Origin of the sequence: Corynebacterium sp., assembly GCF_022712195.1 — a bacterium.
In the GTDB taxonomy this organism is placed as follows: Bacteria; Actinomycetota; Actinomycetes; order Mycobacteriales; family Mycobacteriaceae; genus Corynebacterium.
In genome coordinates this window covers 1-56,516 of sequence record NZ_JALAGY010000084.1, presented here as the reverse complement: position 1 = coordinate 56,516, position 56,516 = coordinate 1, and the positions used below count along the sequence as shown (strand labels likewise).

Annotated in this window: 51 protein-coding genes and 4 tRNA genes (1 of these 55 running past the window's edge); 32 read left to right on the top strand and 23 right to left on the bottom strand. The window is 69.1% G+C overall.

Annotation, left to right across the window (positions count from 1 at the left end; translation table 11 throughout):
- Positions 1–54: the start of a DUF308 domain-containing protein gene (locus tag Q0A34_RS11240; protein ID WP_291480079.1), read on the bottom strand. 546 nt of this gene lie to the left of the window's left edge; 54 of the gene's 600 nt are visible here — the first part of the coding sequence; its start codon is at positions 52–54; its stop codon lies off the left edge, out of view.
- Between the two features lie 165 nt (positions 55–219).
- On the opposite strand from Q0A34_RS11240, the gene Q0A34_RS11235 reads away from it, so the two are divergent.
- Positions 220–1,029, top strand: coding sequence for a MurR/RpiR family transcriptional regulator (locus tag Q0A34_RS11235; protein WP_291480078.1), 810 nt, complete (start codon positions 220–222; stop codon positions 1,027–1,029).
- A 383-nt stretch (positions 1,030–1,412) separates the two neighbouring features.
- Here Q0A34_RS11235 and Q0A34_RS11230 read toward each other — a convergent pair whose 3' ends face one another.
- A complete protein-coding gene (locus tag Q0A34_RS11230) occupies positions 1,413–2,126 on the bottom strand; it encodes a hypothetical protein (protein WP_291480077.1) in 714 nt (237 codons plus the stop codon).
- Here Q0A34_RS11230 and Q0A34_RS11225 point away from each other — a divergent pair.
- Complete coding sequence (locus Q0A34_RS11225) at positions 2,125–3,024, top strand: cytochrome b/b6 domain-containing protein (protein ID WP_291480076.1); 900 nt, start codon at positions 2,125–2,127, stop codon at positions 3,022–3,024. The genes Q0A34_RS11230 and Q0A34_RS11225 overlap by 2 nt on opposite strands.
- Before the next feature lie 88 nt (positions 3,025–3,112).
- Here Q0A34_RS11225 and Q0A34_RS11220 read toward each other — a convergent pair whose 3' ends face one another.
- From Q0A34_RS11220 to Q0A34_RS11205, 4 genes are all read right to left on the bottom strand, one after another.
- Positions 3,113–4,180 carry a biotin/lipoate A/B protein ligase family protein gene (locus Q0A34_RS11220; protein ID WP_291480075.1) on the bottom strand — a complete coding sequence of 356 codons (1,068 nt, stop codon included), beginning with the start codon at positions 4,178–4,180 and terminating at the stop codon, positions 3,113–3,115.
- Positions 4,181–4,275: 95 nt separating this feature from the next.
- Positions 4,276–6,405, bottom strand: coding sequence for a RecQ family ATP-dependent DNA helicase (locus Q0A34_RS11215; RefSeq protein WP_291480074.1), 2,130 nt, complete (start codon positions 6,403–6,405; stop codon positions 4,276–4,278).
- Positions 6,406–6,473: 68 nt separating this feature from the next.
- Positions 6,474–6,992: a hypothetical protein gene (locus tag Q0A34_RS11210; RefSeq protein ID WP_291480073.1), complete on the bottom strand. Its 519-nt coding sequence runs from the start codon at positions 6,990–6,992 to the stop codon at positions 6,474–6,476.
- Positions 6,993–7,039: 47 nt separating this feature from the next.
- Positions 7,040–7,549, bottom strand: coding sequence for a hypothetical protein (locus Q0A34_RS11205; RefSeq protein WP_291480072.1), 510 nt, complete (start codon positions 7,547–7,549; stop codon positions 7,040–7,042).
- 12 nt (positions 7,550–7,561) lie between these two features.
- Here Q0A34_RS11205 and Q0A34_RS11200 point away from each other — a divergent pair, with 12 nt between their 5' ends.
- The 4 genes from Q0A34_RS11200 to arr all read left to right on the top strand — a co-directional run bounded on the left by Q0A34_RS11200 (position 7,562) and on the right by arr (position 11,016).
- Positions 7,562–7,930 carry a CHY zinc finger protein gene (locus Q0A34_RS11200; RefSeq protein ID WP_291480071.1) on the top strand — a complete coding sequence of 123 codons (369 nt, stop codon included), beginning with the start codon at positions 7,562–7,564 and terminating at the stop codon, positions 7,928–7,930.
- A gap of 136 nt (positions 7,931–8,066) precedes the next feature.
- On the top strand, positions 8,067–9,296 hold the full coding sequence (locus Q0A34_RS11195) for an NADH:flavin oxidoreductase/NADH oxidase family protein (protein WP_291480070.1): 1,230 nt from the start codon (positions 8,067–8,069) through the stop codon (positions 9,294–9,296).
- An 80-nt stretch (positions 9,297–9,376) separates the two neighbouring features.
- On the top strand, positions 9,377–10,600 hold the full coding sequence (locus Q0A34_RS11190; RefSeq protein ID WP_291480069.1) for a saccharopine dehydrogenase NADP-binding domain-containing protein: 1,224 nt from the start codon (positions 9,377–9,379) through the stop codon (positions 10,598–10,600).
- On the top strand, positions 10,597–11,016 hold the full coding sequence (gene arr, locus Q0A34_RS11185) for an NAD(+)--rifampin ADP-ribosyltransferase (protein ID WP_291480068.1): 420 nt from the start codon (positions 10,597–10,599) through the stop codon (positions 11,014–11,016). Before Q0A34_RS11190 ends, arr begins: the two co-directional genes overlap by 4 nt.
- 118 nt (positions 11,017–11,134) lie before the next feature.
- Here the strand turns inward: arr and Q0A34_RS11180 are convergent.
- From Q0A34_RS11180 to cmrA, 3 genes are all read right to left on the bottom strand, one after another.
- Positions 11,135–11,207 (bottom strand) — tRNA-His (locus tag Q0A34_RS11180).
- 96 nt (positions 11,208–11,303) lie between these two features.
- Positions 11,304–11,933, bottom strand: coding sequence for an oligoribonuclease (gene orn, locus Q0A34_RS11175; RefSeq protein ID WP_291480067.1), 630 nt, complete (start codon positions 11,931–11,933; stop codon positions 11,304–11,306).
- A gap of 35 nt (positions 11,934–11,968) precedes the next feature.
- Positions 11,969–12,802: a mycolate reductase gene (cmrA, locus tag Q0A34_RS11170; protein ID WP_291480066.1), complete on the bottom strand. Its 834-nt coding sequence runs from the start codon at positions 12,800–12,802 to the stop codon at positions 11,969–11,971.
- Between the two features lie 204 nt (positions 12,803–13,006).
- Between cmrA and Q0A34_RS11165 the strand changes: the two genes are divergently transcribed.
- The 3 genes from Q0A34_RS11165 (at position 13,007) to Q0A34_RS13745 (ending at position 16,972) form a co-directional block, all read left to right on the top strand.
- Positions 13,007–14,662 carry a DASS family sodium-coupled anion symporter gene (locus Q0A34_RS11165; protein WP_291480065.1) on the top strand — a complete coding sequence of 552 codons (1,656 nt, stop codon included), beginning with the start codon at positions 13,007–13,009 and terminating at the stop codon, positions 14,660–14,662.
- 125 nt (positions 14,663–14,787) lie between these two features.
- Positions 14,788–15,885: an acyltransferase family protein gene (locus Q0A34_RS11160; RefSeq protein ID WP_291480064.1), complete on the top strand. Its 1,098-nt coding sequence runs from the start codon at positions 14,788–14,790 to the stop codon at positions 15,883–15,885.
- A gap of 28 nt (positions 15,886–15,913) precedes the next feature.
- Entirely contained in the window at positions 15,914–16,972 is a 1,059-nt protein-coding gene (locus tag Q0A34_RS13745) for an acyltransferase family protein (RefSeq protein WP_363316448.1), read from the top strand.
- Here Q0A34_RS13745 and Q0A34_RS11145 read toward each other — a convergent pair.
- Positions 16,931–17,007 (bottom strand) — tRNA-Arg (locus Q0A34_RS11145). The genes Q0A34_RS13745 and Q0A34_RS11145 overlap by 42 nt on opposite strands.
- A gap of 80 nt (positions 17,008–17,087) precedes the next feature.
- On the opposite strand from Q0A34_RS11145, the gene Q0A34_RS11140 reads away from it, so the two are divergent.
- From Q0A34_RS11140 to Q0A34_RS11115, 6 genes are all read left to right on the top strand, one after another.
- Positions 17,088–19,277 (top strand): cytochrome c oxidase assembly protein, encoded by a 2,190-nt coding sequence (locus Q0A34_RS11140; protein WP_291480061.1) that lies wholly within the window; start codon positions 17,088–17,090, stop codon positions 19,275–19,277.
- Positions 19,278–19,499: 222 nt separating this feature from the next.
- Entirely contained in the window at positions 19,500–20,069 is a 570-nt protein-coding gene (locus tag Q0A34_RS11135; RefSeq protein ID WP_291480060.1) for a single-stranded DNA-binding protein, read from the top strand.
- A gap of 75 nt (positions 20,070–20,144) precedes the next feature.
- Complete coding sequence (locus Q0A34_RS11130; protein WP_291480059.1) at positions 20,145–21,131, top strand: hypothetical protein; 987 nt, start codon at positions 20,145–20,147, stop codon at positions 21,129–21,131.
- A 160-nt stretch (positions 21,132–21,291) separates the two neighbouring features.
- The gene (gene ettA, locus Q0A34_RS11125) at positions 21,292–22,962 is read left to right on the top strand and encodes an energy-dependent translational throttle protein EttA (protein ID WP_291480058.1); all 1,671 of its coding nucleotides are present in this window, start codon (positions 21,292–21,294) and stop codon (positions 22,960–22,962) included.
- Between the two features lie 101 nt (positions 22,963–23,063).
- Entirely contained in the window at positions 23,064–23,567 is a 504-nt protein-coding gene (locus Q0A34_RS11120) for a thioesterase family protein (RefSeq protein WP_291480057.1), read from the top strand.
- Positions 23,568–23,613: 46 nt separating this feature from the next.
- Positions 23,614–24,375 carry a hypothetical protein gene (locus Q0A34_RS11115; protein WP_291480056.1) on the top strand — a complete coding sequence of 254 codons (762 nt, stop codon included), beginning with the start codon at positions 23,614–23,616 and terminating at the stop codon, positions 24,373–24,375.
- Between the two features lie 12 nt (positions 24,376–24,387).
- On the opposite strand, the gene Q0A34_RS11110 is transcribed toward Q0A34_RS11115, so the two are convergent.
- Both Q0A34_RS11110 and pepN read right to left on the bottom strand, forming a co-directional pair.
- Positions 24,388–24,780 (bottom strand): globin, encoded by a 393-nt coding sequence (locus Q0A34_RS11110; RefSeq protein WP_291480055.1) that lies wholly within the window; start codon positions 24,778–24,780, stop codon positions 24,388–24,390.
- Positions 24,780–27,449 carry an aminopeptidase N gene (gene pepN, locus Q0A34_RS11105; RefSeq protein ID WP_291480054.1) on the bottom strand — a complete coding sequence of 890 codons (2,670 nt, stop codon included), beginning with the start codon at positions 27,447–27,449 and terminating at the stop codon, positions 24,780–24,782. The genes Q0A34_RS11110 and pepN overlap by 1 nt, the downstream gene beginning before the upstream one ends.
- Positions 27,450–27,621: 172 nt before the next feature.
- Here pepN and Q0A34_RS11100 point away from each other — a divergent pair, with 172 nt between their 5' ends.
- Positions 27,622–28,263 carry a disulfide bond formation protein DsbA gene (locus Q0A34_RS11100; protein ID WP_291480053.1) on the top strand — a complete coding sequence of 214 codons (642 nt, stop codon included), beginning with the start codon at positions 27,622–27,624 and terminating at the stop codon, positions 28,261–28,263.
- Between the two features lie 17 nt (positions 28,264–28,280).
- Here Q0A34_RS11100 and Q0A34_RS11095 read toward each other — a convergent pair whose 3' ends face one another.
- On the bottom strand, positions 28,281–28,568 hold the full coding sequence (locus tag Q0A34_RS11095; RefSeq protein WP_291480052.1) for a hypothetical protein: 288 nt from the start codon (positions 28,566–28,568) through the stop codon (positions 28,281–28,283).
- Between the two features lie 161 nt (positions 28,569–28,729).
- On the opposite strand from Q0A34_RS11095, the gene Q0A34_RS11090 reads away from it, so the two are divergent.
- The gene (locus Q0A34_RS11090; RefSeq protein WP_291480051.1) at positions 28,730–28,951 is read left to right on the top strand and encodes a hypothetical protein; all 222 of its coding nucleotides are present in this window, start codon (positions 28,730–28,732) and stop codon (positions 28,949–28,951) included.
- 186 nt (positions 28,952–29,137) lie between these two features.
- Entirely contained in the window at positions 29,138–29,614 is a 477-nt protein-coding gene (locus Q0A34_RS11085; RefSeq protein ID WP_291480050.1) for a ribose-5-phosphate isomerase, read from the top strand.
- Positions 29,615–29,638: 24 nt separating this feature from the next.
- On the opposite strand, the gene Q0A34_RS11080 is transcribed toward Q0A34_RS11085, so the two are convergent.
- A complete protein-coding gene (locus tag Q0A34_RS11080) occupies positions 29,639–29,872 on the bottom strand; it encodes a hypothetical protein (protein ID WP_291480049.1) in 234 nt (77 codons plus the stop codon).
- Positions 29,873–30,137: 265 nt separating this feature from the next.
- Between Q0A34_RS11080 and Q0A34_RS11075 the strand changes: the two genes are divergently transcribed.
- On the top strand, positions 30,138–31,898 hold the full coding sequence (locus Q0A34_RS11075; RefSeq protein ID WP_291480048.1) for a pyruvate dehydrogenase: 1,761 nt from the start codon (positions 30,138–30,140) through the stop codon (positions 31,896–31,898).
- A 22-nt stretch (positions 31,899–31,920) separates the two neighbouring features.
- Here Q0A34_RS11075 and Q0A34_RS11070 read toward each other — a convergent pair whose 3' ends face one another.
- Together Q0A34_RS11070 and Q0A34_RS11065 are read right to left on the bottom strand one after the other, a co-directional pair.
- Positions 31,921–32,754, bottom strand: a complete 834-nt coding sequence (locus Q0A34_RS11070) for a DUF4344 domain-containing metallopeptidase (RefSeq protein WP_291480047.1) — start codon at positions 32,752–32,754, stop codon at positions 31,921–31,923.
- A gap of 238 nt (positions 32,755–32,992) precedes the next feature.
- Positions 32,993–33,067: transfer RNA gene (locus Q0A34_RS11065), tRNA-Gly, on the bottom strand.
- Positions 33,068–33,268: 201 nt separating this feature from the next.
- Here Q0A34_RS11065 and Q0A34_RS11060 point away from each other — a divergent pair.
- The 13 genes from Q0A34_RS11060 to Q0A34_RS11000 all read left to right on the top strand — a co-directional run bounded on the left by Q0A34_RS11060 (position 33,269) and on the right by Q0A34_RS11000 (position 46,997).
- Positions 33,269–33,342: transfer RNA gene (locus Q0A34_RS11060), tRNA-Pro, on the top strand.
- 309 nt (positions 33,343–33,651) lie between these two features.
- Positions 33,652–35,043 carry a trigger factor gene (tig, locus tag Q0A34_RS11055; protein WP_291480046.1) on the top strand — a complete coding sequence of 464 codons (1,392 nt, stop codon included), beginning with the start codon at positions 33,652–33,654 and terminating at the stop codon, positions 35,041–35,043.
- 245 nt (positions 35,044–35,288) lie between these two features.
- Positions 35,289–35,858, top strand: coding sequence for an ATP-dependent Clp protease proteolytic subunit (locus Q0A34_RS11050; RefSeq protein WP_291480087.1), 570 nt, complete (start codon positions 35,289–35,291; stop codon positions 35,856–35,858).
- A 6-nt stretch (positions 35,859–35,864) separates the two neighbouring features.
- Positions 35,865–36,554, top strand: a complete 690-nt coding sequence (locus Q0A34_RS11045; protein ID WP_291480045.1) for an ATP-dependent Clp protease proteolytic subunit — start codon at positions 35,865–35,867, stop codon at positions 36,552–36,554.
- Positions 36,555–36,885: 331 nt separating this feature from the next.
- A complete protein-coding gene (gene pcaH, locus Q0A34_RS11040; protein ID WP_291480044.1) occupies positions 36,886–37,578 on the top strand; it encodes a protocatechuate 3,4-dioxygenase subunit beta in 693 nt (230 codons plus the stop codon).
- A gap of 31 nt (positions 37,579–37,609) precedes the next feature.
- On the top strand, positions 37,610–38,281 hold the full coding sequence (gene pcaG / locus Q0A34_RS11035; protein WP_291480043.1) for a protocatechuate 3,4-dioxygenase subunit alpha: 672 nt from the start codon (positions 37,610–37,612) through the stop codon (positions 38,279–38,281).
- Between the two features lie 13 nt (positions 38,282–38,294).
- Complete coding sequence (locus tag Q0A34_RS11030) at positions 38,295–39,623, top strand: lyase family protein (protein ID WP_291480042.1); 1,329 nt, start codon at positions 38,295–38,297, stop codon at positions 39,621–39,623.
- Positions 39,620–40,021 (top strand): 4-carboxymuconolactone decarboxylase, encoded by a 402-nt coding sequence (gene pcaC / locus Q0A34_RS11025; protein ID WP_291480041.1) that lies wholly within the window; start codon positions 39,620–39,622, stop codon positions 40,019–40,021. The genes Q0A34_RS11030 and pcaC overlap by 4 nt, the downstream gene beginning before the upstream one ends.
- Entirely contained in the window at positions 40,018–41,214 is a 1,197-nt protein-coding gene (locus Q0A34_RS11020; protein WP_291480040.1) for a 4-hydroxybenzoate 3-monooxygenase, read from the top strand. Before pcaC ends, Q0A34_RS11020 begins: the two co-directional genes overlap by 4 nt.
- A 3-nt stretch (positions 41,215–41,217) precedes the next feature.
- Positions 41,218–42,576 carry an aromatic acid/H+ symport family MFS transporter gene (locus Q0A34_RS11015; RefSeq protein ID WP_291480039.1) on the top strand — a complete coding sequence of 453 codons (1,359 nt, stop codon included), beginning with the start codon at positions 41,218–41,220 and terminating at the stop codon, positions 42,574–42,576.
- A gap of 123 nt (positions 42,577–42,699) precedes the next feature.
- Positions 42,700–44,151, top strand: coding sequence for an MFS transporter (locus Q0A34_RS11010; RefSeq protein WP_291480038.1), 1,452 nt, complete (start codon positions 42,700–42,702; stop codon positions 44,149–44,151).
- Positions 44,148–46,058 carry a sugar phosphate isomerase/epimerase and 4-hydroxyphenylpyruvate domain-containing protein gene (locus Q0A34_RS11005; protein WP_291480037.1) on the top strand — a complete coding sequence of 637 codons (1,911 nt, stop codon included), beginning with the start codon at positions 44,148–44,150 and terminating at the stop codon, positions 46,056–46,058. Before Q0A34_RS11010 ends, Q0A34_RS11005 begins: the two co-directional genes overlap by 4 nt.
- Positions 46,059–46,133: 75 nt before the next feature.
- Positions 46,134–46,997 (top strand): shikimate dehydrogenase, encoded by an 864-nt coding sequence (locus Q0A34_RS11000; protein WP_291480036.1) that lies wholly within the window; start codon positions 46,134–46,136, stop codon positions 46,995–46,997.
- A 134-nt stretch (positions 46,998–47,131) separates the two neighbouring features.
- On the opposite strand, the gene Q0A34_RS10995 is transcribed toward Q0A34_RS11000, so the two are convergent.
- From Q0A34_RS10995 to Q0A34_RS10965, 7 genes are all read right to left on the bottom strand, one after another.
- Complete coding sequence (locus tag Q0A34_RS10995; RefSeq protein ID WP_291480035.1) at positions 47,132–49,756, bottom strand: helix-turn-helix transcriptional regulator; 2,625 nt, start codon at positions 49,754–49,756, stop codon at positions 47,132–47,134.
- Positions 49,757–49,788: 32 nt separating this feature from the next.
- On the bottom strand, positions 49,789–51,519 hold the full coding sequence (locus tag Q0A34_RS10990) for an FAD-dependent oxidoreductase (RefSeq protein ID WP_291480034.1): 1,731 nt from the start codon (positions 51,517–51,519) through the stop codon (positions 49,789–49,791).
- Positions 51,516–52,367 carry a sugar phosphate isomerase/epimerase gene (locus tag Q0A34_RS10985; RefSeq protein ID WP_291480033.1) on the bottom strand — a complete coding sequence of 284 codons (852 nt, stop codon included), beginning with the start codon at positions 52,365–52,367 and terminating at the stop codon, positions 51,516–51,518. The genes Q0A34_RS10990 and Q0A34_RS10985 overlap by 4 nt, the downstream gene beginning before the upstream one ends.
- Positions 52,364–53,482, bottom strand: a complete 1,119-nt coding sequence (locus Q0A34_RS10980) for a Gfo/Idh/MocA family oxidoreductase (protein ID WP_291480032.1) — start codon at positions 53,480–53,482, stop codon at positions 52,364–52,366. The genes Q0A34_RS10985 and Q0A34_RS10980 overlap by 4 nt, the downstream gene beginning before the upstream one ends.
- Before the next feature lie 101 nt (positions 53,483–53,583).
- Positions 53,584–54,399: an IclR family transcriptional regulator gene (locus Q0A34_RS10975; protein ID WP_291480031.1), complete on the bottom strand. Its 816-nt coding sequence runs from the start codon at positions 54,397–54,399 to the stop codon at positions 53,584–53,586.
- Between the two features lie 24 nt (positions 54,400–54,423).
- Complete coding sequence (gene pcaD, locus Q0A34_RS10970) at positions 54,424–55,224, bottom strand: 3-oxoadipate enol-lactonase (protein WP_291480030.1); 801 nt, start codon at positions 55,222–55,224, stop codon at positions 54,424–54,426.
- A 42-nt stretch (positions 55,225–55,266) separates the two neighbouring features.
- The gene (locus tag Q0A34_RS10965; RefSeq protein ID WP_291480086.1) at positions 55,267–56,466 is read right to left on the bottom strand and encodes an acetyl-CoA C-acetyltransferase; all 1,200 of its coding nucleotides are present in this window, start codon (positions 56,464–56,466) and stop codon (positions 55,267–55,269) included.
- Positions 56,467–56,516 lie beyond the last annotated feature (50 nt).

The window sequence follows — 56,516 nt, the reverse complement described above, 5'->3', positions numbered from 1 at the left end:
AGCGGACAGGACGGCCGACGGGCCGGTGACGGTGGAGGAGGACGGGGAGGCCATGGTGGGCGCCTTTCAGGGACGTGTGTGCACCCGGAATTCCGGTGTCACCCCATGGTAGGCCCGCCGGCGCGGCGCAGGGGAGCCGTCTGCGGGCCGTCCCCCGCACGTGGTCGACACCCATAAGCGGGACTACTGGCCCGCGGCCGCCTGCGTAGTGTGAACGACATGAATCTCGTGGAGAGGATCGGGGACAACCGGGTGCGGCTCACCCCGGCGGAGGTGCGGGTCGCGGACTTCATGGCGGCGAACCCGCACAGTGTGGGCAGACATTCGGCCCTGCGGCTGGCGGGTGTCATCGGCGTCAGTGACGCCACGGTCGTGCGGACGGTGCGCAAGCTGGGGTTCGACGGTCTCGACGACCTGCGCCGGACGTTGGCCGCGGACCTGTCCCGCAGCGGCAGGATGTCCTCGTCGCTCCGGGACGGGACGGTGTCGTCCCTCGTTCGGGGGCGTGCAGTGGGGGCGGAGACACTGATGCGGCGTCTCGACGAGGACGACCTCCAACGTGCGGTGGACCTCCTGTCCGGGGCCCGGAGGATCGTGGTGGTGGGGTTCGGGCCGTCACGCCACATCGCCGACTACGCCGCGGCACGGTGTGTACGGGCGGGACTGCGGGCGGTGGGGATCGGGGCGACCGGGGCCGGTTTCGCCGACGAGGTAGCCGTACTCGACACGGGGGACGTCGTGGTGCTGCTCTCCTACGACGGCACCTCCGCCGAAGGGGACGTCCTCCTGGCGCGGGCGGGGGAGCTGGAGATCCCGGTAATCCAGTTGACCGAGGGTGAACTGAGCGCTGACCCGCGTTCGGCGGTGGCGCTGGGCATCGGACGCGGTGACCCGGAGCTCAGCCCCAGCTACGTGCCCACGGTCGCGGTACTCGAGGCGTTGACCGTGGCGACCGCCGCGAGGGACCCGGAGCGCAGTGAGCGCGCCGGGGACGTCGTCGACCGGCTCCGGCGTGCGCTCGGACGGTGACCACAGGCGGGGATTCCACCGTTTTTCGTGACACGGGGCACATGTCGGCTATCCTGTCCCCTGAGGTAGTTATCGTTTCAGAAGAGGTCCAGGTCACATGAATTCCGTCGTCGGTGCCGGGCACAGGGTCCCGGGCCTTTGTCCCGAACGGGGTGCCGTGGATGTGCACGGCGCCCCGGTCGTGACCCGGCCGGAACACCGACGTCCGGCGACTCCCGGACGGACCGTCGAGCGGAAACACCCGGGTAGGTCGACTGTCGTGGCTTCCCCGGACGTGTCGGACGCTATGATCCTCGTGACGGACGACGGTGTCGGCAGAGACGACCTGTCCGCGCCTGTTCCACAACTCACCAGCGCTATTGACGAGCGAAAGCAGTAGGAGACTACACAATGTCCAACGACGACAAACAGGCCCGGCCGATGAAGCTGGAGCCACCTGTCGCCCAGGCGCCTGGTGCGCCGGCCGCGCCGTCGGCCCCGGCGACGCCCGCCACTCCCGCTGAACCGGACGCTGCTGCTCCGGCTGCTCCGGCGGCCCCGGCTGCACCGGACACGACCGGTGGCGGCACCGCGGAGGAGAACTCCACGGAGGCAACTCCGGCACCGGCTGAGCCGGGCGCCCCGATGAAGCTGACCGCACCGGGCGCTCCCGGTGCCCCGGCTGCGCCGGGCGCACCTTCTGCTCCGGCAGCCCCGTCGGCACCTGCGGCTCCGGCAGCACCGGCCGCTCCGTCGGCACCTGCGGCTCCGGCCGCACCTGGTGCACCCGCAGCCCCGGGTGCTCTGTCAGCGCCTGCCGCTCCGGCCGCCCCCGGTGCGCCTGCCGCCCCGGCCGCTCCCGGTGCGCCTGCCGCCCCGGCTGCACCCGGTGCTCCCGGTGCGCCTGCCGCCCCGGCTGCCCCCGGTGCACCTGCGGCCCCGGCCGCGCCCGGTGCTCCGTCGGCGCCTGCTGCACCCGGTGCTCCCGGTGCGCCGGCGACCCCGGGTGCCGCAGCTCCGGCTGCTCCTGGCGCCCCGGCCGCCGCTGCACCCGCTGCCGCTCCGAAGGCCGCCGCGGCCACCAAGGAGAAGCCGAAGAAGAAGCGCGAGCCCGTCATGATCGGCGAGAAGTCCCTGGGACAGTGGGGCAAGCTCGCCGGCATCGGCCTGGCGATCGCCGCCGTGCTCGCCGCCGTGGTCATCCTCGGAGCCCGCTGGTTCACCGGACTCGACTCCGTCTCCAACTGGATGGAACGCTACCCCGGTGAGTACCACCTGCCGGAGTTCGTCGAGGACGGGTTCCCCGCCTGGGCACGCTGGACCCACTTCCTGAACTTCTTCTTCATGGCCATGATCATCCAGTCCGGTCTCCGGGTCCGCCAGCAGCAGAAGCCGCCGGCGGTCTGGCAGCCGAAGAAGGGTGGCAAGAAGATCAGCATCCACCTGTGGCTGCACACCTCACTGGACCTGCTGTGGATCCTCAACGGTGTCGTCTTCATCGTGCTGCTGTTCATCTCCGGTCACTGGGCGCGCATCGTGCCCACCAGCTGGGAGGTCTTCCCCAACGCCGCCTCGGCGATGCTGCAGTACGCCTCGATGCAGTGGCCGGCTGAGAACGGCTGGGTCAACTACAACAGCCTCCAGCAGATCATGTACTTCGTCATCGTCTTCATCGCCGCACCGCTGGCCATCATCTCCGGCCTGCGTATGAGCGAATGGTGGCCGAAGAACGCCACGAAGCTGAACAAGATCTACCCGGCGCCGGTCGCCCGCAAGATCCACTTCCCGACGATGCTCTTCTTCGTCCTGTTCATCATCGCCCACGTCTTCCTGGTCTTCGCCACCGGCATGACCAAGAACCTGAACCACATGTTCGCCGGTACTCCGGCGGACGGCTGGGGCGGATTCTTCTGGATGCTCGGCGCGGTGTTCGTCACCATCGCGGTCCTGTTCGCCACGCGTCCGCTGGTGCTCGCGCCCATCGCATCGCGCTTCGGCCAGGTCAGCGCCCGCTAGGGTCCTTACCCCCGCACAGAGAACGCGGGGACGGTGTCCGGTACCGGACACCGTCCCCGCGTCGTCATGTCCACCGGGCCACCCAGGGTCACGGCAGTCGGCGGGTCCATTCCTCGGTGGAGAACTTCTCGTCACAACGCAACCGGGCCTTCGAGAGGTCGTCCTCGGTGATCGTCCCCTCGCGGGCGGAGTACTTGTCCCTGAAATGGTTGAAGAAGACCTCCAGGATCTCCGAGCGCGGCATCCGGGTCTGCGATCTCATGGGGTCGACCCGCTTCACCGCGGAGCGCTGGCCCTTGTCCCGCATCTTCTCCTCGCCGATTCGCAGGACCTCCGTCATCTTCTGCGCGTCGATGTCATAGGACATGGTCACGTGGTGGACCATCCAGCCGTTGCTGAACCGCTTCTGCGCGGCGCCGCCGATCTTCCCCTGTTCGGAGGCGATGTCGTTCAGCGGGACGTAGCGGGCGCGGATGCCGACCTTCTCCAGCGCCTCCATGGTCCACTCGTCGAGGAACGGGTAGGACTGTGCGAAGCTCAGGCCGTCCACCAGCGACTGCGGGACCACGAGAGAGTACGTCACGCAGTTGCCGGGTTCCATGAACATCGCACCCCCGCCGGTGACACGACGGGAGACGGTGATCCCGTGGCGGTCCGCGCCCTCCTGGTTGATCTCGTTGGAGTAGGACTGGAAGGAACCGATCACCACCTGCGGGGCATTCCACTCCCACAGCCGCATGAACGGTCTCCTGCGACCTGCCGCCACGTCCTCGGTGAGGGTCTCGTCGAGCGCGACATTGACCATCGGGTCGACGCTGGGCCCGTGGATCACCTCCAGATCGAGATCGTCCCAGCTCACAGCGTGACCGAGCGCTCTCCGGACGGCCACGCCCACACCGTCCGGGGTGATGCCGAACAGGACGTCGTCGGCGTGGAGCGAGTCGGAGACCCTCGCCGCCACGTCGGCGGCGCTGAGGTCGGCGGGTGCCCCTTCCAGCGCGCGGGTCATCCGGACGAGAGTCTCGTCAGGTTCGAGGAAGAAGTCCCCGGCGATACGGACCCCGGAGAGCGTCCCCGCAGTGCCCCCGGTCGACCCGGTGACGTCGAGGTCGACGACGACCAGTTTCCCTCCCGGGACCTTGTATTCTCCGTGCATCGGCTGACCTTTCCTCGGGTGGGGTTCGGGGGAGGGGTCCACAGAGGCGGGACCCCCGTTTTTTCCGCGGACCAGCCTACGCCGGTCCCGGCAGGTCAGCCGCGCAGAGCCAGGGCGAAGGGGAGTACGGCGCGGGCACCTGCCCTGCGCAGTTCACGACCTGCGAGAGTGACCGCCCAGCGGGAACCGATCTCAGTGTCCACGAGCAGGACCACCTGTCCCTGCACCGCGTCCGCGGTGGCCGGATCCACGTGAACGGCGTCGTGGAGGTTCTGCACCCTGAAGGCGCTGTTCACGTCCGGGGAGCCCGGATCCCGGGTGTAGGACAACTGGCCACCGTCGGCTATCCTGCCGATCCTGGCCAGGCCGCGTGCCAGGTCGGCACAGGTCAACGGCCGGGTGGTGCCGGGCATGCCGACGACCACCGTCGGCCTCTCCTCCCAGTCCCACTCCCTGAGCACGGTGATGCACCAGTCGGCGATGTTCTTCGGGACCGGCGCGTCCTCCGCGCCCTCGGCCAGGAAGCCGCGCAGTACCTGCCCGGGGCCCAGGTCGGTGAAGCGGGCGACGGCGCGCCCCGTGGACACCCGCTCCTCCGGTGGGATCCTCCCCTTCAACGGCACGCCGATCGTGGCCATGCCAGACGGCCACTGACCACGAGGTTCGACAGGTACACCGATGCCGGACAGGATGCGGCGCGCGCCGGAGGTACTGTCCTCGCTGACCCCGGAATCCCACCACTGGCCGGCGCAGACATCGCACCGACCGCAGTCCCGGGCATGCGGGTCGTCGAGGGTCTCGGCGAGGAAGCGCATCCGGCACATGTTCCCCGCCTCGTAGTCCAGCATGGCGTCGGCTTCCCGGCGCCGCGCCTCAGCGACGGCCGCGTAGCGTGCGGCGTCGTACGTCCAGGGCACACCCGTGGCGGTGAACCCGCCCTGCGCCCGGTCCACCGCACCATCGACCTGCAGGGTCTTCAGCAGCAGTTCCAGCCGGGAACGTTTCACCCCGACCAGTGGCTCCAACGCGGGCACCGACAGGGCGGAACCGGCCTCGGCCAGGGCGGTGAGGACCGCCTGCGCCTCCTGCTCGTCCGGCATGGACGCCGTGGCGAAGTACTCCCAGATGTTCGGGTCCTCGTTACCGGGCAGCAGCAGGACGTCGGCGTTGTCGGTGGCACGTCCGGCACGTCCCACCTGCTGGTAGTACGCCACCGCGGAGCTCGGGGCCCCGAGATGCACCACGAAACCGAGGTCAGGTTTGTCGAACCCCATCCCCAGGGCACTGGTGGCGACGAGCGCCTTGATCTCGTTGTCCTTCAGCGCCTGCTCGAGCCGCGCCCGGTCCTCGGCGTCGGTACGGCCCGTGTAGGCGGCCACGTTCCAGCCCGCCTCGGACAGGGCACGGGTGGTGTCCTCCGCGGCGGACACCGTCAGGGCGTAGACGATGCCCGAACCCTGGAAGTCACCGAGATGCTGCACGAGCCACCCGATGCGGTGCTCGGGGCCGGCCGTCGGCGCCACACCCAGCCGGAGCGAGTCGCGGGAGAGCGGACCCCGGACAACCATGGTGTCCTCGCCGAGCTGCGCCGCGACGTCGGCGACCACCCGGCTGTTCGCCGTCGCGGTCGTCGCCAGCACCGGAAGATCGGCCGGGAGGCCGTCGAGCAACGTCCCGATCCTGCGGTAGTCAGGCCGGAAGTCGTGCCCCCAGTCCGAGATGCAGTGCGCCTCGTCCACCACGATCATGCCCACCCCGGCCTGCGCCGGATCGAGCAGCACGTCGAGGACGTTGGTGCGGAACCGCGGGTTCGTCAGCCGCTCCGGGGAGATCAGCAGGACGTCGAGCTCGCCGGCGGTGAGACTGTCCAGCACCGAATCCCACTCCGTCGCGTTCGACGAGTTGATCGTCGCCGCGCGGACCCCGGCCCGTGCCGCAGCCGCGACCTGGTCACGCATCAGGGCGAGCAGAGGGGAGATGATCAGCGTCGGCCCCCGTTGGGCACCGTACCCCTCGCGGATCAGCCGCGCGGCGACGAAGTACACGGCCGACTTCCCCCACCCGGTGCGCTGGACGACGAGGACACGTTTGTGGTCCCGGACCAGCGCGGACACCGCGTCGAACTGGCCGTCCCGAAAGGACGCGTCCTCCCGCCCGGTCAGTTCGCGCAGGATCTCCGTCGCACGGACGAGGAGGGGGTCGTCGAAAGGATTGTCGGTCGGCATGGGGTCCACACTAGAACACGGCCCGGACATGGAACGCGCCCGTCACCGCAGCGGACCACCTGTGGAGGTCAGTCCCTCCAGTCAGAGGACCGGACCACCACGATCCCCGCGCTGATGAGCGCCAGCACGACAGCGCCGCCGGCGGTGACCAAGACGTAACCGATCAGCCACAGCCCGGTGACGTCCGAGGACCCGTCGGCGAGACCGAAGGCGGTCGAGAAACCGGTCAGACCGCCGAGCGCCACGACGAAAGGGCCCGTCCACGGCCACCGGGTACGGACCCCCAGCCATACCAGGGCGAAATATGACGTGACGGTCGCGCCGACGGACAGGACCGTCCCGGAACCGCCGGGGAATCCCCAGCTGAACCAGAGGGCCCAGACCAGGAGGCCCGCGGCCAGCTCCGCCACGGCCGCCGCGGTGTTGCCGATCCTCGCACGGGGGTCCACCGGGAGAGTGGCCCGCCTGCGCTCCGCGAGGTGCACGGCGGCGAGGAGCAGAACGCAGAACGCCAGCAGCGGGCCGCCCCACAGCAGCATCGTCTGGCCGGTCCTCAGGACAGTGTCCGCAGAGCCCATGTTCTCCATCGCTTCCATAGTTGCTGTGCCTTGTGTGCCTTCTGTGCCTTCCCGCCCTAGCTCCGGTGGCGCCGGGTCTTCACCAGGACGATGCACGTGGCGATGACCGCCAGGATGAATCCGGCGATGACGACGATCATGATGTAGCCCACGCCCCAGAGCCCCGTCGAGTCGTAGAACCCCGCGTCCACCGCGTAGGCCGAGGAGAACCCGAAGAGCCCGCCCAGCGACACGACGAACGGCCCCGTCTTCCGCCACCGGGTCACCGCACCGATCCCGGTCACGGCGGCCAGGGCGGTGAGGACGGCGCCGACGACGGCCCAGGTCGCGTAGCCGGCCGGGTCTCCCCAGCTGAACCAGAGCAGCCACAGCGCCACACCGGTCGCGGCACCGCAGACCGCCGCGCCCGTGTTTCCCAGGGAGCCGCCACCGGCGTAGAACACGTTCCGGTCGTCGCGTTCGGTCACGTGCATGTAGCCCAGGACCACCGCCGAGACGCCCATGGGAATCCCGCCGAACAACGCGATGACGGTCACGATGCCCTGAAGAGTCTCGACGGCGTCCATATACTTAGCCTAGTGAAGGAACGGAAGGAGGAGGAGGCTGTGGAAGAGGCTGTGGATGCGGATCCCACCGGTCTCGTCGGTGGCGTCGGGTGCGGGCACTGGTCCTCGCCACGGGACGTGGTGGCGATCCGGTTCCACTGCTGCGGGCGGACCTACCCCTGCCTGCACTGCCACGACGAGGCGGAGGACCACCGCATCGTCCCCTGGCCGCGGGAACGCCTCACCGTGGGGCACGCCGTCCTCTGCCGTGTGTGCGGGCACTGGATGACGGTGCGGGAGTACCTCGACGGCGGCGCGTCCTGCCCCGGGTGCGGTGCGGCGTTCAACCCGGGCTGCTCGCTGCACGCACACCTGTACTTCGACGTGGGTGAGGTGTGGTAAGGGGGAGTCTTGAGTCTGTGCGCTGCAGCATGATAAGTAGGCGGGGACCAGCAGGTACAGTCTGCGGGTAACGGGCCGTCGGGCGGTCCGCGACACATCTGTTCACCGGAAAACCACACCATTTTGGAGAGTCACCGTGACCCCTACACCGGTTGCCGCACCCCTGGAGCTGCCGTGCGGCACCACACTGAAGAACCGACTCGTGAAGGCGTCGACGCACGAGGGTCTGGCGACCCCGGCGGGCGGGCCGTCCAACCAGCATCTGGACCTGTACCGGCGGTGGGCCGACGGCGGCTCGGGCCTCGTCGTGACCGGCGGAGTGATGGTGGACTCCGAGCACCGGGGGGAGCCGGGCTCCGTGGTCGCCACCGACGACCGGCACCTCGACATGCTGCGCGCCTGGGCCACCGCCGGCACGGTCAACGACACGCACCTGTGGATGCAGCTCAACCACCCCGGCAAGCAGTCCCCGCGCAGCGTCAACAAGTACCCGGTCGCCCCCAGCGCCGTCCCGGTGTCCGGGCGCATCAGCCGGTACTTCGCTGAACCGCGCGAGCTCACCGTCTCCGACATCGACCTGATCGTGTGGCGTTTCGCCTACACTGCGCTGATCGCGCGGGAGACCGGCTTCACCGGGGTTCAGATCCAGGCCGGCCACGGCTACCTCATCAACCAGTTCCTGTCCCCGGCGGACAATCTGCGCACCGACGAGTACGGCGGTGACCTGGAGGGGCGCATGCGCCTGCTCGTCGAGGTCTACCGCGCGGTGCGCAAGAAGGTCGGCGACGACTTCCCGGTGTCGGTGCGGATCAACGCCACCGACGGGGTGCCCGGCGGTTTCGGGGAGGACGAGTCCCTCGAGGTCGCGAAGAAGCTCGCCGAGCTGGGCGTGGACGTCATCGAGGTGTCCGGCGGAACCTACTCCACCCCGCTGATGCTCGGCGACGAGGTCGACGCCACCGGTGACCGGGGTGAGATCTTCTTCGGTGACCACTCCCGTCGCATCCGCGACGCGGTCGATGTCCCGGTGCTGGTGACCGGCGGTTTCCGCTGTGCGGAGGACGTGGAGGACGGCCTGGCGCAGGGGCTGGGCGACCTGATCGGCATGGCCCGTCCGATGGTGCTCATCCCCGAGCTGGCCAACGACATCATCGAGCACGGTGACCGGGAACGGGTGCGGTTGCCGCGTCTGACCACTCACATCGAGTCGCTGGACGAGCACACTGAGTCACTGATGGGGATCGCCTGGTACGAGATGCAGATGGACCGGATCACCGACGGCCGGGCCGTCGGCGGGGACGGCCTGGCGGCCCTGTGGTTCGCCGCGAAGCGCCACGGAATGCGGGCGGTCTTCCCGCGGCGGTAGGTGACGTTGACGCCTCCGGGAGCGGCACCTACACTTGTGAGCACTGTAAACATGTGTAGGTGTCGCTCCCGGAAGGCGCAATGACTGAACCGACAGAACCCACTGGCCCCACTGGACCACGCGAGCACCCCGCCGACCGGGGCCGTCGCTTCGACATCGTCTTATTCGGTGCCACCGGGTTCGCCGGCGGGCTCACTGCCGACTACCTCGCGGAACACCTCCCCGACGGGGGCAGGATGGCACTGGCGGGGCGGAACCGGGAGAAGCTCACCGCCGTACGCCGACGGCTGGCGCAGGCCGACCCCGCCCTGGCCGACATGGAACTGCTGCACGCCGACTCCACGGATCCGGCCTCCCTGAGTGAGGTCGCACGCTCGACGAAGGTCGTCGTCACCACCGTGGGGCCGTACCTGGAGTACGGTGCCGCGCTCGTCGCAGCCTGTGCCGGCGCAGGCACCGACTACGTCGACCTGACCGGGGAACCCGAGTTCGTCGACCGGATGTTCCTGGAGAACGACGCCACGGCCAGGCGCACCGGCGCCCGCCTCGTCCACGCCTGCGGCTTCGACTCCGTCCCCCACGACCTCGGGGTGCTGTACACCGTGACGCGGTTGCCGGACGGTGTGCCGTTGACCGTCAGGGGCGTCGTCCGGACGAACGCCTCCCTGTCCGGCGGCACACTGCACTCCGGGCTGCTCCAGATGTCACGGCCGAGGTCACTGTGGCGCGCCGCCGCAGAACGCCGCAGGGTCGAGGACCGTCCGGCGGGACGGACGGCACGCCAGAAATTCACCCTGCCCCATTACGACCGGGTCACCGGGAACTGGCTGATCCCGTTGCCGACGATCGACGGAGACATCGTCGCCCGCTCGGGCCGTTCCCGGGACGACTACGGCCCGGAATTCACCTACTCCCACACCGCGGGGGCGCGGAGGTTCCTGACCGTCCCCGCGTCGATCATCGGCGCGGCGGTCGTGCTGGGGGCGATCCAGGTCCCGCCGGTGCGCCGTGCGATCGCGCGTCGGATCTCCCCGGGCGAGGGGCCCTCGCAGGAGCGGCGGGACCGAACCTGGTTCACCGTCGACGTCGTGGGCTCGGGGGCGGGGAGGACCGTCCACACCAGGGTGAGCGGGGGCGACCCCGGCTACACCGAGACCGCCACGATGCTCGCCGAGTCGGCGATGAGCCTGGCGTTCGACGAGAACCCGGACGTCGCCGGCCAGGTCACCACGGCCACTGCGATGGGGGAGAACCTCATCGACCGGCTGACCTCGGCGGGGATGTCGTTCGAGGTCGTCGGGTGACCGGCCCCCTCGACACCGGCCCCTTCTTCCACGGCACCGCGGCGGAACTCGGTCCAGGTGACCTGCTGACGGCCGGCCACCGGTCGAACTACCGTCCCGACGTGGTCATGAACCACGTGTACTTCACCGCGTTACGCGACGGCGCAGGCCTGGCGGCGGAACTGGCCGTGGAACTCACCGGCGGCGGTTCCCCGCACGTGTACGAGGTGGAGCCGACCGGGGCCTTCGAGGACGACCCGAACGTGACCGACCGGAAATTCCCCGGCAACCCGACCCGGTCGTACCGGACCGCGGCACCCGTACGCGTCGTCGGTGAAGTGCACGACTGGCCCAGACTGACCCCGGAGGCACTGCAGGGGTGGCGCGACCGGCTGGTCTCGAAGGCGCCGGAGGAGCGAGGCGACATCCTCAACTAGCTCAACCAGCTCAACCAGCTCAACCAGCCGGGACCGGAGGTGCGCGGTCACCGGCGGGAACATGACTGAACCCGGCACCCTCTCCGTTGCGGAGCAGGGTACCGGGTCCGTTCTTCGGGGTGGCTGACGGGACTCGAACCCGCGACACCCAGGATCACAACCTGGTGCTCTACCAGCTGAACTACAGCCACCATGCATGCATAACGGCAACCAGGCCCGGCGTCGTTGCTGCAGCGGGATTCATACTAGACCACGCCCGTCGACCGCGCCAAACGGGCCGCTCACCGTCAGACCGGGGTGGCGTCGGACGCCTGCCGGGCGAACTCCTTCGCCTCACCGTTGGTGGGGCCGGGAGCGGGGACGAACAGCGCACGACGGTAGTAGTCGAGCTCACGGATGGATTCGCGGATGTCGGCCAACGCCCGGTGCTGCATCCCCTTGTCCGGCTGGTTGCTGTACGCCCGCGGGTACCAGCGGCGGGCGAGTTCCTTGATGGAGGAGACGTCGATCATGCGGTAGTGAAGGAACGCGTCCAGATCCGGCATGTAGCGGGAGATGAACTTGCGGTCGCTGGCGATGGAGTTCCCCGCCAGCGGTGCGGCGCCGGCGACCGGCACGTACTTCTTCAGGTACTCCACCACGCGGGCCTCGGCGTCGGCGACGCCCACCGCGCTCTCACGGATCTGCTCGGTGAGACCGGAGTCGGCGTGCATCTTCGTGACGAAGTCGTCCATCCCGGCGAGCTCGTCCTCGGTGGCGTGGATGACGATGTCGATGCCGTCATCCAGCGGGGTCAGGTCGGCATCGGTGACGACGACGGCGATCTCGACCAGGACGTGCCGGTCCGGGTCGAGCCCGGTCATCTCGCAGTCGGCCCAGACGATCCGGTCGTTCTTGGCGATCTGGTTCGGGGTCATGGTTGCAGGACCTTTCTCGTCGTCTCTCGTCGTCTCTAGTCTTCAGCCATGCGTGAGTACGCCGCGCCGAACAGGGGGGCGGTCAGCCGCCGGGGAAGGTAGGTGGACAGCACGTTGGCCACCTTCGACAGCCCGCCGGGGACGACGCGCAGCCTGTTCGCGGCGAGGGCGTCGAGCGTCTCCGTCGCGCAGTCCGGGTACGTCGTCCACACGAAGTCCGGGGTGGCACGGTCGACGACCGTCCGCTCCGCGTCGTCCTTCACCTCCTCGCGCACCGGCCCGGGGGCCAGCAGGGTGCACCGCACACCGGTGTCCTTCAGCTCGTAGTGCAGCGCCTCCGTGAAGGTGTTGACCATCGCCTTGGTGCCCACGTAGGTGGCGTTGTTCGGGATGGCGGCATTGCCGGCGACCGAGCCCACGTTGACGATGCCCGCGTCGCCGCCGTCCACCATCCCCGGCAGCACCGCGGCGGTGAGCTCGAACACCGCGGTGGCGTTCAGCTCGAACTGGAGCCGTTCATAGGACGGGTCCAGCTTGCGGAACTGGCCGAAGGTGGCCACGCCCGCGGAGTTGACGATGATGTGGACGTCGCGCGTCCTGAGTTCGTCGATGAGCACGGCGCGGGCCGCGGAGTCGGCGAGGTCGCAGGCGCGGATCTCCACGCGGACGTCCGGACGGGCGGTGGCGAGTTCCTCCCGGACCTGTTCCATCGGGCCGGGCGTCCGGGCGACGAGGAGGAGGTTGTGTCCGCGGCAGCCGAGCTCCACCGCGATCGCCTGCCCGATACCCGACGACGCGCCGGTCACGACGGCGACACGGTCCGGGCCCGGAGCTGGGAGGGAGGCGGGACGGCGGGAACGACGGAACACGATGGCGGGACTCCTCGGTGTGGACGGGGTGAAGTGCCACTTTAGGCTACACGGGGAGCCGGCGCCGACGGAGAGTCGGAACCTGTCGGGGCGGAGCCGGCCAGGGGAATGGGCCGTCAACCCCGTTCGGGACACCATTAGCCTCGGGATACTAATGGCCTTACTCTTGTGATTGACGTTCACTGTCCACGAGAGGATCACGACATGTCTCACACAGCCGGAGAGGGCGGGCGCCCGTCCGACCCAGACGCCCTGTCGGTGGCCGACAACCCCACCGCAGAGGATCAGAACACGGAAGTTCAGAACACAGAGGAGCAGCGGCAGGCCGGCGACGTCGAACGCGCCAACAACCGCAAGAAGTTCATCGGCCTCGGCGTCGGCCTCCTGCTCGCCGTCGTCATCTACTTCATCTTCCCGTCGAACGGGGCGGACCTCGTCAACGAGGCCTACCCGGACGACGACAACGGACCGTTCGACATCGACACGATCCGTGTGACCGCCGCCGTGGCGGTCCTGATGGGCGCCTGGTGGATGACCGGGGCGTTGCCGCTCGCGGCGACCGCGATGGTTCCCCTGGTGGCTTTCCCGGTGCTCCAGGTCGCCGGCTTCGGCGACGTCTCCGTCGCCTACGCCGAACCCACGATCTTCCTGTTCATGGGCGGGTTCATCCTCGCACTCGGCATCCAACGGTGGGGTCTGCACCGACGGGTGGCACTGCTGGTGGTGCTGTGGGTCGGGACGAAGCCCAAGCAGCTGGTCCTGGGCTTCATGGTCGCCACCGGGTTCATGTCGATGTGGGTGTCGAACACCGCCACCGCCGTGGTGATGCTGCCCATCGGCGTGTCGGTGCTGGCGCTGACCGCGGAACGCGTCGGCGGGCACCAGAACCAGAAGAAGTTCGCCACCGCCTTGATGCTGGCCATCGCCTACGCAGCCTCCATCGGTTCCCTCGGCACGCTGATCGGCACCCCGCCCAACGCCCTGATGGCCGCGTACATGTCCTCGAGCCACGGCATCGAGATCGGCTTCGGCAAGTGGATGGCCGTCGGCCTGCCGCTCGCCATCGTGTTCACCGTCCTGGCCTGGCTCGTCCTCGTCACCGTCTTCAAGCCGGAGATGGACGAGATCCCGGGAGGCAAGGAACTGATCCGCAAGGAGATCGACAACATGGGTGCCGTCACCCGTGCAGAGGTCACCGCCGGCGTCATCTTCGTGTGCACCGCGGTGGCGTGGATCTCCTTCCCGCTGCTCGCCGAGTACGTGTCCTGGTGGTCGATCACCATCGCCGACGCCGCCATCGCCATGACGGCCGCGGTCCTGATGTACGTCATCCCGGTCAACAGTCGCGGCACCCGTGTCATGGACTGGGAGCACACCAAGGAGGTCCCGTGGGACGTCCTGATCCTCTTCGGCGGCGGTCTCGCACTGTCGTCCATGGTGTCCGCCTCCGGTCTGTCGCTGTGGATCGGTGAGATGGCCAAGGGCATGGACGCCCTCCCGCTGGTGCTGCTGGTGTTCGCCATCGCCGGCGTGGTGCTCATCCTCACCGAGTTCACCTCCAACACCGCCACCGCCGCGACGTTCCTGCCGATCATGGGCGGCGTCGCCGTGGGCATCGGGCTGACCGCGAACAACGACATGAACGTGATGTTCCTGGTGATCCCCACCGCACTCGCCGCGACCTGCGCCTTCATGCTGCCGGTGGCGACACCGCCCAACGCCATCGCCTACGGGTCGGGGTACGTCAAGGCCGGCGACATGCTCAAGGGCGGGTTCTGGCTGAACGTCATCGCGGTCTTCCTGATCACCCTCACCGTCTTCGGACTGGCCGTCCCGGTGTTCGGACTGACCTTCGGTTAGCTGGGGGCGCCCCCGGCCCCGGCCCGGGCCCGGCCCGTCGCCCGGGCGGGGGACTGCCCGTAGTAGCGTCAGTCGCAGACATCCCAGAAGTAGTGTGAAGAATCTCCAGAGAGCGAGCGGATGCGGTGCCCCCCGAAGTGACCCCACCGTCGTCGGGCACCCCTCGTATCGGACGGGTCGGGTGGGTGGACGCGGCCAAGGGCTTCTGCATCCTCCTCGTCGTGGCGGGGCACGCGGTCATCAACCTGAACAACAACGGCTACGGGACCGGCGAATGGGAACGCATCAACCTGATGCTCGGCCCACTACGCATGCCGCTGTTCTTCCTGCTGACGGGACTGTTCGCGGCGAAGGCGCTCTCCGAGAGCTGGCGTTCCTTCGCCGACCGGCGCGTGTGGATCATGGTCTGGCTGTTCGTGGTCTGGGTCCCTGTCCGTGAGATCTGGCTGTCGATGGTGCCGCCCACCTCCGTCGGGCACAGTGGAGCCGTCCCGCCACCACCCGGGGTCGACCCGGCGAACTGGGCCTCGATGCTGGAGAACATCGGCAGAGCGGTCCTCGGCCCGGAGTCCTACCTGTGGTTCCTCTACGCGCTCGCACTGTTCGCCGTGGTGTCGAAGCTGACGCGCCGGGTTCCGCCGGTGCTCCAGCTCATCCTGGCCGGTGCGGTGAGCGTGGCGAGTCCCACGGCGGAATTCGGCTGGCCGTGGAACGACATCCTTCACACCTACTTCTTCTACCTGCTGGGCATGTACGCCGCACCGTGGATCCACCGGATGGCGCAACGCCGGTCGCTGCTCGTCGTCGCCGTCTCCGTGACGGTCTACGCCGCAGTCGCCATCTGGATCGACGCGAGCTACGACCACTTCAACTTCGGGCTCAACGGCCCGGTGCGACTGTTCCTCGCGACGGTGGGGATCATCGCCGTGATCAGCATCTTCTCCTGCATGGAGTCCTGGCGGGTCACCGTGCCGTTCAGCAGGGTCGGCGCGCGGACGCTGCCGGTGTTCCTGATGCACATCATGGTGCTGGCCACCGTCACCTTCGCCTTCGACCTCGTTCTCCCGTCCGACCCCGGGCTGCCCCTGCAGCCGTTGATCCTCGGCGGGATCACGGTCGTCCTGTGCCTGGGGCTGTTCCGGGTGCTCATGTCGTGTGGAGGCGCCTGGTTGTTCCGGCGGCCCGACCGGATGCGGCGGAGATTCCTCGCCGGCCGTGCCTGAGGGGTCCCGTCCGCGTTAGGGTGGCCGGATGTCCACCCGCAATCATCGCCTCGACCGCGCAAAAGGTGTCCTCATCTTCACCGTCGTCCTCGGCCATCTGCTGGCACGGGCGTCGCCGTGGGACGCTGACGTCCTGCGTGCGCCGATGTACCTCATCTACTCGTTCCACATGCCCGCGTTCATCTTCCTGGCGGGCATCACCGCGAAGTCCAACCGGCTCGCAGAGCGCATTCTCGTCTTCCTCGTCCTGCTGGCCACGGTGCTCCCGCTGATGTGGATGTGGATGCAGCTGTTCGGCCTGTCCCCGGACTACGACTTCCTCACCCCCTTCTGGTACTCGTGGTTCCTCCTGTCGATGGCGTGGTGGACGCTCACCGTCCCCCTCATCGAACGCTTCCCCCGGACGGTGCTCGCCGTCTCCCTGGTGACCGGCCTCGTCGGTGCCGCGGTGCCCGCCGTCGACAGTGAACTCTCCGTGGTCCGCACCCTGGTCTTCTGGCCCTTCTTCGTCGTCGGGAAGCTCTACGGGGCGCGGATGCTGCAGTGGGCGGGCAGCCTTGACGTGGGACGCAGGGTCGCCCTCACCGTCGCCGCCGTGACCATGGTCGGCTTCTTCTACGTCGACGAGCTCAACAACGACTGGTTCTACGGCAACGACAGGTTCGTCCACTTCGGTGTCGGCGTCGTCGACGGGGCCGCCATCCGTCTGGTCCTCGACGTGGCGGCGATGTTGATGACCCTCGCGCTGCTGGCGTGGGTGGGGGAGCGCAACTCACTGCTCGCCACCGTCGGACGCAACAGTCTCTCGGTCTACGTCGTCCACGGCTTCGTCGTGCGCGCCCTGCAGCCCACGCTCGGCGGGAGCGTCAGCGACCAGGGGCAGCTGGTGGTTCTCGGCATCTGCCTGGTGCTGGCTCTGGTGGCGACGTGGCTGCTGGCCTGGGGGCCGCTCGACCGCGCCCTCCGGTGGTACGCCTCGACGGTGGCGGGGCTGCTGCTGGCACCGTTCAGGTACCTGGCGTCCGGCAGGGACCGGGGCCCCTCGTGGCGCCCCCGGCAGGATTCGAACCCGCGACCGACCGGGTAGAAACCGGTTGCTCTCATCCACTGAGCTACGGAGGCTTGCGCTAGACATCGTAGTGCACGCGGACCGTGGGGCGTGGAATCGGGGTACAGGGGTCCCAGCTAGTAACGTTCAGGACATGTCAGACGCGGCCGTAGCCACCGAATCAGCCACTGGATCCCCGGACAGGAACTCCCCGCCCCCCACCCGCCGCGGGGGCCAGCTCGGTTCCCCGGTCGCCCTCTACGTCATCGCCGCGGTGATGGCGGGTCTCGTCGCCGCGGTCATCGGCGACGCCTTCTTCGGGCAGTCGCTGGCGGTCCTCGGCATCTCCGACCCCGGCCCCGTGACCTCCTGGGGCGTGCCGCTGGTCAGGGGCACCGGCACGGTTCTGGCCTGCCTCGGCGTCGGCTCGTTCCTGATGAGCGCCTTCGGCGCCCAGCCGCGGAAGGACGGCTACCTGGACCTCGACGGTTTCCGGGCGTCCCGCACCGGGACGTGGGCCATGGCCGGGTGGGCGGTGTGTGCGCTGCTGCTGGTCCCGCTCTACCTCTCCGACGCCTCCGGCCTGCCGCTGGCGGACACACTTCAGCCGTCGATGTGGGACGTCGCGATCGCCCAGGTGTCGACGGCGAAGGCGATGCTGTGGATCGCCGGTATCGCCGCCGCGGTCACCGTCCTGTCCCTGCTGACCCGACGGTGGATCTGGCAGCCGGTGTTCTTCGTCATCGCCGTCGCCTCCCTGATCCCGATCGCCCTCGAGGGGCACTCCGCGTCCGGCGGCAACCACGACTACGGCGTGAACTCGCTGCTGTGGCACATCATCCTGTCGGCCATCTGGATCGGCGGGCTCATGGCACTGGTCGCCCACGCCGCCCGACGGGGCCCGTTCCTGGCCGAGATCACCCGGCGCTACAGCGTCGTCGCACTGTTCAGCATCATCGGCATAGCCGTCTCCGGGCTGATCAACGCGGGAATCCGCCTGTCGTTCTCCGAGTGGTTCACCACCGACTACGGCCGGGTAATCGCGGCCAAGGCGGCGCTGACGCTCATCCTCGCGGCGATCGGGTTCGCGCACCGTCGCTCGACGATCCCGCAGCTGGACGCACCGGGCGCCGGTGCGTCGGGCGCGTGGTGGCGGCGGCCCTTCGTCCGTCTGGCGCTGGTCGAGGTGTTCGTGATGGCGGGCACCGTCGGCGTGGCGCTGTCGCTGACCCGCATCCCCCCGCCCGTCGAGGCGGTCGTGGACATCACCCCGGCCGAGCTGATCATGGGCTTCGACGTCACCGAGCCGTTCAGCCTCGCCGCGGTGCTGACCAACTGGCGCTTCGACCTGGTCTTCGGAACCGTCGCCCTGCTGCTGCAGGCGGTGTACATGTGGGCGTGGATCGTGGTGCGCCGGCGCGGCGTGGAGTGGAGGACGAGCCGCCTGGTGTGGTGGACGCTGGGCAACCTCGTGCTCATCTTCGTCACCTGCTCGGGCCTGGGCATGTACTCCATGGCCATGTTCGCCCCGCACATGCTGCAGCACATGGCGCTGACCATGCTGATCCCGGTGTTCTGGGTGCTCGGGGGCCCCATGACGCTGCTGCTCCGCGCGCTGCGTCCGGCCGGACGGGACGGACTGCAGGGGCCGCGTGAGTGGCTGGTGGTCTTCATCAACAACCCGGTGTCCCGGTTCCTCACCAACCCGATCGTCGCGTCCTTCCAGTTCGTCGTCGGGTTCTACGCGCTGTACCTGTCTGACCTGTACAGTGACCTCGCGTCCGAGCACGCCGGCCACCTGTTCATGATGGTCCACTTCCTGATCTCCGGGTACATCTTCTACTGGGTCGTCATCGGCGTCGACGCCGCGCCCCGGCAGCTCAGCCCCTTCATGAAACTGCTGATGACCCTCGCCTCCATGGCGTTCCACGCCTGGTTCGGGATTGCGATGATGCAGATGGCGCAACCGCTGGCGGAGTCGTACTACCTGTCCCTGCAGCTGCCGTTCGACGTCGACCTGATGGAGCAGCAGCACACCGGTGGCGCCATCGCCTGGGGCCTCAGCGAACTGCCTCTGCTGGTGGTCAGTACCGCCCACGCGGTGCAGTGGCTGCGGCAGGACCGCAAGGAGGCCGCCCGCTACGACCGCAAGGCCGAACGCGACAACGAGGCTGACCTCGACGCGTACAACGCCATGCTCGCCGACCTCCGGGAGGGGAGGGACGGGGACGCCGAGGCCTACTACCGCACCGAGTACCGTGGGGACGAGGTGCAGGGCTACGTGCACAGCGAGAAGACCCGACGTGTCCAGCGGCACCGCGACACCGGTTCCGGGGCGGAGTAGCCCGGCACGTCGCAGGGGACTGTGGACAGTTTCCGTCCGGTTTACGGCGTGTTGTCCACAGCCGCGCCGTCGTCGTTGACCCGGCGTCACGCCAGTGGGGAGGATGGCTCCACCGGGGGAACGAGGTGGGGGTCGGCTCCACCGGCCGCCGGCAGGCATCCCCGGCCCAGCGGCCGAGGGGGCCGTGAATCCCGGGGGACCCGGGGGAGGAGTGTGCCGGCGATGGCCACACAACAGATGTCCGTGACGATGACCGGGTTCGCCGCGACCCATCCTGCACGACACCGGACGATCCCGAAGCTCGTGACGTTCCGTATGGCGTCCACACCGAGCTGGAACGACAACGGGCAGTGGAAGGACTCCGGCACCCTGTTCATCGAGGTGCAGTGCGGGGGACGGATGGCCGACCATGTTCTGACCAGCGTGGTGACAGGGGCGCCCCTGGTGATCGTGGGGAGGATGAACTCCTACTCCTACGTGCCGGAGAACCCCCGGAAGAACAGGGAGGGCAAGGAGATCCCCGAGACCGTGTGGCGCCTCACCGCCACGAACGTCGGGCTGGACCTGAGCCACTCCACGTCTACCTGGTCGCAGCGTGACAAGGTCAGGGAGCCGCAGGACGGTCCGGGGGCGGGTTCCGGTGCCGCCGGCGCGGAGGCGACGTCCTTCGGCGGGTTCGCCGCAGTCGCCGACACCGGCACCGACGGCGTCGGCGCGGGCGACGGTGACGCGGTGCCCGGGGACACCGACCAGGAGCTCGCCACCGCCGGCGAACCGTCGGCCCCGTTCTGACGCCCCCCGCACCGGCGGTACCGGGCTCGACTCGGTACCCGGTGGCCCCGTCCGAGACCATCGGAGATGCGCGTCATGAACAGTACGGGCGGCACAGACAGGATCTTCTGGTCGACGGGCCAACTCCTCGACACCAGAACGAGAAGGCAGATCCAACGCGAGGTCCGTGACGGGAGGTTGTACCGCCTCGCCCGGGGCATCTACAGCTCGGAGCCGCCGGACGACATGCTCACTCTGCGGGGACTCCACGAGCTCCGGGGGCTGGTGTACACGGGCAGGACGGCCATGGAGCTCTACACCGGTGAGCCTGTCACCTGGCCGGTGCAGGCCAGGCACCCGGGGCCGGGACGAACCACCGACTGTGCGACGATTCGGTCAGGGGTCCCCGGCGGGCTCAGGGAAGGGCGGGGGTTCCTGCTGGTCAGCCCGTTGCAGGCGGCGATGGACGCTGACCTCCCCGACGCTGACCTCCGGACTTTCCTGGCGGAGGCGTACCGCGGTAAGGGTGGGGGCGAGGTCCTGGAGGAGGACCTGTCCCTGTCGTCCGGCCACCGGGAGCGTGCCAGGGCACTGGTCCGGGACACACCCGTCGGTGCGGTGAGCCTGTTGGAGAGGCGGGCCTTCGAGATCGTCCGGGAGGCACTGGCCGACCTCCCGGTGACCGTGCTCCTCAACCAGATGGTCGGGAACTACTGCTACGACCTGGTGATCCCTGAGGCGAAGGTCGCGGTCGAGATCGACAGCTTCATGTACCACGCCGTCGACGGGCACGGGACCACGCTACGGAGTTTCATCAGGGAGAGGTGGAAGGACAACGAGGCAACCCACCTCGGCTGGGCACTGCAGCACTACACGAACCAGTGCATCCGCCTCGCCGCCGGAGAGGTGGCCGACGACATACGGCGGGCGGTCCTGCCCCGCATCAGGGGGCGGGCTGTGGCGCATCGGGAGAGCCTGCCGGAGGCCGTCTGGACGTGGCACCCGGCGCTCATGTCCTCCGGCGCCGCCACGTGTACCGAACCGAGCACAGAATGGTCCGGAGGTGCCCTGCCGATGGCTTGAGGCTCGACTTCGTACGCTTGCACGATGCCGTCGGCCCCGGACGAGCGACCGCCGGAACGCAGCTTCGGGTAACCCCGGCCCGGTGGGGTAGGCTCGTCAACCGTATACGACAGGGCTGGATGCACAGGTGCACGCAGCCGCGCGAACCGGAGGGAACACATTGGCCGAGTTCATCTACACGATGAGGAACGTACGCAAGGCGCACGGTGAGAAGGTTGTCCTGGACAACGTCACCATGAGCTTCTACCCGGGTGCGAAGATCGGCGTCGTCGGGCCGAACGGCGCCGGCAAGTCCTCGCTCCTGAAGATCATGGCGGGCATCGACCAGCCGTCCAACGGCGACGCCTTCCTCGATCCGGGGGCCACCGTCGGCATCCTGCTGCAGGAGCCGCCGTTGAACGAGGAGAAGACCGTCCGCGGGAACGTGGAGGAGGGCCTCGGCGAGATCTTCGAGATCAAGACCCGGTACGAGGCCATCGCCGAGGAGATGGCGACGAACTACACCGACGAGCTCATGGAGGAGATGACCGAACTCCAGGAGAAGATCGACGCCGCTGACGCGTGGGAGCTCGACTCCAAGATCGAGCAGGCGATGGACGCCCTGCGCTGCCCGCCGTCGGAGGAGATGGTGACCCACCTGTCCGGTGGTGAGCGTCGCCGTGTGGCCATGGCCAAGCTGCTGCTCAGCGAGCCGGACCTGCTGCTGCTCGACGAGCCGACCAACCACCTGGACGCGGAGAGCGTCCTGTGGCTGGAGAACCACCTCGCCAACTACAAGGGCGCCGTCCTGGCGGTCACCCACGACCGTTACTTCCTGGACCACGTCGCCGAGTGGATCTGCGAGGTCGACCGCGGCAAGCTCCACGGTTACGAGGGCAACTACTCGAAGTACCTGGAGACCAAGGCCGAGCGCCTCGAGGTCGCCGGCAAGAAGGACCAGAAGCTGCAGAAGCGGCTGAAGGAGGAGCTCGCCTGGGTCCGGTCCGGTGCCAAGGCGCGTCAGGCCAAGAACAAGGCACGTCTCCAGCGTTACGAGGAGATGGCCGCGGAAGCCGAGCAGTACAAGAAGCTCGACTTCGAGGAGATCCAGATCCCGACGCCGCCGCGCCTGGGCAACCAGGTCGTCGACGTCAAGAACCTCACCAAGGGGTTCGACGGCCGTACGCTGATCAAGGACCTGTCCTTCACTCTGCCGCGTAACGGCATCGTCGGCGTGATCGGCCCGAACGGTGTCGGTAAGTCCACGCTGTTCAAGACCATCGTCGGTCTCGAGGAGCCGGACGCCGGCGAGGTCGTCGTGGGTAAGACGGTGCAGCTGAGCTACGTCGACCAGAACCGTGAGAACATCGACCCGGAGAAGACGGTCTGGGAGATCGTCTCGGACGGTCTCGACTACATCATCGTCGGCCAGAACGAGATGCCGTCCCGCGCGTACCTGTCGGCCTTCGGGTTCAAGGGCGGCGACCAGCAGAAGCCGGCGAAGGTCCTTTCCGGTGGTGAGCGCAACCGTCTGAACCTCGCGCTGACCCTGAAGCTGGGCGGCAACCTGATCCTGCTGGATGAGCCGACCAACGACCTGGACGTCGAGACCCTGAGCTCCCTGGAGAATGCGCTGCAGAAGTTCCCGGGGTGTGCGGTGGTCATCTCGCACGACCGTTGGTTCCTGGACCGCACCTGTACCCACATCCTGGCCTGGGAGGGCAATGTGGCGGAAGGGCAGTGGTTCTGGTTCGAGGGCAACTTCGAGGACTACGAGAAGAACAAGGTCGAGCGCCTGGGTGCGGACGCCGCGCGCCCCACCCGGGTAACACATCGCCGTCTTTCCCGATAGAATCCTCCAGGAGACAAAACAGGACTACTGCGGCGTAGCCGTTCAGGCAGGGCCTCAGCGTCACACGCTGGGGTCCTTGGCCTGTGTAAGGAGAGACTTCGATGCCTTTTGTTGACCACGAGGCCACCGGTACCCGCTACCACAGCACACGGGTGAACCTCCGCTGGTCGGACTTCGACCAGTTCCAGCACGTCAACAATGCGGCGTACCTGGAGTTCTCCCAGGACGCCCGCATCGACTTCGTCCGGGACGTCGTCACGGAGATCGACATGGCGGTGCCGGCGTTCGTCGTGCGGTGGGCGTCGGTGGACTACCAGAAGTCCGTGTCGTCCAGTGAGGTCGCCCTGGTGGTGGAGTCGTTCATCTACCAGGTCGGGGTGAAGTCCTTCAAGATGCGTCAGTACATCAGGAACGCGCAGCACCGGCTCGTCGCGGTGGTCGACACCGTCAACGTCGCCGTGGACCCGATCTCGGGGAAGTCCCGTGACTGGTCGGAGAGTGACCTGGAGGTCATCAACACGTTCCTCATCCCGTTGGACGACGAGGAGGCGGCGCAGGACGGTACCGCCGGCGGCGACACCGTGCTCGGCGGGCGCGGCCGGTAGCGACCTCCGGCGTCCGGCAGCGAGCACGGGCGATACGCTGGACCCCATGATGCTCAACCTGCCGGGGTCCGGCCCCGCCGAAGAACTGTCGTTGACGCTGTCCGCCCCGGCGGACGGCCGTGCCGCGTCGCGGGTGTCTGAACTGCGGCGGACGGCCGCGGTGGCGACCCGCGTGCTGCGAATGGACAGCGGTGCCATGGCCCGGGTGGTCCGGGTGGGGGAGGACATGGCGGACGTCATCTTCTCGACCCCGCTGGGGTGCATCGTCGCCGAGCGGATCCACGCCGTGCCGTCGAGCGATGACGCGGTGGTCCTCGTGGACCCGCTGCCCCGGGTGCTCGCCGCCGCCGCTGACGCCGTCGCAGGCGTCTCCGGTGGGGACGACGCGCCGACGCCGGTGGTCCTCGGGTCGGTGGTGTCGCTGCTGTGGACGGGGACGGCGCCACCGGCGTCCGGGTACACCCTCGTCGACACCGTCCCCGCCGCCGACGTGCGGGAGCTGTTCGCGGGGATGCAGCGTGAGGCGGACGAGCACTCGGGGCCCGCGGGTCTGCCGCCGTCGTTGCTGGACCAGACGCTGCTGACGCTGTCCGGGCCGCAGGATTCTGGCACCGTGGAGATCACCGGCAGGGTGGTGGCGGCGCTCGGGGCCCTGGGCCTGGTGGTGGAGCCGAAGCGTGCCGACCTGCGCGGGTACGACCTGATCCGGGTCAGCACCACCGGTTCGTGGATCAGGGTCGACGCCCTGTTCGGCACGGCGTACGTCCCGCGCCCGGGCGGCCTGGCACGGATCCCGTCGCCGAGGTAGAGGTGCGGTTACCTACTGCAGCCGGTTGACCAGCATGTCCGCGACGCGGGTCATGTGGTCCCACATCGCCTGCCGGGGTGCCTCGGGCAGGTCGTCGTCGCTGACGGTCGCCAGCGCGGCGCCCATGATCTCCAGCCAGCGGTCGCGGGCCGCCGGGTCGATGGGGAAGTGCATGTGACGCATCCGCAGGCGGGGGTGGCCGCGCTGCTCGCTGAAGGTCTGCGGCCCGCCCCAGTACTGCACCAGGAACCAGCGCAGGCGGTCCTCGGCGCCGGCGAGGTCGTCGGCCGGGTACATCGGGCCGAGGATGTCGTCGTCCGGGATCCGGCGGTAGAACTCGTGGACGATGCGGCGGAAGACGTCCTCACCGCCGACGGCGTCGTAGAAGCTCTGCGGTCGGTTCATCAGCGTGCGTCGAACTTCCGGGCGGCGGCGGCACGGTCGGCGCGCGACAGTCCCTCGGACAGCACGCGGCGCAGGCCCGCGGGCGTGGCCTCGTCGGCGGCGGTGGCGCGCAGGTCGTCGGCGACGTCCTCGTAGCCGGCCCAGGAGGGGAACAGGCCGTCGAGGGTGCGCAACGCCATCTCCGAGGAGAGCTCCTCCCACATGTCCACGGCGCGCTGCACGTACTCCGGGCCGAACGGGGAGAGAAGTTCGTCCTGGCCGACGTGGGTCAGGCCGGCGATCATGTTGCGCAGCTCCAGGTTGCCCAGCTGCCGTCCCTCCAGGGTGATGGTGTTCCAGGCGGTCCGTTTGACGTCGATGTCGGGGCGGGCGGTGCGCGCCTTGACGGCGTTCATGCGTCCGGACGACGACCGGTCGGCCTGTTCCTCGGCGGCGATCAGCGCCTCGGCCTCGTCGTCGTCGAGGACGTCGACCGCGCCGACGAGTGCGGTGAGCAGGCGCCAGCGCAGGTCCTGGTCCACGGTGAAACCGGGCAGGAGTTCCTCGCCCGCGACGTCACCGATGCCCAGCAGGCCGCGCAGCCAGGCGACGGAGCCGGCGTCCTGCGCAGCGTTGGCGTAGGCGCGGACGAAGGCGAGACGGGCCTGGCCATCGGTGCGCTCGGCACCGGCCCGCAGCCCGTTGAGCAGCAGGGTACGTCCCTCCGGCCGCCAGGACGGTGCCGAGTAGTTCTCGACGGCGCCGATGGCCTGGGCGAGGATCTGCTCCAGCACACCGAGCTGTGTCTCGGCCCAGGCGCCGCGGACGACGAGGGACACGAAGTCGCGGGCGCGCATCTGGGCGTTGCGGGTCATCTGCCACGTCGCCGACCAGATCAGGGAGCGGGCCATGGGGTCGGAGATTCCGTCGATGTTGTCCACGGCGGTGGCGAGGGAGTCGTCGTCGAGGGCGAGGAAGCCGTAGGCGAGGTCGTCGTCGTTGACGAGGACGAGGTCGGCCTTCCGTTCGCCGACGAGTTCCGGGACCTCTGTGGAGGGGCCCTCCACGTCCGTCTCGACGCGGCGGCGCAGTACGACGGTGCCGTCCTCGTTGTCGTACAGGCCGACGGCGAGGCGGTGGGTGCGTGTCTCGCCCTCGCCCGGACGGGCCCCGGACTGGGTGACGGCGAAGGAGGTGTAGGCGCCGTCCTTCACGTCGGTCTCGGTGCCGAGGGTGTTGATGCCGGTGGTCTTGAGCCACTGGTCCGCCCAGTCCGACAGATCGCGCCCGGAAGCCTTCTCCAGCGCCCCGAGCAGGTCGTCGAACGTGGCGTTGCCCCAGGCGTGGTTGACGAAGTGGGCGCGGATGCCGGCGAAGAAGGGCTCCAGTCCGACGTAGGCGGCGAGTTGCTTGAGCAGTGAGGCGCCCTTGGCGTAGGTGATGCCGTCGAAGTTGGCGTCGACCTCGACGAGGTCGTTGGCCCCGGAGAAGACAGGGTGGGTGCTGGGCAGCTGGTCCTGGGCGTAGGCCCAGGACTTCTCCTTGTTGGCGAAGGTCACCCAGGCGGTGTCGTACTCGGTGGCGTGGGTCTGCGCCATGGCCGAGGACCAGGTGGCGAAGGACTCGTTGAGCCACAGGTCGTCCCACCAGCGCATGGTCACCAGGTCACCGAACCACATGTGGGCCAGTTCGTGGAGGATGGTGTCCGCCCGGCGCTCGTACTCGTAGTGGCTGGCGGCGGAGCGGAACACGTACTCGTCGCGGATGGTCACGCACCCGGCGTTCTCCATCGCCCCCATGTTGTACTCGGGGCAGAAGATCTGGTCGTACTTGTGGAACGGGTAGGCGACGCCGAAGTTCTTCGCGTAGTAGTTGAAGCCGGACTTCGTGACGTCGAAGAGGACGTCGGCGTCGAGGTACTCCGCCAGGGACTGCCGGACGTACAGGCCCAGCGGGACGGTGATCTCCCCCTCCGGCACGAGGCGGGTGTCGGTGACACCCTCGACCTCGGGGGTGGGGGTCAGTGACCCGGTCCAGGAGTCCGTCACGTGGTACCAGGGGCCGACGCAGAAGGCGATGAGGTAGGTGGACAGCTGGTAGTCGACGACGGCGCGGTGGGTGGTCTCGCCGGTCTTCTCACCACCGGTGGTCGTCGTGGACACCGTGTTGTTGGTGACCACGGTCCAGTCGGTGGGGGTGTGGACGGCGACCTCGTAGGTGGCCTTGATGTCGGGCTGGTCGAAGCAGGCGAAGACGCGTTTGGCGTCAGCCGCCTCGAACTGGGTGTACATGTAGACCCGGTTGTCCGCCGGGTCCTTGAACCGGTGCAGGCCCTCACCGGTGGTGGAGTAGAGGGACTCGGCGACGACGGTCAGTTCGTGGCGTCCCGGGGTGAGGTTGTCGAGCTGGAGACCGCGGGTCTCGTCGTACCGTCCTTCACCGTCACCGGGGAGGGCGAGCGGGAGGATGTCCTCGCCGTCCAGCTCCACCGTGGAGACCTCTTCGGCGCGCAGGTCGATGAAGGTGGACCCCGCCTTCGTGGCGGTGAACGTCACGGTGGTCACCGACGAGAACGTCCTGTGGTCCAGCTTCCCGCCCTCGGTGAGGTCGAGGTCGATGGCGTAGTGGACATCCGTGATCAGGTCCGACCGCGCGGCAGCCTCGGATCGGGTCAGATTGGTTGAACTCATAGGGAACCACGATAGTCGGCCCGGAGCGTCCTGTCCGGAGATGGGTCGGGTCAGGAGCGGCTCATGAGCGGCTCGGGAGCACCTCGGCGAAGGCAGGAGAAGGCAGGCGAAGGTACAGCTGCGCGTATCCTCGGGGCCGGACACCTGGACGCACACACCGAGGAGCATCACCATGAGCAGCACCAGCACGCCTGTCGCCCTGTACTTCGACGCCACGTGCCCGTTCGCGTGGGTCACGAGCCGCTGGATCAAGGAGGTCGAGACCGTCCGTGACATCGAGGTGACGTTCGCCCCCATGAGCCTGGCGGTGCTCAACGAGGACAAGGACATCCCGGCCGACTACGCCTCGAAGATCGAGGCGGCATGGGGTCCGGCACTGGTGGCGGCGGCGGTGTACACGAAGGAACCGGAGAAAGTCGACGCGCTGTACACCGCGATGGGCACCCGGATCCACGACCAGGGGCAGGGGGGACGTGCCGGGGAGGGCGCCTACGACGACCTCATCGCGGAGGTCCTGGAGGAGGTCGGACTCTCCGCCGACTACGCCGGTGCAGCGCATTCCCGTGGGGACGACGCCGGGGCCTGGGAGCCGACGCTGCGGAGCTACCACTCGACCGCCCTCGCCAAGGTCGGTGACGACGTGGGAACCCCGGTGGTGGAGTTGGACGGCCGCGCCTTCTTCGGCCCGGTCCTGACCCGTGTGCCGCGGGGTGAGGACGCCGGCAGGATCTTCGACGCCGCAGTCACCCTGGGCGGCTACGAGCACTTCTTCGAGCTGAAGAAGAGCAGGACGGAGGACCCGAGCGCGGAGTAGGGCGACCGCGGTCCCGTCTACAGGGTGGCGGTCCACTCGCCCTTCGCGGCGTTCCTGGAGGTCTGGCTGTGGGGCACGCCGCCGGGGTCGGCGAGCTTCCAGTCCATCGCGCCGTTGAGGCTCAGGGCGTCTTCGCCGCTGAAGGCGCCCGCCAGGACGACGAGGACCGTCGGGACGATGAACCACACGCGTTTGAGCAACGGCTTCTTCTGCGGTGCCGGTTGCTGTGGTTGGCCGTACTGGTTCTGGTCGGTCATGGGGGAGTGGTCCTCTTCGGGCGGCATCGCGCCGGCGCTCTCAGCCATACCCCCGGGGGTATGGAACGTTCACGGTTCCTCCCTGAGGAGTGTTCCCCTGCGATAGTATCTGCGGTGTCGGCAGGTCAGGGGATACGGAAGGATCGCCAACCGCTGACATTCCTCTCTGCGTCCTTATCGATCACACATGTCCAAGGGGCATGAATACTATGGGTTCACTTGAAGGAATCACCGGAATCGCTGACATTCTCGGCGACCTGCTCGAGATCGGTCTCGGCCTGCTCAAGGGCGATCTGACAGTGCTCAGCACTGAAGGTTCCCTGGCCGGGATCTTCGACGGCAGCAGCGAATGGGATCTGACGGGTTCCCTCGAGTCTGTCACCGGATCACTGTCTGAGGGCGGCAGCTCCGAGTCCGGGGCCGCGGGGTAGCCGACAAGTTCGGGAACGGCACCGGGCTACCGGAGCTCGGCAAGGTTCCCGTCGGTGTGGGGCCGGTGTCCATGTGGGCGCCGGCCCCACGTCCGTGTTCGGGAGCGGTGTTCGGGAGCCGTGTTCGGGGTCGGAAACTCGGCCACCGTCTACTGCAGGTCCTCTTCGTCGGATAAACTCGGTGCCATGCGTATCTACCTCGGTGCTGACCATGCCGGATTCGAGATGAAGAATGTCATCGCGGACCACCTCAAGGAGAAGGGGCACACCGTCATCGACTGCGGCGCCCACACCTTCGACCCTGAGGACGACTACCCCGCCTTCTGTATCGAAGCCGCCCGCAAGACCGTTGACGACGAAGGGTCGCTCGGCATCGTGCTCGGCGGTTCCGGCAACGGCGAGCAGATCGCCGCGAACAAGGTGGTCGGCGCCCGGTGTGCGCTGGCGTGGTCCGTGGAGACCGCGAAGCTCGCCCGGGAGCACAACAACGCCCAGCTGATCGGCATCGGCGGGCGTATGCACTCCGAGGCGGAGATCCTGGAGATCGTCGACGCGTTCATCGCCGAGCCGTGGTCGGGTGTGGACCGCCACCAGCGCCGGATCGCGATCCTCGAGACCTACGAGCAGACCGGCCAGACCCCGGAGATCCCCGGGGCGAAGTAACGCCGGAGAAGTGTCACCCGGGTCTCAGCTGGTGGGGGACTGGTTGTCCCGGGTGCGGCCGTTCCGGGCGGCGTTCCACTCCTTGATCTCCGCGGAGTCCCAGAGTGTCAGCCCGTGGTGTTTGGTGGCCGGTTTCGGGGCCCGGTCGCGACCGGCGTAGCTGGTGAAAGTGCCACGCGACGTCCCGGCGTAGTCGGCGCACTCCGCGGCTGTCCACAGTTCGCGGCCGGTGTCTGCGTCGATGATCATGGGCTTCATAGAAGCTCAGGGTACTTTCCTTCCCCTCTCTATGTAGTGTGAGCGGATCTTCGTCGACTCAGTCACCGTAAAGGCGCAGTTGGGGTGATTCTTTACCTGTGGAACGTGTGCCGACGGGGGTAGTGAAGGAGTGGAACTATAGGTATTTCCGCAGCGCCGCACCTGCCGGCCGGGTGATGAACCTCTCCGTGCGGCCTCACGGACATCGGCCTAGTGTCGGGAGGGTACGTACCGACCACCACTCTTACACGGGAGCAGTCCACACATGGCTCGCAATTACGCGGAACAACTCGTCGCAGCACTGGAGGCCCAGGGAGTGCGACGGATCTTCGGCCTCGTCGGCGACAGTCTGAACCCTGTGGTCAACGCGGTGAAGCGCAGCAGCATCGAGTGGTTCCACGTCCGGAACGAAGAAGCGGCCGCCTTCGCCGCCGGCGCGGAATCACAGGTCACCGGGAAGTTGGCCGTCTGTGCGGGGTCGTGCGGGCCGGGTAACACCCACCTGGTCCAGGGGCTCTACGACTCCCACCGCAACGGTGCGAAGGTGCTGGCGATCGCCAGCCACATCCCGTCCCAGTTCATCGGCTCGCACTACTTCCAGGAGACCCACCCGGAGGCGCTCTTCGCCGAGTGCTCGGGTTACTGCGAGATGGTGAATTCGGCCGCCCAGGGGGCGACGATCCTGCACCACGCGATCCAGTCGACGATGGCGGGCAACGGAGTCTCCGTCCTCGTCCTGCCCGGTGACATCGCCGGCGACGACGCGGTGGAGTCCCCGCAGCTGAACTCCGCCATCGCCGCGGAACGGCCGGTCGTCCACCCGGCGTCGGGCGAGCTGCAGGCTCTGGCGGACGCGGTCAACAAGGCGAAGAAGATCACGCTGTTCGGCGGCGCCGGCTGCCGCGACGCCCGCGACGAGGTCTTCGCGCTGGCGCAGAAGGTCAAGGCCCCGGTGGGCCACGCCTACGGTGGAAAGGAGTTCCTCCACTACGACAACCCCTACGACGTCGGGATGTCCGGTCTGCTCGGCTACGGCGCCTGCTCGGAGGCCTTCGACGAGGCGGACCTGCTGATCCTGCTCGGCACGGACTTCCCGTACACGGAGTTCCTCCCGCGCGACACCACGACGGCCCAGATCGACATCAAGGGCGGAAACATCGGACGTCGGACCACGGTCACCTACCCTGTTACCGGCGACGTCGCGGCCACGATCACTGACCTCCTGCCGCTCATCGAGGAGAAGTCGGACGCCAGCTTCCTGGAGTCGATGCTGAGGATGCAGGAGAAGAACCTGCGGCACGTCGTCGACGCCTACACGAAGAACATCGAGCACCACACCCCGATCCACCCCGAGTACGTGTCCTACGTCCTGGACGAGCTCGCCGACGACGACGCCGTGTTCACCGCGGACACCGGCATGTGCAATGTCTGGCACGCGCGCTACATCACCCCCACGGCCGACCGCACCCTCCTCGCGTCCTTCCGGCACGGGACGATGGCCAATGCGCTGCCGCAGGCCATCGGTGCCGCTGAGGGTGTCGAAGGACGTCGTCAGGTGATCGCCATGTGCGGTGACGGTGGTCTCGGCATGCTGATGGGTGAGCTCCTCACCATGAAGCTCCACGAGGTGCCTGTGAAGGCCGTGGTCTACAACAACTCGACCCTCGGCATGGTGAAGCTCGAGATGCTCGTGGCAGGGATGCCGGACTTCGGCACCGACCACGAGAAGGTCAACTACGCGGACATCGCCGAAGCCTGCGGCATCAGAGCCTTCCGCATCGAGGACCCCCGGGACGTGAAGTCCACCCTCGCCGAGGCCCTCGCCTACGACGGGCCGGCGGTGATCGACGTGGTGACGGACCCGAACGCACTGTCCATCCCGCCGGAGATCTCCCTGGAGCAGGTCGCCGGTTTCGCCCGTGCGGCGACGCGGACCGTCCTGGAAGGTGGCGTGGGCAAGATGCTCACCATGGCGAGGTCGAACCTGCGCAACGTCCCGCGGCCCTCGGGGTTCAAGGGGCTGTAGGACGCCGGGAGGGGCTGTGCCGTCAGGCGGCGTGGTCGGCGAGCAGCGAGTCCCAGGCGCCGGCCAGTTGGGCGTATTCCGCCTCGCACTCCTCCGCCCTCTCGGCGGGGAGGTCGCCACTGTCCACGAGGTGCCGGTAGTGGTGAGGGTAGGCACCGTACGCGTAGCAGAGGAAGTTGACCGACCGCTGTTCGTCGAGGGGGTGTGAGTCGTGGAACGCCAGGTCCTCCAGGCCCGTGTTCTCCGCCGACGTCAACGCGTACGTCTCCGCCACCGTCACCAGGTCCTCGGATGACCCGGCGTCGGTGGTGAGCATGTATGCGGCGAACTGGTCTGCGACGTCCTCCTCACGCCCGGTCACCGGCAGGTCGAGTTCCCAGATCAGGGCGTGGCCGGCCTCGTGGTAGAGGGTCGCAAGGGCACTCGCCAGGAGCTTGCGGTCTGTGCCGTCTGTGTCGTCTGTGCCGTTGTCTGCGGAGGCGTCTCCCGACGAGGTGAAGAGCGCCCTCTCGGAACCCACGAGTTCGTAGCAGAGTTCGATGCTGTGGGTCTCCGGGTCGAAGAACGCGTTGTCCTCCCCGCATTCCTTCGCCGTCACCCGCACCTCCCCGGGCACGGTGACAAGACGGTTCATGGTCCCGGAGAACCTCTCGAGCACCCTTCCTGACCGCAGCAGCTGAGCTTCGGTGGTGGTGTCCTCGGTGAGTGCCGGTTCGTAGACCGGGACGAAGCTGCCCTCGCCTGTCGCGGAGGTGGTTCCGGGCTCGGGCGCCGCAGCCGGCCTGTCTACGGTGCACCCGGCGAGCGCCAGCGCGAGGATCGCCGTTGACGCGGCCGTGGATGCGGCGGTGGACATGAATGTCCTGGGTGGTGCCACGGTTCACTCCTGCGGCGGCTCGGTGCCGGGAACTTTCGTCGGCGACGCAGGCCCAGGCGGATCGGTGATGTCGCCGACCCTACGTGTGATCCGTGGGGACGACGTACCTGGCATCGACGGCAGGGGGCCGCGATAGTCCCTGCTTATGGAGTGGGTGCACGTCGCATCCGCCCGGACATGCGCGAGAGCCCCGACCTGACCGGTCGGGGCTCTCATGTGGAGGGAGTGACGGGAATCGAACCCGCGTCTTCAGCTTGGAAGGCTGAGGTATTAGCCACTATACGACACTCCCGTTGTTGCGAGGACGACGATACACCACGATCCGGACGCAGGAAAACCGGCAGGCAGTGGTGGTCGTCGGGGCTCCGTGAGGTGGTCAGGGGTGTGTCGCCGCCGGTTGCGCTGGGGTTACCGGGACCCGCTGTTGCCCGGTTTTCCCGGCACCCCGTAACATCGTCGCCAGCGGAACTTCTGGTGACAGAGGTTCTGCGGCCGGGATATGGCGCAGTTTGGTAGCGCACTCGCTTTGGGAGCGAGGGGTCGTGGGTTCAAATCCCGCTATCCCGACGGGTATCGACCGGATGCCGGTCAGACTGGGCGCCCCGCCGGGTGCTCTGCCGGGCGGCAGTCCCGTGGGCGAGAACGATGAAGTCCGCGGAGAGCCGACCCCCATGTCTGCCGTCGTCAGTAGCACGATAAAATCGACATCGACCATTACCGGTGGCAGCCTCCGGCCGTTCTCGCCCGCCCTGTGGATCACCGTCAGGTGAGCCGCACCAGGTGGGGCAGTGAGACCCGGAGGTGACGCGGACGGACGAACCCGCGGCTCCACCGGCCGCAAGTACACATACCAAGAACACACAGGAGTGTGCATCCGTGAAGAGCTCCGTTGAACAGCTGAGTGCCACCCGCGCCAAGCTCACCGTCGAGGTTCCCTTCGAGGAACTGAAGCCTGAGTTCGACAACGCCTACAAGTCCCTCGCCCAGCAGGTCAGCCTGCCGGGCTTCCGCAAGGGCAAGGTTCCGGCGAAGATCCTCGAGGCCCGTCTGGGTCGTGGGTCGATCCTCAATGAAGTTCTCAACGAGATGCTGCCGAGCCGCTACAGCCAGGCCGTCGAGGAGAACGACGTCAAGGCTCTCGGCCAGCCCGAGATCGACATCGCCGAGCTCGAGGACAACGACCACGTCACCTTCACCGCCGAGGTCGACGTCCGCCCCGAGATCGACGTCCCGGACTTCGCGGACCTCTCCGTCGAGGTGGACGCCATCGAGGCCGACGAAGAGTCCGTCGAGTCGGAGCTGACCAACCTGCGTGCCCGTTTCGGCACCCTGAAGGCCGTGGAGCGCGCCGTGCAGGACGGCGACTTCGTCTCCATCGACCTGACCGCCACGGTCGACGGTGAGACCGTCGACGAGGCGTCCTCCGAGGGGCTGTCCTACGAGGTCGGCACCGCCTCCCTCGTCGAGGGCCTGGACGACGCACTCGTCGGCCTGTCCGAGGGTGAGTCCAAGGAGTTCACCACCACGCTGGTCGCCGGCGAGCACGCCGACAGCGAGGCCCAGGCCACCGTGACCGTCAAGTCCGTCAAGGAGCGCGAGCTGCCGGAGCTGGACGACGACTTCGCCCAGCTGGCGTCCGAGTTCGACACCCTCGACGAGCTGAAGGACTCCCTGAAGTCCCAGGTCGAGGAGCAGCTCAAGGGTCAGCAGGCCGCTGACATCCGCGACAAGGTCCTGGCCGCCGCGCTGGAGAAGACCGAGGTCGCCCTGCCGGAGTCCGTCGTCAAGGAGCAGGTCGACGGCCAGGTCCAGCAGCTGGTCAGCCAGTTCGGTGGTGACGAGGCGGTCTTCGAGCAGATGCTCGCCGCGCAGGACATCACCCGCGAGAAGTTCGAGGAGGACGCCCGCGAGGGTGCCGAGGACTCCGTGCGTACCCAGCTGTTCCTGGACGCCCTGGCGGACATCGAGAAGCCGGAGGTCTCCCAGCAGGAGCTCACCGACCACATCCTGTTCACCGCGCAGCGCTACGGCATGGACCCGAACCAGTTCGTGATGCAGCTGCAGCAGTCCGGCCAGATCGCCAACCTCTTCGCCGATGTGCGCCGCGGCAAGGCCCTGGCCATCAACATCTGCAAGGTCACGGTGACCGACGACAAGGGCAACTCCATCGACCCGAAGGACTTCTTCGGCGAGGAGGCCGAGGGTGCGGAAGGTGCCGAGGGCACCGACGCGGCCGGATCCTCCGACGAGGAGAAGACCGAGAACTAGGTCCGGCCCCGCCAGACCCGTTCAGCCTGTCCGCCGCCGCGGCACCGGGAGCCTTCCCGGTGCTGCGGCGGCGTCGTCGGTTCCGGCGGGAGCCACCGTGCGCTGACAGCGAACACGGCCCCGGGGAGGGGCGTCGACGCTGCGCGTTGACTAGTCTGGTGCACAGTCCAACACGTGAATGTGAGCGAGGAGCTTAAGTGAGCACTAATGACATGTCTGCCGGTCAGGCACTGCGCCATGCGCAGATGGCCTCCACCGCGGGGATGAACCTCAACGACTCGGTGTTCGAGCGACTGTTGCGCGAGCGCATCATCTTCCTGGGCACCCAGGTCGACGATGAGATCGCCAACAAGCTCTGCGCACAGATCCTGCTGCTCAGTGCGGAGGATCCCGAGAGGGACATTTCGCTGTACATCAACTCGCCGGGCGGTTCGGTGACCGCCGGTATGGCGATTTTCGACACCATGCAGTTCGCGCCCTGCGACGTCGCGACCTACGGCATGGGCCTGGCTGCCTCGATGGGCCAGTTCCTGCTGTCGGCAGGTGCGAAGGGCAAGCGTTACGCCCTGCCGCATGCGCGCATTATGATGCACCAGCCGTCGGCCGGTGTCGGTGGTACCGCCGCCGACATCGCCATCCAGGCGGAGCAGTTCGCACAGACCAAGCGTGAGATGGCGGAGCTCATCGCCGAGCACACCGGTCAGACCCTGGAGCAGATCCAGAAGGACTCCGACCGCGACCGCTGGTTCACCGCCCACCAGGCGCTCGAGTACGGCTTCGTCGACCACGTGATCAGCTCGGCGAAGGAGCAGTAAGCAGAGATGGAAAGCAGCAACATGAACGGTTTCACCCACGCCAGCGAACTCACCGGCCAGGTGTCGGGCGCGCAGATGCCCACCTCGCGGTACATCCTGCCCTCGTTCGTCGAGCACTCCTCGTGGGGTGCCAAGGAGTCCAACCCGTACAACAAGCTCTTCGAGGAGCGCATCATCTTCCTGGGGACCCAGGTCGACGACGCCTCGGCGAACGACATCATGGCCCAGCTCCTGGTGCTCGAGGGGCTCGACCCCGACCGGGACATCACCATGTACATCAACTCCCCGGGCGGTTCCTTCACCGCGTTGATGGCGATCTACGACACGATGCAGTACGTCCGTCCCGACATCGTGACGGTCTGCCTCGGTCAGGCGGCGTCGGCCGCTGCCGTGCTGCTGGCGGCCGGCACGAAGGGCAAGCGGGCGGCTCTGCCGAACTCGCGCGTGCTGATCCACCAGCCCGCCACGCAGGGGACGCAGGGGCAGGTCTCGGACCTGCAGATCCAGGCGGAGGAGATCGAGCGTATGCGTCGTCTCATGGAGACCACGCTGGCCCGCCACACCAACCGCACCGAGGAGCAGGTGCGTGCGGACACTGACCGCGACAAGTTCCTGACCGCCGAGGGTGCCAAGGAGTACGGCATCATCGACCAGGTCTTCGAGTACCGCAAGCTGTCTGCGCAGCAGCAGCAGTAGCAGCAGTAGCGGCCCCCCGGGCACACTGACGCCGCGTGGCCGGCCGGACCATGTCCGGTCCCGGCCCCGCGGCGTCAGTCATGTCCTGTACTTCTGTGCGCCGGGTGGGGAGCGACGGCGGAGGTACTGCTGTATCTACGTGTTTCCACCTACCCTTAACCACCCCCCTGGGTGACCCCCGAGGTTCTCGGGGAGGCACGAAAGCTGCAGCACAGAGACATGTCATCAAGGAAAACCAGTTCGTGATGCGAACGGGTTTGCGCGTGGCGCACGGCCTACTACCGTGAGACCCACATCACGTTCCCGAAATCCCGCAGAAGGGGTCACGCCCATGGTTCCCATCAGTAACGTCGCCGTCGACGGAAGCTTCGCACCGTTGCACTTCCCGGAATACAGGACGACCGTGCTCCGTAACCCGAACAACGACCTGCTGATGGTGCCCGAGCGGCTCGGGGAGACCACCGGACCGGTCTTCGGTGACGGTGCGATCGGCGCCGAGGACAACGACATGACCCAGGCCAACGGCGGCGAGGCCATCGGCCAGCGCATCTTCGTGCACGGCCGGGTCCTCGACGCCGACGGCAGGCCGGTGCCCGACACCCTCGTCGAGGCGTGGCAGGCCAACTCGGCCGGCCGCTACCGCCACAAGAACGACTCCTGGCCGGCACCGCTGGACCCGCACTTCAACGGTGTGGCCCGGACGCTGACCGACAGGAACGGTGTCTACAGCTTCTACACGGTGCAGCCCGGCTGCTACCCGTGGGGCAACCACACCAACGCCTGGCGCCCCGCGCACATCCACTTCTCGCTGTTCGGCCGGCAGTTCGCCGAGCGTCTGGTCACCCAGATGTACTTCCCCGGTGACCCGATGTTCTTCCAGGACCCGATCTACAACTCCGTGCCCGAGGGCGCCCGTGAGCGCATGATCGCCGTCTTCGACTACGACGAGACGCGGGAGAACTTCGCCCTGGGCTACAAGTTCGACATCGTGCTCCGCGGCCGCGACGCCACCCACTTCGAGTAGACCCCCGCACTTTCCCGACAGGAGTAGACAGATGATCGACAGTGACCCGAAGGGCCCCTACCGCTATCCCGTGTCCGACATCCGGGACCAGGACGAGGCGCCGCAGGGCATCATGCCGTCCCAGACGGTGGGCCCCTACGTCCACATCGGCCTGACCACGCCCGGCGCCGAGAACCTCGTCGACGAGGAGTCCGCCTCGTTCGCCGAGGGGGATGTCGTCGAGGTGACTTTCTCGGTCACCGACGGTGCCGGCCACCGCGTGAAGGACGCCATGATCGAACTCTGGCAGGCTGACGGCGACGGCATCTTCCCCTCTCCGTACGACGAGCGGTCGGACGAGGGCTCGCTGAAGGGCTGGAACCCGTTGCTCGGTGCCGGTATCGGCCGTGGCTTCGTCGACGACACCGGTGAGGTGACCTTCCGCACCCGCCGTCCCGGCGCCACGCCCGTGGCCGTCGGGGACAGCGCGGAGGAGGCTCCCCACCTCAAGGTCGGTGTCTTCGCCCGTGGCATCCTGGAGCGTCTCTACACCCGCGCCTACTTCCCGGACCAGGACCGCGCAGACGACCCGGTGCTGGCCGTGGTCCCGGAGAACCGCCGCGACCTCCTGGTGCTGACGCAGGAGGGGGAGAACTCCTACCGCATGGACATCGTCCTCCAGCACGAGGACGCCTCCGCCGAAACCCCGTTCTTCCGGGTCTGACGTGCGGTCTGACGTGAGCGACGATCACGGACGCCCCCTGGCAGGGGCACTGGCACGAACCCTCTACGGCGACATCGCCTCCGGGGACACCACGGCTGCGGCGGCCCTCTCGGACGCAGCGTTCATCGGCCGCATGGTCGATGTCGAGGCGGCCCTCGCCCTGGCGGTCGGAGACGCCGGCCTGGTGGACCGGGGGACCGCGGACGCCACCGCCGAGCTCATCGGTGCGACGAGTCTGGACGGCGCCGCCCTGGTGGACCTCGCCGAGGCGTCGGTCGCCGGTGGCAATCCCGCCATCCCCCTCGCCCGTCGCCTCAAGGACGCGGCGACCGGGGCCGGTCTCGGCGTCGCCGCGGTGCACCGGGGGGCGACGAGCCAGGACATCATCGACACGGCGCTGGTGCTGTGCCTCCGCGACGCAGGCGACGCGATACTCGCGACCGCCGGGTCGTTGACCGGCGACCTGAGGGACCTGGCCCGGGAACACCGTACGACACCGGTCATCGGCCGTACCCTGGGCCAACAGGCCGTCCCCACCACCTTCGGCGTCATCGTCGCGGGGTGGCTCCGGCAGACCGCGGCCGCCGCGAACCGGCTGCGCGACGTCCTCGACGCGCTGCCCGTCCAGTACGCCGGTGCCGCCGGCAACCTGGCGTCCACCGCGCCGTCGGGCCTGGACGTGCACGCCGCACTGGCGAAGCGTCTCGGTCTCGCCGCCACCCCGCTGGTCTGGCACACCGACCGGCTGCCCCTCGTCGAGGTCGCCACCGCACTGGCGGCGTTGGCGGGCGCGGTCCGCAAGATCGCCGGTGACGTCATCGTCTTCTCCGCCACCGAGGTCGGGGAGTTGCGGGAGTCCGCACCGGGCGGCTCCTCGGCGATGCCGCACAAGGCCAACCCGGCCGCCGCCATCGCCGCCGACGGCTACGCCCGTCGGACCCCCGCCCTGGCGGCGACGATGCTCGACGCCATGGACCAGCGGATGCAGCGGGCGACCGGGGCCTGGCACGCCGAATGGCAGACCGTCCGTGACCTCGCCGCGGCCACCGCGGGTGCGGTGAACCGGACCAGGGCAAGCATCGACGGCATCACCGTGGACACCGCGGCGATGCGGCGCAACCTGGCGCTCACCGACGGTGCGGTGCTCGCCGAGGCGCTGGGACGCCACGTCCCGCGCGCCGAGGTCGACCGGGCGGTCGCCGACGGCACCCTCGGTGAGCTGACGGAACAGGCACGCCGCGACCACGGCTTCAGCACGGACCCGGGCGACCACACCGGACACGCCGCCGACATCGTCGACGCCGTACTGGACGACCTGAACACCCGAAAGGACCCCTCATGACTGACTCCGACGCCTACTCCGCCGGTCGCGCCGCCGCCCACGAGCGCGGGATGCGCAACCGCCGCGCCGTCCTCGGCGACGAGCACGTCGACCGCTCCATCGAGAAGAAGACGCCCGTCACGGAGAAGTTCCAGGACTTCATCACCCGCACCGCCTGGGGGGACGTCTGGGAGCGCCCTGGTCTCAGCCACACGCAGCGCCGCCTGCTGACCATCGCGGTGCTCACCGGCGTGGGCAACGACGGTGAGCTCGACATGCACATCCGGGCCGCCCTGCGTGCAGGGGTCGACGCCGACACCATCGGCGAGGTGCTGCTGCACACCGCCGTCTACGCCGGCGTCCCGAACTCCAACCACGGGTTCGCCCTGCTGAACGCCGCCGTCCAGGACCTGTCATGAGCGAGTACGTTCCCGTCGCCGTCATCGGTGCGGGGCCGGCCGGGCTGACCCTGTCGCACCTGCTCCACCGGCACGGCGTGGAGTCCGTGGTGATCGAGTCCCGTTCCCGTGAGGACGTGGAGACCACGGTGCGGGCCGGCATCCTGGAACAGGGCACGCTGGACCTGATGCGACGGACCGGTGTCGGTGAGCGCATGGAGCGCGAGGCCGACATCGACGAGGGCATCGAGATCTCGGTGCAGGGTGAGCGCACCAGAATCGACCTGACCGGGCTCACCGGCCACACCGTGGCGGTGTACCCCCAGCACGAGTACCTCATCGACCTGGTGGCCCGCAGGCTCGCCGACGGCGGCACCGTGCTGTTCGACACCACCGTCGACGCCGTCAGCGGCACCGACACCGGCACCGGTGGGCCCGCGGTGATCGACTACACCGACTCCGCCGGGCGCCCGGGCCGGATCCGGGCCGACTACGTCGTCGCCGCGGACGGGTCCCGGTCGCCCCACCGGGGGACCGTGGACCCGGGTGGTGCCGGACGTCACCGTCACGAGTACCCCTACGCCTGGTTCGGGGTGCTGGTGAACGCACCGAAGACGCAGAAGGAACTGATCTACGCCACCCATCCGGAGGGCTTCGCGCTGATCTCCACCCGCTCGGAGACCGTGCAGCGCTACTACCTGCAGTGCGACCCCTCCGACACGGTGGGGGACTGGTCGGACGACCGGATCTGGGAGGCACTGCACACCCGGGCCGACTCGCCCGACCTGCAGGTGGCGGAAGGCCAGATCTTCGACAAGGCGGTCCTCCGGTTCCGTTCCGCGGTCACCGAACCGATGCAGCGCGGACGGCTGTTCCTGGCCGGCGACGCCGCACACACCGTCCCGCCGACCGGGGCCAAGGGAATGAACCTGGCCGTCGCTGACGCCGCCGTTCTCGCACCGGCACTGGTACGGGCACTGCGGGGACGTCCCGAACTGCTCGCCGACTACTCCCGCATCGTCCTGCCCCGCATCTGGCGGGCACAGCACTTCTCCTGGTGGATGTCGTCGATGCTGCACCAGGCACCTGAGGCGACGACCTTCGAGTCCCGTCGCCGTCTCGCGGAACTGTCCTCCGTCCTGTCCTCCGAGGCGGGACGACGCTACCTGGCCGAACAGTACGTCGGCCGGGATCTCCCGGAATTCGAGGTCTGAACCATGTCCACCACCCCCACCCGCCCGGCCGGAGCAGCCGGCACCGGCGCCGGCTTCACAGCCACCAGGTCCACCGCGGTCGTCACCGCCCTGTGCTGGATCGCCGTCCTGCTGGACGGTTTCGACCTGGTCGTCCTGGGCACCACGATCCCGTCGATGCTCGAGGACCCGGCATGGGACCTCACCGGCGCCCAGGCCACCCAGATCACCACCGTCGGTCTGGTCGGCATGACCATCGGCGCCCTGGTCATCGGGTTCCTCACCGACAAACTGGGGCGCCGCCGCGTGCTCATCGCCGCGGTGTTCCTGTTCTCGGTGTTCACCCTCCTCCTGGCGTTCACCACCGACGTCACGTGGTTCTCACTCTGGCGATTCCTCGCCGGGGCCGGCCTGGGTGGTGCGCTGCCCACGGCCATCTCCCTGGTCACGGAGTTCCGTTCCGGACGGAAGGCCGGTTCCGCCTCGACCACGCTGATGACCGGCTACCACGTGGGTGCGGTGCTCACCGCCCTGCTGGGGATGTTCCTCATCGACGCCGCCGGCTGGCACGCCATGTTCGTCGCCGGGGCCGTCCCGGGCCTCATCCTGGCACCCGTCCTGTACTTCCTCCTGCCCGAGTCCCCCGCCTACCTGCGGATCAAGGGGCGTGTCGAGGAGGCGGAGTCCATCGAACAGGCCTACGGCCTGCAGGTCGACACGGAGATGGACACCCTGCAGGAACAGAAGGAGGGCGAGAACACCGAAGGGATCCGCGCCCTGCTGCAACCCACCTTCCGGGTCAACACCGTCGCCATCTGGGCGACCTCGTTCATGGGGCTGCTGCTGGTCTACGGCCTGAACACCTGGCTGCCGCAGATCATGCGCGAGGCGGACTACGACCTGGGCAACTCCCTGGCCTTCCTCATGGTGCTCAACGTCGGCGCCGTGGTCGGGCTGTTCATCGCCGGCCGGGTCGCGGACATCCACTCGCCGCGCAGGACGGCGCTGATCTGGTTCCTCTGCTCGGCGGTGTTCCTCGCCCTGCTGGCGATCCGCCTGCCGCTGGTGGGTCTCTACGTCGTCGTCTTCCTCACCGGCGTCTTCGTGTTCAGCTCCCAGGTGCTGATCTACGCCTTCGTGGGGGAGAACCACCCGTCCTCGGCACGCGCCACCGCGATGGGGTTCTCCGCCGGCATCGGACGCCTCGGCGCGATTTCGGGCCCACTGCTCGGAGGCATCCTGGTCACCGCCGGGATCGCCTACCCGTGGGGCTTCTTCGCCTTCGCGGTGGTCGGGGTACTGGGGTTCGCGATCTTCTCGTTCTCCCGGACCCTGCGTCCCTCCACGATCGCCGCGGTGGAGGGAGAGACGTCCCCGTCCTGATTCCCTGTCCCGGGCCCGGTCCGTCCGGGCCCTGCAGTACCGCCTGCCGCCACATCCGTGACCGGGCGAACCACCGTCCCCGACAAGAGCACGTCCCCGGGGACTGATCACGAGGAGTTCACAATGAGTACCTCACCGTCTGTGCACGACGACGCCCCGCACACGGCGCCGCAGAAGACCCCCAGGAGGGCCGCCCTGTCCAGCTGGGTCGGTTCCGCACTGGAGTACTACGACTTCGCCGTCTACGGCACCGCGGCCGCGCTGGTCATCAACGTCCTGTTCTTCCCCGAGGGGACGTCCCCGGGTGTGGCCGTGCTGGCCTCGATGGCCACCGTCGGCATCGCCTACGTGGTGCGCCCCCTGGGGGCCCTGATCATGGGACCGCTGGCCGACCGGTTCGGACGCAAGTTCGTGCTGATGCTGTCACTGTTCATGATCGGCGCCTCGACCTTCGTCGTCGGGTGTCTGCCGACCTACAGCCAGGTCGGACTGCTCGCCCCGCTGCTGCTGGCGCTGTGCCGCATCGTGCAGGGGATCTCCGCCTCCGGCGAGCAGGGCAGCGCCATCGCGGTGTCCCTGGAGCACGCCGATGAACAGCACCGTTCCTGGACCACCGCGTGGACCCTGCACGGCACCCAGTTCGGTACGCTGCTGGCCACCGCGGTCTTCATCCCCTTCACCGCCTTCCTGCCCGAGGAACAGCTGATGAGCTGGGGATGGCGGGTGCCCTTCTGGCTCTCCGCCTTCGTCGTCCTGATCGCCTGGATCATCCGCCGCCGACTCGAGGAGCCCCCGGCGTTCCAGGAGACCGCCGCCGAGGTCGAGGACGCCAAGGAGGTCGAGCAGGAGGTCTCCCTGGACGACCTGGACCCCAGGACCGCCGAGCGTGTCGCGGCCCGCGCCGCGGCGGCCAGGCACAACCCGCTGCAGCTGGTGATGAAGTACCACCGTGCCGCGGTGGTCCGGGTGGCGTTCGCCGCCATGATCAACACGGTCAACATCGTCTTCACCGTGTGGTCCCTGTCGTTCGCGACCTCGATCGTGGGGCTGGACCGCTCCACGATGCTGTGGGTCACCGTGACCGGTAACGTGTGTGCCCTGGTCAGCATCCCGCTGGCAGGCTCGGCCGCCGACCGTTTCGGACGGAAGAAGGTCTTCATCACCGGTGCCCTCGGCGCCGCCGTGGTGATGTACCCCTACCTGATGGCGGTCAACGCCGGGAACTGGCCGCTGATCTTCGTCCTCGGCGCCGTGATGTTCGGCCTGTTCTACTCCATGTCCAACGCGACGTGGCCGGCCCTGTACGCCGAGATGTTCCCGACCTCGGTGCGGGTCACCGGTGTCGCACTGGGCACGCAGATCGGCTTCGCACTGTCGGGCGGCTTCGCCCCGATCCTGGCGTCCCTCGTCGCCGGGACCGAGGGCGACAACTACCTCGGTGTCGCGATGTTCTCGTCCGTCGTCGCCGTCCTTGTCTCGATCGCCATCGCCACCACCCGTGAGACCGCCTTCCTGACCCTCGACCAGATCGACGCCGGCGACACCTTCGTCCAGAAAGTGAAGCAGAATCAATGAGAACGTCCGTAGCCACCGTCTGCCTGTCAGGCACCCTCGCCGAGAAACTCCGCGCCGCCTCCGACGCCGGGTACGACGGTGTGGAGATCTTCGAACAGGACCTGGTCGTCTCCCCGCACTCCCCGGAGCAGATCCGGGAGAGAGGGGAGCAGCTGGGCCTGAGTTTCGACCTCTACCAGCCCTTCCGCGACCTCGACGGAGTGGACGAGGAGCAGTTCGCCGACAACCTGCGCCGGCTCGAGTCGAAGTTCCGGATCATGAGACGGTTGAACATCGACATGATCCTGATCTGCTCGAACGTCGGCACCGCCACCGTCGACGACGACGAGGTCTGCGCCTCGCAGCTCCGCCGCGCCGGCGAGCTGGCCGCCGGCTACGGTATCCGCCTGGCCTACGAGGCGCTGGCCTGGGGGAGGTACGTCAACACCTACCGCCACGCCCACCGGATCGTGGAGCTGGCGGACCACCCCAACGTGGGCACCTGCCTGGACAGCTTCCACATCCTGTCCCGGGGCGACGACCCCTCGGACATCGCCGGCATCCCGGGCGAGAAGATCTTCTTCGTCCAGCTCGCCGACGCCCCGCGCCGGGACATGGACCTGCTGTCCTGGTCGAGGCACCACCGGGTGTTCCCCGGTGAGGGCGACTTCGACCTGGTGGAGTTCCTCCGCCTGCTCACCGTCGCCGGGTACGACGGGCCGGTGTCCCTGGAGATCTTCAACGACTCCTTCCGCCAGGCCGACGTCACCCGCACCGCGGTCGACGGGCTGCGTTCGCTGCGCTGGCTGGAGGACCAGGTCTACCGGGAGCTCGACGCGGCCCGGCCGGAGAACGGCTCCGTCGACCCCGCCTCCTACCCGGTGGGACTGGCGGCGCTGCCGGAGGCGACGGCCCCGCGGTCGTACAGTTTCGTCGAACTGCACACCGGCCGGCTCGGGGAGATCACCAAACTCCTCCACCAGCTCGGCTTCGTGCTGGGCGGCTACCACCGCACCAAGGAGGACTTCCAGGTGTGGGTGCAGGGCGGCGCCCGGATCGTGGTCCGTGACCTGGGCCCCACCGGCAGCGACACCGTGATCGACAGCTTCGGTGTGGACGTCGTGGGGGCGGAGCGCTCGGCCGCGCGGGCGGAGAAGCTGTCCGCCGAGAAACTCGTGCGGCAACGTCAGGACGACGAGGCGGACCTCCACGGGGTGTACACGCCCGACGGGACCGGTATCTACTTCTGCGAGGCCACCGCCGACGGCGTCCCCGTCTGGGCCGAGGAGTTCGGTCTGATCGGCGAGGACGTCCGGACCATCGACGCGGTCACCGACGCCCACTCACGGATCGTCGGTGTGGACCACGTGGGGCTCGCCCAGCGCTGGCACCGGCACGACGAGGCGGCCCTGTACTTCACCTCGGTGCTGGGACTGCAGGCGCACACGCCGGACGCCGTCCCGAGCCCCGCCGGGTACGTGCACTCCCGGGTGATGTCGGCGCCGGAGGGCGACTTCTCCCTGACCCTCAACGTGGCGCCTGAGGGCAGTGAGCAGGGCGACTTCCTCGCCGCGTCCTACCCGGAGCACGTGACCCTGGAGGTCACCGGGATCACCGGACTGGCGCGCCGGGCGCGCCGCCGGGGCCTGGAGATGCTCCCGGTGCCGGACAACTACTACGACGACCTGGTCTCCAGGTTCAACCTGGACGAGGAGACCGTGGCGGAGCTGCGGGAGTGCAACGTGCTCTACGACCGTGACGGGCACGGTGAGTACCTGCGGTTCTACACCGGCACGCTGGGGACGATGTTCTTCGAACTCGTCGAACGGCGCGGTGACTACGCCGGGCACGGCGTGGACAACACCCCGGTGCGCCTCGCGGCCCAGTACCGGGTGCTGCGTGACGCGACCCGCGGCATCCCCAGCTGAGTCTGCGGCGCCGCGGACCACAGCTCACCTGAACACCCACACCGAACACCCACATCCGAGAGAAGGTAGACCACCATGACCACCACACCCGCACGCAGTTTCCTGCTGGGGCTGATCGGCACCGACCTGTCCCTGTCGCGCACCCCGCCGATGCACGAGGCCGAGGGCCTGGCGCAGGGCCACCCCACGGTGTACCGCCGGCTCGACGTGCTCACCGACCGGTTGAAGGAGCGGTCGCTGGAGCAGCTGCTGTCCGGCGCCATCGACCTGGGGTTCGACGGCCTGAACATCACCCACCCCTTCAAGCGTGAGGTGGTGGAGCTGCTGGACGAGGTCGACCCGGTCGCCGGCCGGCTGGGTTCGGTGAACACCGTGGCCATCCGCGACGGCAGGACCTTCGGCTACAACACGGACGTCACCGGCTACGCGCGTGGCCTGGCCGAGCAGCTGCCGGACGTCTCGAAGCGGTCCGTGGTCCAGGTCGGCGCCGGGGGAGTGGGCAACGCCGTCGCCTTCGCCCTGGCGGAGGCCGGTGTGGAGCAGCTGGAGATCCGTGACGTCGACGCCGCCCGTGCCGCCGAGCTCGCAGGGAACCTCAACACCGCCACCGGGACGACGATCGCCACGGGCGGCGGCCCGGAGGGTGTCGAGGACGCTGTCGCCGCGGCGGACGGTGTGGTCAACGCGACTCCGCTGGGCATGCTCAGCCACCCCGGGACGTCCTTCGACACCTCCTGCCTGACCCCGGGTCACTGGGTCAGTGACGTGGTGTACATGCCGGTGTCCACCCAGCTGCTGCAGGAGGCGGAGGCTGCGGGGTGCCGCACCATCAACGGCACCCACATGGCCGTCTACCAGGCGGTGGACGCCTTCGAGCACTTCACCGGGCTGCCGGCGGACGCCGACCGTATGCGGGCGACGTTCCACTCGCTGGGCTGAGCCTGCGACATTCCGCACCTCATAACCTGCTTAAGTAATCAAAAGCCCAGGTCAGGGCTCAAGCAGCGTCTTATGGGGTGCGATGACTGCGCGGGGTGTGAAGTGGGGTCCGCCACCGGCGCCGCGTATGCCCCTCACCGGCGCTGCAGTGCCGTGGACAGCTCGGTGCGGCTCCTGATGCCCAGCTTGCGGTAGCAGTTGGTGAGGTGGTGCTCCACCGTCTTCGTCGACAGGGTCAACTCCCGGGCGATGTCCCGGTTGGTGGAGCCGTCGGCGGCCATCACCGCGATCTGCTCCTCCTGGGAGGTGAGCACGCCGGACGGACCGGACACCGTATCGGCACCGATCACACCGACGGCACCGCCTGCACCTTCGGCGACCGGTGCACCGGAAGCGCCTGAGACACCAGAGCTGCCTGAGATCCCTGTAGCGCGGCGTTCCCGACGGCAGCGTTCCACCATGGCCGGTGCACCCATCGAGGCGAAGACCTCCTCGGCGCGGGCGAAGATCTCGTCGGCACGCCGTCGTCGCCCGAGCCGACGCAGGACCTGGCCGTACTCGAGCAGGATACGTGACTGGTAGGCCCGCATCGGGGTGTCGGAGATGATCTCGACGGCCTCGTCGAAGCACCGTACCCCGGCCTCCACGTCCCCGCGCCGCAACAGTATGCTGCCGCGGGGCACCCGCAGTTTCGCCGCCACCGAGGACAACCCGCTGCCGGCCGTGCGCTGTTCGGCCTCGGAGACGACGGCGTCGGCGGCACGGATCCTCCCGGCGCGCACGAGGCACTGCGCGTAGACGTCCTCCCACGGCCAGAACCCGGGTTGCTGGGTGTCCTTCTCTGTGCCGATCCGGGCCAGTGACTCGCCCACACGCAGCGCCGCCACGAGGTCGCTGCTGGTGGCGGTGGTGATCATGCGGCTCATGGCGGCGGGCAGTCGCTGGATGAGGAAGGACTCGGGGTCGTCGGGCAGGCGGCCGGTGTACTGGCGGGAGGCTGGGGCGTCGCCCTGGAAGGCGGCGACCTGGGCGCCGGTCCACAGCAGGACGGGGTCGAGCAGGGTGCTGCCGTGCGCGTCGCCGGTGGCCAGGCCTCGTTCGACGGTTCGGCGGGCGTCCTCGAAGTCGCCGAGGACGTACTGCGTCCGGGCCAGCCAGGCGTCCCGCCAGATCCGCAGCGTGGGTGTGGCCCGGTCCCCGGCGGGCAGCGGGGTCGACAGGAGCCCGCGTGCAGTGAGGGGGTCGTCGTTGACCAGCGCCAGCCAGCCGTCGACGAGGCGGTGGGGCACGTCCTGCCCGTCGGACGGGGTGAAGGTGCCCTCGAGGACGCTGGTGGCGACGGTGGTGAGCAGGTCGTCTCCGGCGGCGGTGGCGTGCTCGAGCATGGCCTGGGGCTCCCAGTCGGCGAAGGCGAGCAGGGCGCGCTGCCGTGACGGCCGGGTCCCGGATCGGTCCAGTTCGGCATGGGCACGGCGACGTTGGCCGGCGTGCATCGCCAGGTAGGACGCCACAGGTGCCGGTGCGGAGCCGTCCTGCGACCAGAGTCTGGCGGCGGGCAGGTCCCCGGCCGCAGCCAGGGCCTCGGCGGTGGCTCCGGCCTGTTTTCCGGCCTGTTTTCCGGCCTGGTTACCGGCGTGGTCTCCCGCACCGTCATCGGGAAGCTGGCACAGCACATCGGCTGCGGCCCGCCACCGCCCCTGGTCACGGTACTGTGCGGCGAGGGTACGCATCCGGCCTGCAGTGTCCGCGATGTCCCCGGCATCCCCGCCGGCGCGTGCCGCCTCGAGCCGGTGGTGCAGCGCACGTCCGGGGTCGGTGTGCAGCCGCGCTGCGTGTGTGTGGAGGGCGGCGGCGACCGGCGGGGAAGTCTCCTCCAGTACGACGGCCCGGTGGCGTGGGTCCCGGAACTCCACCTCCGAGCCCGGCAGTGCGCGCAGCAGCCGGGAGAATGTCCCGTCGGCGACTGCGACATTCCCGGTGAGACCCCGAACCAGGGCCAGTGGGACGGGGCCCGCGTCCGGTCCTCCGCCGACCGCCACGGCACGCAGCAGGTCAGTCAGCAGACGCCGGCCTTCGCTGTCCCCGCTGACGCCGCTGACGCCGCTGACGCCGCTGACCTCGCCCAGGGTGTCCGCCAGGGAGGCGGCCCAGTGGTCGGGGACGGCGGGGAGCCGTCCTGCCCTGATGTCGCCGGGCGCGCCGTGGAGCAGCTCCGTCAGGAGGTCGACCCGGCCGCCGGTCATGGTGTGCAGACCCGTTGCCAGGCGTGGCGTCGGGACGGATCCGGTCGAGGTCTCCACCACCGCACCCACGTCGTCGACGGTCAGGGGAGGGACCTGCACCTCGACGTGCCCGCGCAGCAGCCCCGGCGCCTGCCGGTGCCCGTCGGCGCCCACCGACCCCACGACCACGAGCCGGGCGGCACGGTCGTGCCGGGACGTCTCGGCGTGGAGTCCCCTGAGCTGGTCGGGGTCGGCCAGGTGCAGGTCCTCGACCAGCAGCAGGGTGTCGGCGGAGTCGCCGGGCCGGGACACCTCCGGCGGTACGGCGAGCCCCGGGAGCAGGCGGGTGTGGAGCACCGCCCACGCCGGGGAGCCGGTGGCGACACCGTGCAGCACCCCGGACGCGCCGCCACCGGCCCAGTCCCGCACCGTCACGAGGAGCCCGCAGCCGGAGGGGATGTTCTCCAGGTGCGCCAGGATCTCCCTGACCTGCCGGTGGTGGAGGCGGGGGACGTTTCCGCGGTGGACGACAGACACGCCGACAGTCTACCGGGGCGGCGGGGCCCGCCTCAGCGACCGTCGCCGGCCAACTCCCGTCCCGCGACGTAGCCGAAGGTCAGGGCAGGACCCAGGTTGATGCCCCCGGCCGGGTAGAACCCGCCCATGACCGACGCCCGGTCGTTGCCCGCGGTGTACAGCCCGGTGATCGGGGAACCGTCCTCGCCGAGCACCCGGGCACGCCCGTCGGCGGTGATGCCGGCGAAGGTGCCGAAACTTCCCGGCAGGACCTTCACCGCGTAGAACGGGCCTTTCTCCACCGGGGCCAGGGACGGGTTGGGGCCCACCGCCGGGTCGCCGCCGTAGCGGTTGAACGGGGTGGATCCCCGGTGGAAGTCCGGGTCCTCGCCGCGCCGGGCGTTGTCGTTGAACTCGGCGACGGTGGCCTCCAGTCCGTCCGGGTCGATCCCGCACTTCTCCGCGAGTTCCCGCAGTGTCCGCCCTTTCACCAGGTACCCGTTGCGGACGTAGGGGAACAGCGGCACCGGGAAGGGCTTCGCCATCCCCAGCGGGTAGCGGCGCACGAAGGTCGAGTCGGCGATCTGCCAGGACTGCACCGGCTCCCCTTCGGGGGTGGCGGCGATCATCGCGTCGACGTAGTCGTAGTAGCCGTTCGCCTCGTTGACGAACCGTCGTCCGGTGGACACCACTCCGACGCAACCGGGCTTGGCGCGGTCCATGATGTGGGGGAAGGTGCCGACCTTGCCGTTGAGGTAGGGGACCTCGGACACCGGGCACCAGGCCGCGGGCGACTTCAGGTCCGTGGTCACCGCCGCCCCCACGGCCTGTGCCATGCGCAGGCCGTCCCCGCAGGCCTCCTCCGGGGCCAGCGTACGGTGCTCCCGTCCGGTGGGGGTCTGGGGGAACAGTTCCCGGCGCAGCTCGACGTCCGCCGGGAACCCTCCGGTGGCCAGTAGGACCCCACGCGACGCGGAGAGCGTCCTGGTGCCGTCCGGTCCCTGCACCGTCACCCCGGTCACCCGGCCGGAGGCGTCGGTGGTCAGTTCGCGTGCGGCGGTACCGGTCAGCAGCTCCACCCCCAGGTCGTCGGCGGAGGCGGCGAGCCGGCCGATCATCGCGGCACCGTTGACCATCTGCATGTTCCGCCGGTGCACCACCATGTCCCACAGGTGCACCAGGACGCGCCGGGCCGCGTGGAACCAGCCGCGGACGTCCCCGCGGGAGGCCGACAGGAACTTCTTCAGGTCCGGGCCTGCCATGATGCCCATCCCCAGGAAGGACGTCTCGTAGAGCTGGTGGCGCAGTTTGGCCCGCACCTCCGGCCGTACGGCGCGGCCGTTGAACGGGGTGGGTCCCACCGAGCGGTGCCCGTTGCCGGCCCCGGGCAGGTCGCCGTAGATGTCCTTGATCGTGGACCCCGGCGTGAACTGCAGGCGGGTGCAGTTGTGGAAGAAGTCCACCATCTCCGGGGCGGCGTCGAGGAAGGCGTCGATGTTGTCGTCCTGGTAGTACTTGCCGATGACCGCGCGCAGGTAGGTGCGGAACTCCTCGGGGTCCTCGACCACACCGTGGCGTCGGGCGAAGCCGGTGCCCGGGGTCCACGCCCACCCTCCGGACCAGGTCGTCGCCCCACCGAGGACGTCGGCCTTCTCGACGACGGCGACACCCAGGCCGTGGTGTGCGGCGGTGACGGCGGCGGAGAGGCCACCGGCGCCGGAGCCGACCACGACCACGTCGTAGTTGTCTCGGTCGTCGCGGGTGTTCTCGGGTGTCTGTGTCATGGTGTGTGGTCTCCTGGGGACGTGGGGACGGTGGATGTGTCGAGGACGCGACGGGCGGTGTCGTGCAGGTGGCGGATCCATGCGGCGTCCCCGTGGTGGGCGAGCAGGGCGTCGTTCGGGACCTCCACGCTGACGGGAAGGTCCGGCGGCAGGGCCCGCAGATATCCGGCGAGATCCTGCTCGCCGTCGCCCGGTGCCAGCCGACGGGACCGGGACTCCTCCACGAGGCCCTCCGTCGTGGTCGGTGGCTGCCGTGGGCTGTCGCACAACTGCACCATGTCGACAAGCCCGGCGACCCCGGCGAGTTCTGTGAGTTCTGCGGTGGTGGCGTGGAACCGCGCCAGGTGCAGGGTGTCCGGCAGGACCCGGGCACCGGTGGCCCGGGCGATCTCGGCGGCCACGGGCAGGGAACACACGCTGCGGTAGGAGATAGGTTCCAGTGCCGGCACCACGTCGAACCCGGCGGCGTCCTGGACCAGCCGGCCGAGGGTGTCGGTCAGCCTGGAGAGGTCGTCGTCTCCGGCGGCGACGGTGAACCGTGTGGCGCCGAGGGCCTGTGCGGTCTCCAGAGCGGGCATCCACGTGTCGGGGCCGGTGTCGGCGTCGATGCGCAGGAACTCGGCGTCGACCACCGCCAGCCCGGTGTCCGACAGGGCAGTCAGGGTGTCGGTGAGCAGCGGGGATCCCGGGGACAGGTCGTGGGAGGGTTCGTCGGCGGTGACGGCCAGGACGCGCAGGCCGACGAAGTCGAAGCCGGCGTCCGCGGCGAGGCGGACGAGTCGGTCCGGCGGCACCGTCAGCGCCGACAGCGGGGCCAGGCCCAGCGGGCGGGGCTCGGCCGGGGTCACTCCGCGGCCTTCCTGCCCAGCCGTACGGCGGCGCCGGTGCGTGAGGACTCGTAGACGGCGAGCAGCACCGCCAGTGCGCGTGTGGCGTCCCGGCCGGTCACCGCGGGCGGACGGCCGTCACGCACCGCCCCCACGAAATCGGCGACCTGGGCGGTGTGGTGCGGGATCAGGGCGCCGTTGATCGTCCGGAGGTCGGCGTTGGCGACGAGGTCGGACGGGTGGTCCGGGGTGGTGGTCACCGTTCCGCCCTCCGCGCGCAGCACAGCCCGGCCGTCGGTGCCCTCCGGGTACTCCAGGATGGCGCGGGTGGCGCCCGAGGAGGCGGTGACCTGCACCCGGGCGCCGAGTGCGGTGTCCGCTGCGGTGGTGGCGGTGATCGTGGCCAGGGCGCCGGAGGCGAAGGTCACGGTGGCCACCGCGGTGTCCTCGGCCTCGATGTCGTGGGTGAAGGTGGCGATGCGGCCGGTGACCTCCACCGGTTCGCCCATCATCCAGACCAGCAGGTCGATGTAGTGGATCGCCTGGGTCATCAGCACCCCGCCGCCGTCACTGTTCCAGGTGCCCCGCCAGGGGGTGGCGGAGTAGTAGGTGGGGTCACGGTGGAGCAGCACGGTGCACTGGCCGAGGATCGGTTCGCCGAGCCGGCCGGCCACCAGGTCGTCCTTCATCTCCCGGGCCGCGGGCCAGAAACGGCGCTGGAACAGCACACCGAGGCGGACGCCGGCGGCGTCGCAGGCGGCGGTCATGCGTTCAGCGGACGCGAGGTCCACGGCGACGGGCTTCTCGCACAGCACGTGGACGCCGGCGTCCGCGGCGGCGAGGACGACGTCCTCGTGGGTGGCGTGCGGGGTGCACACCGAGACGATGTCGACTCCGGTGGCCAGCAGGTCCTCCACGGTGCCGACGGCGTGGGGGATCCCGTACCGCGCCGCGGTCTCTCCGGCACGTCCGGGGTCGATGTCGCAGACGACGGTGACCTCGGCGCCTTCGGCGGCGGCGAAGGCCTCGAGGTGGTTGCGGGAGATGGCGCCGCAGCCGACGACACCGACGCGCAGGGTGTCTCCCGGGTGGTCGGCGGCCCCGGTGCCGGGACGGGTTCTGTCGGGGTACGGCATGTCTGGTGTCTCACTCCTGGTGTGAATCGTCCGGGACGGATGGTCCGGGGTGGATGGTCCCAGACTAGGGAGCTTCGTCGCAGGTCACGAGCATGTCCCGTTCAACGGGACGCCAGGGGTGGCCACGGGGAGGTGGCGGGCTCACCGGTGCCGCCGGTGCGAGCGGTGTTGCCGGGGCCAGCGGGGTCGAGAGCCGCGGTGAGTCGCCGGCCGGCCGTCGTCAGGGCGCTGAGGACACTGTCGTGGTCGCACCGCCCGGTGCGTGCCACCACCCCGACCGAGCAGAGAACGGTGCCGTCCCGGTCCAGGCACGGGACGGCGAAGGAGGTGTTCTCGGCGACCATGCCGCCGACGATGTGCCCGTAGCCGCGACGGCGGATGTCGGCGAGGTGCGCCAGGAGTGCCCCGGCGTCCCGTCCGGACGCCTGCTCGTCGAGGACGCGTCGGACGGTCGACTCGTCAGCGTGGGCGAGCATGGCCAGGCCCGTGGAGTTGTCGTGCAGGGGCAGGCGCGAGGCGTGACGGCTGATGATCCTGAGCGGATAGGGGGCGTCGTGGCGTTCCAGGTAGAGCACGCTCAGGGTGTCGAAGTCGGGCACGGTCAGGCAGATGTGGTGGCCGACGCGGGCGTGCAGGTCCTCCAGGACCGGGCGGGCGGTCTCCCGGAGCTTCTCCACCGGGTTGCAGCGCACGGACGTCTCCCAGGACCGGACGCTGACCGACAGCGTGTGGTCGTCGTGCCGGTGCAGCATGCCCACTGAGGTCATCTCGGTGACAAGGCGGTGGGTCGTCGACCGGGAGAGGCCCGTGGCGGTGGCGATCTGGGCGGCGGTGAGCCGGGGGCGGTCCACGTCGAAGCACTCGAGGATCCGCATGGCCCGTTGGAGCATCGACTCCCCGGAGCGTGAGTTCGCCATGACCGTGACCGTAGTTTTCCGGCGTCAGCCGGCCAGGAAGCCCCGGATCAGGGTGTTCACCGTGTCCGGCTGCTCCAGGTTCGGCAGGTGCGCGGCCGGGGACAGGACCACGTAGGACGCTCCGGCGACACCGTCGGCGACCACCTTCACCGTCTCCGGGGTGGTGGACGGGTCGTGCTCACCGGCGACGACCAGCGTGGGCACGGTGATCTCGCCGAGCCGTGAGATGAAGTCCCACTGCGACAGGGCGTCGCAGCAGGCCGCGTAGCCCTCGTCCGGGGTGGCGGCGATCATGGCGCGGAAGTGGGCCGTGGTCGCGGGGCGCGTCTCCAGGAAGGACGGGGAGAACCACCGGGCGACGACGGCGTCCGCCAGCGCGCCGACGCCGTCGGTCCGGGCGGTGTGCGCCCGGTCGACCCACCCGGAGGGCTCGCCGAACTTCGCGGCGGTGCAGATGAACACCGCCCGGTCGACCCGGCCGCTGGTCGCCGCGAGGTACTGGGCGATGGCCCCGCCGAGGGACAGCCCGACCACGGCGAAGCGTCCCACACCGAGGCCGTCGAGCGTGTGCAGGACGTCGGCGGCCAGGTCAGGGACCGTGGGGCCGGTGTCGCCGTCCGGTGTCGCCGGTGACCGGCCGTGGCCGCGGTGGTCCAGTGCGATGACCCGCCGCCGGTCGCTGAGACCGTCCAGCTGCGGGAGCCACATCTCGGTGGTGGACCCCAGGGAGCCCAGGAGGACCACGGTGTCGGTGTCGGGCTCAGCGGGGCCGTACACCTCGGCGTGGAGGGTCAGCGGGGTGGTCGCTGCGGTGTCTGACGTCATGTCTGCTCCTTCGTGTGCGTGCTGTCGTGCAGGTTGTGCAGGTCAGGCCTGTTCCGACTCGAGGACCGCGGCCAGTCCCTGGCCACCGCCGATGCACATGGTGGCCAGGCCGCGCAGGCCCGCACCGCGGCGGCGGAGTTCATGGCTGAGCGTGACCAGCATCCGGGCGCCGGTGGCGCCGACGGGGTGGCCCAGGGAGATGCCGGAACCGTGCGGGTTGAGCCGCGGGTCGTCGGCGGCGACGCCCCACTCCTTCAGCACCGACAGTGCCTGGGCGGCGAAGGCCTCGTTGAGTTCGATGACGTCCAGGTCGTCCAGCGTCAGGCCCAGCCGGTCGAGGACACGTGCGGTGGCGGGGACCGGGCCGATCCCCATGGTCTCCGGTGCGACTCCGGCGACGGCCCAGCCGCTGAGCCGGGCGAAGGGCTCGAGGCCGAGTTCCCCGGCGCGGGCGCGGGTGGTCACGATCATCGCGGCGGCACCGTCGTTCTGGCCGGAGGCGTTGCCGGCGGTGACGGTGGCCCCGTCGTCCTGCCGGCCCATCACCGGGCGCAGGCCGGCGAGCTTCTCGGTGGTGGTCCCGGGACGCGGGTGCTCGTCGCGGTCGACGACGGTCTCCGGGTCGCGGCGGCGCCTGCCGGGGACGGTCACCGGGACGATCTCGTCGGCGAACAGGCCGTCCTCGATCGCGGCGACGGCGCGCCGGTGGGACTCGGTGGCCAGTTCGTCCTGCGCCTCGCGGGTGATGCCGTACTCGCGGCGCAGGTTCTCGGCGGTCTCGATCATGCCTCCGGGGATGGGGTGGTCACGGCCGCCGGCGGAGGCGCGGCCTTCGGCGAGGCGGTCGTGCAGGACCAGGTCACCGCCCTTCACACCCCAGCGGATGGAGCCGTCGACGGTGTAGCCGGTGCGGCTCATCGACTCCGCGCCCCCGGCGATGATGAGGTCTGCCGCACCTGTGGCGACATGGGCGGCGGCGGTGACCACGGCCTGCAGGCCCGAACCGCAGCGGCGGTCGAGCTGCATGCCGGGGACGCTGTCGCCGAGGCCGGCGTCCAGCGCGACGACGCGACCCAGGGCGGGGGCGGCACCGTCCGGGGACGCCTGCCCCAGGATCAGGTCGTCGATGCTGTCGGCGGTGAGCCCGGTGCGCTCGACGATCGCGCTGACCACGGCGGAGGCCAGGTCCTGTACCGGGACGTCGGTGAACGCTCCGCCGTAGGCGCCGACCGGGGTCCGCAGCGGGGAGCAGAGGACGACATCGGTCGGCGCGGGGGTCGGTGCGGGGGAGG

What these genes read in the sequence shown, in the direction of transcription:
- Q0A34_RS11090 (WP_291480051.1), top strand. Translation starts at nt 28,730, where the DNA reads ATGGGTTCACTTGAAGGAATCACCGGAATCGCTGACATTCTCGGCGAC.
- Q0A34_RS11115 (WP_291480056.1), top strand. Translation starts at nt 23,614, where the DNA reads ATGATGCTCAACCTGCCGGGGTCCGGCCCCGCCGAAGAACTGTCGTTG.
- Q0A34_RS11130 (WP_291480059.1), top strand. Translation starts at nt 20,145, where the DNA reads ATGAACAGTACGGGCGGCACAGACAGGATCTTCTGGTCGACGGGCCAA.
- Q0A34_RS11120 (WP_291480057.1), top strand. Translation starts at nt 23,064, where the DNA reads ATGCCTTTTGTTGACCACGAGGCCACCGGTACCCGCTACCACAGCACA.
- Q0A34_RS11050 (WP_291480087.1), top strand. Translation starts at nt 35,289, where the DNA reads ATGGCCTCCACCGCGGGGATGAACCTCAACGACTCGGTGTTCGAGCGA.
- Q0A34_RS11075 (WP_291480048.1), top strand. Translation starts at nt 30,138, where the DNA reads ATGGCTCGCAATTACGCGGAACAACTCGTCGCAGCACTGGAGGCCCAG.
- Q0A34_RS11210 (WP_291480073.1), bottom strand. Translation starts at nt 6,992, where the DNA reads ATGGAGAACATGGGCTCTGCGGACACTGTCCTGAGGACCGGCCAGACG.
- pcaD (WP_291480030.1), bottom strand. Translation starts at nt 55,224, where the DNA reads ATGACGTCAGACACCGCAGCGACCACCCCGCTGACCCTCCACGCCGAG.
- Q0A34_RS11165 (WP_291480065.1), top strand. Translation starts at nt 13,007, where the DNA reads ATGTCTCACACAGCCGGAGAGGGCGGGCGCCCGTCCGACCCAGACGCC.
- Q0A34_RS11010 (WP_291480038.1), top strand. Translation starts at nt 42,700, where the DNA reads ATGAGTACCTCACCGTCTGTGCACGACGACGCCCCGCACACGGCGCCG.
- Q0A34_RS11215 (WP_291480074.1), bottom strand. Translation starts at nt 6,405, where the DNA reads ATGCCGACCGACAATCCTTTCGACGACCCCCTCCTCGTCCGTGCGACG.
- Q0A34_RS11045 (WP_291480045.1), top strand. Translation starts at nt 35,865, where the DNA reads ATGGAAAGCAGCAACATGAACGGTTTCACCCACGCCAGCGAACTCACC.
- Q0A34_RS11095 (WP_291480052.1), bottom strand. Translation starts at nt 28,568, where the DNA reads ATGGCTGAGAGCGCCGGCGCGATGCCGCCCGAAGAGGACCACTCCCCC.
- Q0A34_RS13745 (WP_363316448.1), top strand. Translation starts at nt 15,914, where the DNA reads ATGTCCACCCGCAATCATCGCCTCGACCGCGCAAAAGGTGTCCTCATC.
- Q0A34_RS11230 (WP_291480077.1), bottom strand. Translation starts at nt 2,126, where the DNA reads ATGACGGGCTCGCGCTTCTTCTTCGGCTTCTCCTTGGTGGCCGCGGCG.
- Q0A34_RS11135 (WP_291480060.1), top strand. Translation starts at nt 19,500, where the DNA reads ATGGCCACACAACAGATGTCCGTGACGATGACCGGGTTCGCCGCGACC.
- Q0A34_RS11020 (WP_291480040.1), top strand. Translation starts at nt 40,018, where the DNA reads ATGAGCGAGTACGTTCCCGTCGCCGTCATCGGTGCGGGGCCGGCCGGG.
- Q0A34_RS11220 (WP_291480075.1), bottom strand. Translation starts at nt 4,180, where the DNA reads ATGCACGGAGAATACAAGGTCCCGGGAGGGAAACTGGTCGTCGTCGAC.
- Q0A34_RS10980 (WP_291480032.1), bottom strand. Translation starts at nt 53,482, where the DNA reads ATGCCGTACCCCGACAGAACCCGTCCCGGCACCGGGGCCGCCGACCAC.
- orn (WP_291480067.1), bottom strand. Translation starts at nt 11,933, where the DNA reads ATGACCCCGAACCAGATCGCCAAGAACGACCGGATCGTCTGGGCCGAC.
- pepN (WP_291480054.1), bottom strand. Translation starts at nt 27,449, where the DNA reads ATGAGTTCAACCAATCTGACCCGATCCGAGGCTGCCGCGCGGTCGGAC.
- Q0A34_RS11190 (WP_291480069.1), top strand. Translation starts at nt 9,377, where the DNA reads ATGACTGAACCGACAGAACCCACTGGCCCCACTGGACCACGCGAGCAC.
- Q0A34_RS11140 (WP_291480061.1), top strand. Translation starts at nt 17,088, where the DNA reads ATGTCAGACGCGGCCGTAGCCACCGAATCAGCCACTGGATCCCCGGAC.
- Q0A34_RS11070 (WP_291480047.1), bottom strand. Translation starts at nt 32,754, where the DNA reads ATGTCCACCGCCGCATCCACGGCCGCGTCAACGGCGATCCTCGCGCTG.
- Q0A34_RS10975 (WP_291480031.1), bottom strand. Translation starts at nt 54,399, where the DNA reads ATGGCGAACTCACGCTCCGGGGAGTCGATGCTCCAACGGGCCATGCGG.
- Q0A34_RS11205 (WP_291480072.1), bottom strand. Translation starts at nt 7,549, where the DNA reads ATGGACGCCGTCGAGACTCTTCAGGGCATCGTGACCGTCATCGCGTTG.
- Q0A34_RS10990 (WP_291480034.1), bottom strand. Translation starts at nt 51,519, where the DNA reads ATGACACAGACACCCGAGAACACCCGCGACGACCGAGACAACTACGAC.
- Q0A34_RS11015 (WP_291480039.1), top strand. Translation starts at nt 41,218, where the DNA reads ATGTCCACCACCCCCACCCGCCCGGCCGGAGCAGCCGGCACCGGCGCC.
- Q0A34_RS11080 (WP_291480049.1), bottom strand. Translation starts at nt 29,872, where the DNA reads ATGAAGCCCATGATCATCGACGCAGACACCGGCCGCGAACTGTGGACA.
- pcaG (WP_291480043.1), top strand. Translation starts at nt 37,610, where the DNA reads ATGATCGACAGTGACCCGAAGGGCCCCTACCGCTATCCCGTGTCCGAC.
- Q0A34_RS11100 (WP_291480053.1), top strand. Translation starts at nt 27,622, where the DNA reads ATGAGCAGCACCAGCACGCCTGTCGCCCTGTACTTCGACGCCACGTGC.
- Q0A34_RS11235 (WP_291480078.1), top strand. Translation starts at nt 220, where the DNA reads ATGAATCTCGTGGAGAGGATCGGGGACAACCGGGTGCGGCTCACCCCG.
- Q0A34_RS11110 (WP_291480055.1), bottom strand. Translation starts at nt 24,780, where the DNA reads ATGAACCGACCGCAGAGCTTCTACGACGCCGTCGGCGGTGAGGACGTC.
- Q0A34_RS11005 (WP_291480037.1), top strand. Translation starts at nt 44,148, where the DNA reads ATGAGAACGTCCGTAGCCACCGTCTGCCTGTCAGGCACCCTCGCCGAG.
- pcaH (WP_291480044.1), top strand. Translation starts at nt 36,886, where the DNA reads ATGGTTCCCATCAGTAACGTCGCCGTCGACGGAAGCTTCGCACCGTTG.
- Q0A34_RS11225 (WP_291480076.1), top strand. Translation starts at nt 2,125, where the DNA reads ATGATCGGCGAGAAGTCCCTGGGACAGTGGGGCAAGCTCGCCGGCATC.
- Q0A34_RS11085 (WP_291480050.1), top strand. Translation starts at nt 29,138, where the DNA reads ATGCGTATCTACCTCGGTGCTGACCATGCCGGATTCGAGATGAAGAAT.
- pcaC (WP_291480041.1), top strand. Translation starts at nt 39,620, where the DNA reads ATGACTGACTCCGACGCCTACTCCGCCGGTCGCGCCGCCGCCCACGAG.
- Q0A34_RS11000 (WP_291480036.1), top strand. Translation starts at nt 46,134, where the DNA reads ATGACCACCACACCCGCACGCAGTTTCCTGCTGGGGCTGATCGGCACC.